This is a genomic window from Streptomyces parvus, from assembly GCF_032121415.1.
In the GTDB taxonomy this organism is placed as follows: Bacteria; Actinomycetota; Actinomycetes; order Streptomycetales; family Streptomycetaceae; genus Streptomyces; species Streptomyces globisporus_A.
In genome coordinates, this window is record NZ_CP135079.1 from 6,551,901 (window position 1) to 6,607,015 (window position 55,115).

General features: G+C 72.0%; 56 protein-coding genes (2 of these 56 cut by a window edge). 30 read left to right on the top strand and 26 right to left on the bottom strand.

The genetic code is table 11. The features are described 5' to 3' along the window. Positions 1-211: the 3' end of a PP2C family protein-serine/threonine phosphatase gene (locus RNL97_RS30355; RefSeq protein ID WP_030584638.1), read on the top strand. Its footprint begins 959 nt before the window's first position; the window shows 211 of its 1,170 coding nt (coding positions 960-1,170); the start codon falls outside the window, past its left edge; its stop codon occupies positions 209-211. Positions 212-264: 53 nt separating this feature from the next. Here RNL97_RS30355 and RNL97_RS30360 read toward each other — a convergent pair whose 3' ends face one another. After that, positions 265-648 (bottom strand): winged helix-turn-helix transcriptional regulator, encoded by a 384-nt coding sequence (locus RNL97_RS30360; protein ID WP_030584634.1) that lies wholly within the window; start codon positions 646-648, stop codon positions 265-267. Positions 649-794: 146 nt separating this feature from the next. Between RNL97_RS30360 and RNL97_RS30365 the strand changes: the two genes are divergently transcribed. Next, positions 795-1,205, top strand: a complete 411-nt coding sequence (locus tag RNL97_RS30365; RefSeq protein ID WP_030584632.1) for a RidA family protein — start codon at positions 795-797, stop codon at positions 1,203-1,205. Between the two features lie 18 nt (positions 1,206-1,223). Here the strand turns inward: RNL97_RS30365 and RNL97_RS30370 are convergent, their stop codons facing one another. The 5 genes from RNL97_RS30370 to RNL97_RS30390 form a co-directional block, all read right to left on the bottom strand. Continuing rightward, positions 1,224-1,697, bottom strand: coding sequence for an ATP-binding protein (locus tag RNL97_RS30370; RefSeq protein WP_030584629.1), 474 nt, complete (start codon positions 1,695-1,697; stop codon positions 1,224-1,226). Positions 1,698-1,793: 96 nt separating this feature from the next. Continuing rightward, positions 1,794-2,237 (bottom strand): response regulator, encoded by a 444-nt coding sequence (locus RNL97_RS30375; protein ID WP_030584626.1) that lies wholly within the window; start codon positions 2,235-2,237, stop codon positions 1,794-1,796. After that, a complete protein-coding gene (locus RNL97_RS30380; RefSeq protein ID WP_030584623.1) occupies positions 2,234-3,865 on the bottom strand; it encodes a sensor histidine kinase in 1,632 nt (543 codons plus the stop codon). The genes RNL97_RS30375 and RNL97_RS30380 overlap by 4 nt, the downstream gene beginning before the upstream one ends. Next, complete coding sequence (locus tag RNL97_RS30385; RefSeq protein ID WP_030584619.1) at positions 3,855-5,090, bottom strand: PP2C family protein-serine/threonine phosphatase; 1,236 nt, start codon at positions 5,088-5,090, stop codon at positions 3,855-3,857. The genes RNL97_RS30380 and RNL97_RS30385 overlap by 11 nt, the downstream gene beginning before the upstream one ends. Positions 5,091-5,298: 208 nt before the next feature. Then, positions 5,299-6,192, bottom strand: a complete 894-nt coding sequence (locus tag RNL97_RS30390; protein WP_030584617.1) for an RNA polymerase sigma factor SigF — start codon at positions 6,190-6,192, stop codon at positions 5,299-5,301. A 251-nt stretch (positions 6,193-6,443) separates the two neighbouring features. Here RNL97_RS30390 and RNL97_RS30395 point away from each other — a divergent pair, with 251 nt between their 5' ends. Further along, positions 6,444-7,928 (top strand): SDR family NAD(P)-dependent oxidoreductase, encoded by a 1,485-nt coding sequence (locus RNL97_RS30395; RefSeq protein WP_030584615.1) that lies wholly within the window; start codon positions 6,444-6,446, stop codon positions 7,926-7,928. Between the two features lie 357 nt (positions 7,929-8,285). Beyond that, positions 8,286-8,462, top strand: coding sequence for a hypothetical protein (locus tag RNL97_RS30400; protein ID WP_158709131.1), 177 nt, complete (start codon positions 8,286-8,288; stop codon positions 8,460-8,462). Positions 8,463-8,512: 50 nt separating this feature from the next. On the opposite strand, the gene RNL97_RS30405 is transcribed toward RNL97_RS30400, so the two are convergent. From RNL97_RS30405 to RNL97_RS30415, 3 genes are all read right to left on the bottom strand, one after another. Beyond that, complete coding sequence (locus RNL97_RS30405) at positions 8,513-9,967, bottom strand: lipase maturation factor family protein (protein ID WP_030584612.1); 1,455 nt, start codon at positions 9,965-9,967, stop codon at positions 8,513-8,515. Positions 9,968-10,056: 89 nt separating this feature from the next. Next, positions 10,057-10,569: a DUF1990 family protein gene (locus RNL97_RS30410; RefSeq protein WP_030584609.1), complete on the bottom strand. Its 513-nt coding sequence runs from the start codon at positions 10,567-10,569 to the stop codon at positions 10,057-10,059. Further along, complete coding sequence (locus RNL97_RS30415) at positions 10,566-11,426, bottom strand: YndJ family protein (RefSeq protein WP_030584606.1); 861 nt, start codon at positions 11,424-11,426, stop codon at positions 10,566-10,568. Before RNL97_RS30415 ends, RNL97_RS30410 begins: the two co-directional genes overlap by 4 nt. A gap of 169 nt (positions 11,427-11,595) precedes the next feature. Between RNL97_RS30415 and RNL97_RS30420 the strand changes: the two genes are divergently transcribed. From RNL97_RS30420 to RNL97_RS30435, 4 genes are all read left to right on the top strand, one after another. Further along, the gene (locus RNL97_RS30420) at positions 11,596-12,699 is read left to right on the top strand and encodes a DUF6777 domain-containing protein (protein ID WP_030584600.1); all 1,104 of its coding nucleotides are present in this window, start codon (positions 11,596-11,598) and stop codon (positions 12,697-12,699) included. Between the two features lie 65 nt (positions 12,700-12,764). Continuing rightward, entirely contained in the window at positions 12,765-14,828 is a 2,064-nt protein-coding gene (locus RNL97_RS30425; RefSeq protein ID WP_030584597.1) for a SpoIIE family protein phosphatase, read from the top strand. A 152-nt stretch (positions 14,829-14,980) separates the two neighbouring features. Further along, on the top strand, positions 14,981-16,348 hold the full coding sequence (locus RNL97_RS30430; RefSeq protein WP_243315968.1) for a wax ester/triacylglycerol synthase family O-acyltransferase: 1,368 nt from the start codon (positions 14,981-14,983) through the stop codon (positions 16,346-16,348). 36 nt (positions 16,349-16,384) lie between these two features. Continuing rightward, positions 16,385-17,245, top strand: coding sequence for an Fpg/Nei family DNA glycosylase (locus tag RNL97_RS30435; RefSeq protein WP_313751441.1), 861 nt, complete (start codon positions 16,385-16,387; stop codon positions 17,243-17,245). A 34-nt stretch (positions 17,246-17,279) separates the two neighbouring features. Here the strand turns inward: RNL97_RS30435 and RNL97_RS30440 are convergent, their stop codons facing one another. Next, positions 17,280-17,915 carry a zf-HC2 domain-containing protein gene (locus RNL97_RS30440; RefSeq protein WP_313751442.1) on the bottom strand — a complete coding sequence of 212 codons (636 nt, stop codon included), beginning with the start codon at positions 17,913-17,915 and terminating at the stop codon, positions 17,280-17,282. A gap of 71 nt (positions 17,916-17,986) precedes the next feature. Between RNL97_RS30440 and RNL97_RS30445 the strand changes: the two genes are divergently transcribed. From RNL97_RS30445 to RNL97_RS30460, 4 genes are all read left to right on the top strand, one after another. Beyond that, positions 17,987-18,739 carry a LytR/AlgR family response regulator transcription factor gene (locus RNL97_RS30445; protein WP_030584585.1) on the top strand — a complete coding sequence of 251 codons (753 nt, stop codon included), beginning with the start codon at positions 17,987-17,989 and terminating at the stop codon, positions 18,737-18,739. A 62-nt stretch (positions 18,740-18,801) separates the two neighbouring features. Continuing rightward, positions 18,802-19,164, top strand: coding sequence for a hypothetical protein (locus RNL97_RS30450; protein WP_030584582.1), 363 nt, complete (start codon positions 18,802-18,804; stop codon positions 19,162-19,164). Continuing rightward, entirely contained in the window at positions 19,161-20,666 is a 1,506-nt protein-coding gene (locus tag RNL97_RS30455) for a sodium/solute symporter (protein ID WP_030584579.1), read from the top strand. The genes RNL97_RS30450 and RNL97_RS30455 overlap by 4 nt, the downstream gene beginning before the upstream one ends. Further along, entirely contained in the window at positions 20,663-21,853 is a 1,191-nt protein-coding gene (locus RNL97_RS30460; protein ID WP_030584577.1) for a sensor histidine kinase, read from the top strand. Before RNL97_RS30455 ends, RNL97_RS30460 begins: the two co-directional genes overlap by 4 nt. Positions 21,854-21,870: 17 nt before the next feature. Here the strand turns inward: RNL97_RS30460 and RNL97_RS30465 are convergent, their stop codons facing one another. Continuing rightward, positions 21,871-22,389 (bottom strand): hypothetical protein, encoded by a 519-nt coding sequence (locus RNL97_RS30465; protein WP_313751444.1) that lies wholly within the window; start codon positions 22,387-22,389, stop codon positions 21,871-21,873. Positions 22,390-22,501: 112 nt separating this feature from the next. Here RNL97_RS30465 and RNL97_RS30470 point away from each other — a divergent pair, with 112 nt between their 5' ends. Then, entirely contained in the window at positions 22,502-22,699 is a 198-nt protein-coding gene (locus RNL97_RS30470; RefSeq protein ID WP_030584571.1) for a zf-HC2 domain-containing protein, read from the top strand. Here the strand turns inward: RNL97_RS30470 and RNL97_RS30475 are convergent. Next, positions 22,633-23,205: a sigma-70 family RNA polymerase sigma factor gene (locus RNL97_RS30475; RefSeq protein ID WP_030584568.1), complete on the bottom strand. Its 573-nt coding sequence runs from the start codon at positions 23,203-23,205 to the stop codon at positions 22,633-22,635. The two genes, RNL97_RS30470 and RNL97_RS30475, sit on opposite strands and share 67 nt — an antisense overlap. A gap of 267 nt (positions 23,206-23,472) precedes the next feature. On the opposite strand from RNL97_RS30475, the gene RNL97_RS30480 reads away from it, so the two are divergent. Beyond that, positions 23,473-24,669: a CapA family protein gene (locus tag RNL97_RS30480; protein ID WP_030584565.1), complete on the top strand. Its 1,197-nt coding sequence runs from the start codon at positions 23,473-23,475 to the stop codon at positions 24,667-24,669. A 16-nt stretch (positions 24,670-24,685) separates the two neighbouring features. Here the strand turns inward: RNL97_RS30480 and RNL97_RS30485 are convergent, their stop codons facing one another. Further along, positions 24,686-25,147 carry a universal stress protein gene (locus RNL97_RS30485; protein ID WP_030584562.1) on the bottom strand — a complete coding sequence of 154 codons (462 nt, stop codon included), beginning with the start codon at positions 25,145-25,147 and terminating at the stop codon, positions 24,686-24,688. 153 nt (positions 25,148-25,300) lie between these two features. Between RNL97_RS30485 and RNL97_RS30490 the strand changes: the two genes are divergently transcribed. Beyond that, on the top strand, positions 25,301-26,152 hold the full coding sequence (locus RNL97_RS30490) for a polysaccharide deacetylase family protein (RefSeq protein WP_030584560.1): 852 nt from the start codon (positions 25,301-25,303) through the stop codon (positions 26,150-26,152). 66 nt (positions 26,153-26,218) lie between these two features. Here the strand turns inward: RNL97_RS30490 and RNL97_RS30495 are convergent, their stop codons facing one another. Further along, on the bottom strand, positions 26,219-26,881 hold the full coding sequence (locus RNL97_RS30495; RefSeq protein WP_006129168.1) for a class F sortase: 663 nt from the start codon (positions 26,879-26,881) through the stop codon (positions 26,219-26,221). Between the two features lie 339 nt (positions 26,882-27,220). On the opposite strand from RNL97_RS30495, the gene RNL97_RS30500 reads away from it, so the two are divergent. Next, a complete protein-coding gene (locus RNL97_RS30500; RefSeq protein ID WP_030584558.1) occupies positions 27,221-27,703 on the top strand; it encodes a hypothetical protein in 483 nt (160 codons plus the stop codon). 92 nt (positions 27,704-27,795) lie between these two features. On the opposite strand, the gene RNL97_RS30505 is transcribed toward RNL97_RS30500, so the two are convergent. Further along, positions 27,796-28,365: a hypothetical protein gene (locus tag RNL97_RS30505; RefSeq protein WP_313751445.1), complete on the bottom strand. Its 570-nt coding sequence runs from the start codon at positions 28,363-28,365 to the stop codon at positions 27,796-27,798. A gap of 171 nt (positions 28,366-28,536) precedes the next feature. Continuing rightward, positions 28,537-29,301, bottom strand: coding sequence for a bestrophin-like domain (locus RNL97_RS30510; protein WP_030584554.1), 765 nt, complete (start codon positions 29,299-29,301; stop codon positions 28,537-28,539). 791 nt (positions 29,302-30,092) lie between these two features. Between RNL97_RS30510 and RNL97_RS30515 the strand changes: the two genes are divergently transcribed. The 3 genes from RNL97_RS30515 to RNL97_RS30525 all read left to right on the top strand — a co-directional run bounded on the left by RNL97_RS30515 (position 30,093) and on the right by RNL97_RS30525 (position 34,304). Further along, entirely contained in the window at positions 30,093-31,058 is a 966-nt protein-coding gene (locus RNL97_RS30515; RefSeq protein ID WP_030584552.1) for an SCO0930 family lipoprotein, read from the top strand. A 256-nt stretch (positions 31,059-31,314) separates the two neighbouring features. Further along, complete coding sequence (locus tag RNL97_RS30520; protein ID WP_313751446.1) at positions 31,315-32,133, top strand: SAM-dependent methyltransferase; 819 nt, start codon at positions 31,315-31,317, stop codon at positions 32,131-32,133. Further along, entirely contained in the window at positions 32,130-34,304 is a 2,175-nt protein-coding gene (locus RNL97_RS30525; protein WP_030584547.1) for a putative bifunctional diguanylate cyclase/phosphodiesterase, read from the top strand. The genes RNL97_RS30520 and RNL97_RS30525 overlap by 4 nt, the downstream gene beginning before the upstream one ends. 43 nt (positions 34,305-34,347) lie before the next feature. On the opposite strand, the gene RNL97_RS30530 is transcribed toward RNL97_RS30525, so the two are convergent. Continuing rightward, complete coding sequence (locus tag RNL97_RS30530) at positions 34,348-35,244, bottom strand: LysR family transcriptional regulator (RefSeq protein ID WP_030584544.1); 897 nt, start codon at positions 35,242-35,244, stop codon at positions 34,348-34,350. A gap of 132 nt (positions 35,245-35,376) precedes the next feature. Here RNL97_RS30530 and RNL97_RS30535 point away from each other — a divergent pair, with 132 nt between their 5' ends. Genes RNL97_RS30535 through RNL97_RS30545 form a run of 3 tightly spaced genes read left to right on the top strand, consistent with a single transcriptional unit; the run spans position 35,377 to position 38,739 of the window. Further along, positions 35,377-36,045: a succinate dehydrogenase gene (locus RNL97_RS30535; RefSeq protein WP_243316486.1), complete on the top strand. Its 669-nt coding sequence runs from the start codon at positions 35,377-35,379 to the stop codon at positions 36,043-36,045. Between the two features lies 1 nt (position 36,046). Further along, entirely contained in the window at positions 36,047-37,996 is a 1,950-nt protein-coding gene (locus RNL97_RS30540; RefSeq protein WP_030584532.1) for a fumarate reductase/succinate dehydrogenase flavoprotein subunit, read from the top strand. Beyond that, positions 37,993-38,739, top strand: a complete 747-nt coding sequence (locus RNL97_RS30545; RefSeq protein WP_030584530.1) for a succinate dehydrogenase/fumarate reductase iron-sulfur subunit — start codon at positions 37,993-37,995, stop codon at positions 38,737-38,739. The genes RNL97_RS30540 and RNL97_RS30545 overlap by 4 nt, the downstream gene beginning before the upstream one ends. A 69-nt stretch (positions 38,740-38,808) precedes the next feature. Here RNL97_RS30545 and uvrA read toward each other — a convergent pair whose 3' ends face one another. Both uvrA and RNL97_RS30555 read right to left on the bottom strand, forming a co-directional pair. Further along, positions 38,809-41,235 (bottom strand): excinuclease ABC subunit UvrA, encoded by a 2,427-nt coding sequence (gene uvrA, locus RNL97_RS30550; RefSeq protein ID WP_030584527.1) that lies wholly within the window; start codon positions 41,233-41,235, stop codon positions 38,809-38,811. Positions 41,236-41,314: 79 nt separating this feature from the next. Further along, positions 41,315-42,400 (bottom strand): MsnO8 family LLM class oxidoreductase, encoded by a 1,086-nt coding sequence (locus tag RNL97_RS30555; RefSeq protein ID WP_391737363.1) that lies wholly within the window; start codon positions 42,398-42,400, stop codon positions 41,315-41,317. Positions 42,401-42,458: 58 nt separating this feature from the next. On the opposite strand from RNL97_RS30555, the gene RNL97_RS30560 reads away from it, so the two are divergent. Beyond that, the gene (locus RNL97_RS30560) at positions 42,459-42,947 is read left to right on the top strand and encodes a phosphatase domain-containing protein (protein ID WP_313751447.1); all 489 of its coding nucleotides are present in this window, start codon (positions 42,459-42,461) and stop codon (positions 42,945-42,947) included. Here the strand turns inward: RNL97_RS30560 and RNL97_RS30565 are convergent, their stop codons facing one another. Then, positions 42,948-43,163 (bottom strand): dodecin, encoded by a 216-nt coding sequence (locus tag RNL97_RS30565; RefSeq protein ID WP_030584518.1) that lies wholly within the window; start codon positions 43,161-43,163, stop codon positions 42,948-42,950. It lies immediately after the preceding gene. 202 nt (positions 43,164-43,365) lie between these two features. On the opposite strand from RNL97_RS30565, the gene RNL97_RS30570 reads away from it, so the two are divergent. From RNL97_RS30570 to RNL97_RS30580, 3 genes are all read left to right on the top strand, one after another. Beyond that, positions 43,366-44,628 carry an extracellular solute-binding protein gene (locus tag RNL97_RS30570; RefSeq protein ID WP_243315991.1) on the top strand — a complete coding sequence of 421 codons (1,263 nt, stop codon included), beginning with the start codon at positions 43,366-43,368 and terminating at the stop codon, positions 44,626-44,628. 182 nt (positions 44,629-44,810) lie between these two features. After that, positions 44,811-45,617, top strand: coding sequence for a GNAT family N-acetyltransferase (locus RNL97_RS30575; protein WP_030584514.1), 807 nt, complete (start codon positions 44,811-44,813; stop codon positions 45,615-45,617). Then, positions 45,614-46,531: a lysophospholipid acyltransferase family protein gene (locus tag RNL97_RS30580; protein ID WP_030584512.1), complete on the top strand. Its 918-nt coding sequence runs from the start codon at positions 45,614-45,616 to the stop codon at positions 46,529-46,531. Before RNL97_RS30575 ends, RNL97_RS30580 begins: the two co-directional genes overlap by 4 nt. Here RNL97_RS30580 and egtD read toward each other — a convergent pair. Genes egtD through egtA form a run of 4 tightly spaced genes read right to left on the bottom strand, consistent with a single transcriptional unit; the run spans position 46,474 to position 50,934 of the window. Continuing rightward, entirely contained in the window at positions 46,474-47,436 is a 963-nt protein-coding gene (gene egtD / locus RNL97_RS30585) for an L-histidine N(alpha)-methyltransferase (protein WP_030584510.1), read from the bottom strand. The two genes, RNL97_RS30580 and egtD, sit on opposite strands and share 58 nt — an antisense overlap. After that, positions 47,433-48,188 (bottom strand): ergothioneine biosynthesis protein EgtC, encoded by a 756-nt coding sequence (gene egtC, locus RNL97_RS30590; RefSeq protein ID WP_030584508.1) that lies wholly within the window; start codon positions 48,186-48,188, stop codon positions 47,433-47,435. Before egtC ends, egtD begins: the two co-directional genes overlap by 4 nt. Then, on the bottom strand, positions 48,188-49,621 hold the full coding sequence (gene egtB / locus RNL97_RS30595) for an ergothioneine biosynthesis protein EgtB (protein ID WP_313751448.1): 1,434 nt from the start codon (positions 49,619-49,621) through the stop codon (positions 48,188-48,190). The genes egtC and egtB overlap by 1 nt, the downstream gene beginning before the upstream one ends. Further along, positions 49,618-50,934 (bottom strand): ergothioneine biosynthesis glutamate--cysteine ligase EgtA, encoded by a 1,317-nt coding sequence (gene egtA, locus RNL97_RS30600; protein WP_030584504.1) that lies wholly within the window; start codon positions 50,932-50,934, stop codon positions 49,618-49,620. Before egtA ends, egtB begins: the two co-directional genes overlap by 4 nt. A 146-nt stretch (positions 50,935-51,080) precedes the next feature. Here egtA and RNL97_RS30605 point away from each other — a divergent pair, with 146 nt between their 5' ends. Next, the gene (locus RNL97_RS30605; protein ID WP_030584501.1) at positions 51,081-51,902 is read left to right on the top strand and encodes a TIGR02452 family protein; all 822 of its coding nucleotides are present in this window, start codon (positions 51,081-51,083) and stop codon (positions 51,900-51,902) included. Between the two features lie 140 nt (positions 51,903-52,042). Here RNL97_RS30605 and RNL97_RS30610 read toward each other — a convergent pair whose 3' ends face one another. Further along, complete coding sequence (locus RNL97_RS30610; RefSeq protein WP_243315993.1) at positions 52,043-52,510, bottom strand: type II toxin-antitoxin system PemK/MazF family toxin; 468 nt, start codon at positions 52,508-52,510, stop codon at positions 52,043-52,045. A gap of 145 nt (positions 52,511-52,655) precedes the next feature. On the opposite strand from RNL97_RS30610, the gene RNL97_RS30615 reads away from it, so the two are divergent. After that, entirely contained in the window at positions 52,656-53,678 is a 1,023-nt protein-coding gene (locus RNL97_RS30615; protein WP_030584495.1) for a LacI family DNA-binding transcriptional regulator, read from the top strand. A gap of 54 nt (positions 53,679-53,732) precedes the next feature. Then, entirely contained in the window at positions 53,733-54,008 is a 276-nt protein-coding gene (locus RNL97_RS30620) for a hypothetical protein (protein ID WP_030584492.1), read from the top strand. A 26-nt stretch (positions 54,009-54,034) separates the two neighbouring features. Here the strand turns inward: RNL97_RS30620 and trxA are convergent, their stop codons facing one another. Then, complete coding sequence (gene trxA / locus RNL97_RS30625; RefSeq protein WP_030584490.1) at positions 54,035-54,433, bottom strand: thioredoxin; 399 nt, start codon at positions 54,431-54,433, stop codon at positions 54,035-54,037. Between the two features lie 126 nt (positions 54,434-54,559). On the opposite strand from trxA, the gene RNL97_RS30630 reads away from it, so the two are divergent. Next, positions 54,560-55,115, top strand: the start of a protein-coding gene (locus RNL97_RS30630; protein ID WP_030584488.1) for a dihydrolipoyl dehydrogenase family protein. It continues 890 nt past the right edge of the window; only the first 556 of its 1,446 coding nucleotides appear in the window; the start codon lies at positions 54,560-54,562; its stop codon lies beyond the right edge, outside the window.

Sequence of the window (55,115 nt, forward strand, 5' to 3'; positions counted from 1 at the left end):
GTTGAGCGACGGCGTGTACGACGCGGTGTCCCCGCTCGGCGAGGTGTACGGGGACCGCATGCTGGCCCGCGCCATCCAGTCGACCCGGCTCCTGCCCGCCGCCACCGTCCCGCGCGCGATCCTCGCCGAGCTCGCGGAGTACCGGGTCACGGAGGCGCTCGACGACGCGCTGGTCCTGTGCCTGGACTGGTTCGGCCGGCAGAAGGACTGACCGGATGGGCTGACGCACGGACCGGCGGGGGGCAGGGCTGACCGGCCGGAGGGTCAGGGCGCGTCGAAGGCGCGGCGCGAGGCCTCGATGTGGCCGATGTGTTCGTGGGTCCAGTCGCACATCACATGGACCGTCCGCCGCAGGCCCTGCCCCGGCTCGGTGAGCGTGTACTCGACCCGCGGGGGCACGGTGGGGTGTACGCACCGCTCCACGAGTCCGTAGCGCTCCAGCATCCGCAGGTTCTGGGTGAGCATCTTGTGGCTGATGCCCTCGACCTCGCCTCGCAGCTCGCTGAAGCGGAGCGTGCCCTCGCCCAGGGCCTCGATGATCAGGAGCGCCCACTTGTTGGCGACGTCGGAGAAGATCTCGCGCGCCAGCGAGTCCGCGCGCCGCAGATCCGCGTCCTCGGGCGAGCCGCTGAACTGCTTGGTCACCATCAGGTTCCCCTGTCACCGAAAAGTGCGTTCTTCCTTGTCGACGCAGACTCTCCTACGGTTCCTGAGTAACCACAAGTGACCGGCAACCGTCAGGTCCGGTGGAGAATCGGGGGCACGACGGCCCCCAGGACGAGGAGGCGAGAGGTATGGCCATCACCCTGGTGAACCCGAGCGGACTGCCGGAGATCGGGGCCTACCGGCAGGTGTCGGTCGCGACCGGATCGAAGCTGGTCTTCATCGCCGGGCAGGTCGCCTGGGACGCGGAGGGCGCCACCGTCGGTGCGGGCGATCTCGCCGCGCAGGTCGAGCAGTGCTACGTCAACGTCGGCACGGCCCTCACCGCGGTCGGCGGCACCTTCGAGGACGTGGCGAAGCTGACCGTGTACGTCGTGGACTGGACGCCCGAGAAGATGCCGCTGTTCCTGGAGGGTGTTGCCCGGGCCGCCGCGAGACTGGGGGCCACTCCCGTACCGCCCGGCACGCTGGTGGGCGTCGCGGCTCTGGACGTTCCCGACCACCTGGTCGAGGTCGAGGCCACCGCCGTGCTCGACTCCTGAGCGGGGAGCCGGCCGGCCTCAGATGCTGAGCTGGAACTCCGCGCGGATCCGCTTGCCCACCGGCACCCGCTCGGCGGTGAGCCGGTCGCAGAGCGCCACGACGATCTCCATGCCGTGGCCGCCGAGGCGGGAGGGGTCGGGGGCGTACAGCACGGGCATCGCGGTGCTGCTGTCGTACACCGTGACGCTGATGCGCTCCGCGTTGCCCTCCAGTTCCAGCATGTAGGGCCCGTGGCTGTAGCGGTCGGCGTTGGTCACGAGTTCGCTGACGGCCAGCATCAGATCGCTGCGTGTGTGTTCCCCGATCGGGGCGAGGCACTCCACCGCGAGCCTCGTCAGGAAGCGGTCGGCGAGCGCACGCGCCAGCGCGATGCAGCCAGGCTCGCCGTCGAAGACCTCGGCGCTGAGCAGTACCTCGGCGGAGGGCGGTACCTCGGCGGAAGCCGGCCCCTGACCCGGCTCTTCCGGTGGGGAGGTGACCTGTTCGTTCATGTGCTCCAGCCAGGGCGCCGCAGTGAGGTCGGAGACCTTTTCCGCCATTCGTCTACCCGTGGCGAACGATCCCACTCCAGGAGATCCGGAACGATCCTACGCACGTCCGGGCAGCCGCACCACGGTCACGAAGAACTCGTCGATCTGGCGGACCGCCGCGATGAACTGGTCGAGGTCCACCGGCTTCGTCACGTAGGCGTTGGCGTGCAGCTTGTAACTGCGCAGGATGTCCTCCTCGGCCGACGACGTGGTGAGCACGACCACGGGGATGAGGGAGAGCTCGGGGTCGCCCTTGATCTGTTCCAGCACCTGGCGGCCGTCGTACTTGGGCAGGTTCAGGTCCAGCAGCACCAGGTCGGGGCGGGGGGCGTCGGCGTACTCGCCACGCCGGTAGAGGAAGTCCAGCGCCTCCTGTCCGTCGCGCACGACGTGCAGGGTGTTGCGGATCTTGTTGTCCTCGAAGGCCTCACGGGTCATCAGCTCGTCGCCGGGGTCGTCCTCGACGAGCAGGACCTCGATGGGCTGCACAGGGGTGTTCACGAAGCGTCTCCCGACTGGCTGGTGAGCTGGGCGTGAGCGAGCAGCTCCGCCGTGGTGTGTGTGGGCGCCTCGGGCGCGAGGGGCAGGGTGAAGTGGATCCGGGTGCCTTCGCCCGGTTCGGGCTCCAGCCAGATCCGGCCACCGTGGAACTCGATGATCTTCCGGCAGAGTGCCAGACCGATGCCTGTGCCGTCGTACTCGTCGCGAGCGTGCAACCGCTGGAAGATGACGAACACCTTGTCCGCGAACTCGGGCGCGATCCCGATCCCGTTGTCGGACACGGTCAGGTGCCAGTTCTCGTCCTCGCGCACACAGTCGACGGTGATCCGGGGCGGGCGGCCGGGGTGGCGGAACTTCACCGCGTTGCCGACGAGGTTCTGCCAGACCATGGTGAGGGCGGTGGCGTCCCCCACGAGTGCGGGCAGCTCCTCCGGCCGCTCGACAACCGCCCCCGACTCCTCGACCGCCGCGGCCAGATTGACCAGGGCGCGGTCGAGCGACCGCCCCAGATCGACGGGCTTCCAGCCCTCGTGGACCCGGCCCACCCGCGAGAACGTCAGCAGGTCGTTGATGAGCACCTGCATGCGCTTGGCGCCGTCCACGGCGAACGCGATGTACTGCTTGCCCCGGTCGTCCAGCTCCGTCCCGTACCGCTTCTCCAGGAGCTGGCAGAAGGAAGCGACCTTGCGCAGCGGCTCCTGGAGGTCGTGGGAGGCGACGTAGGCGAACTGCTCCAGCTCCGAGTTGGAGCGCCGCAGTTCCTGCGTCTGGTCGGCGAGGAGTTCCTCGCGCTTCTGGGTTTCGGCCAGCTCGGCGGAGAGCCGTTGGCGCATGTTCTCCACGGCTCCGGCCACGGCCTGCACATCGGACGGGCCCTTGATCTCGATCCGTTGGTCGAAGGTTCCTGAGCGGACTGCTTCGGAGGCGGCGCGGAGCCGGTTCAGCGGCACGCCCACCATCCTTCGGAGCAGCACGCTCAGCGCCACGATGGTGAGGACGAGAACGCCGAGCAGGATACCCACCACCCAGTCGCGGGTGGTCTGTGCGGCGTTCAGGTCGGCCCTCGCCCGGTCGCGGGCCTCGGCCAGACGCCCCTGCTGGGCGGTGTACGCGCGCCGCAGGTTGTCGAACTCCGTCTTGCTGCTCTGGAGTTGCGCGGTGGTGCCCGAACGGCTGGGGCCGCCCTCCCGGACCGCTGCGATCAACGGCTCGGCCTTGTCCCGGCGCCAGCGGTCGGCCGCGGTCTTGACGGCGTCCAGATCCTTCGCGAGCCGCTCGTCGTCACCGACCAGGCTCCGCGCCATGGCCAGCCGCTCCCGCTCGGCGCTCTTGCCCGACTCGTACGGCTCCAGGAAGGAACGGTCACCGGTCAGGGCGAACCCCCTGACCCCTGTCTCCTGGTCGAGCAGGGCGTTCTGGAGCTGGAACGAGACCGATCGCGCCGGCTGGATACGGTCCACCAGCTCATCGGTGCGATCCGACATCCGGGACAGCACCAGACCGCCGATCACCAGGCAGCCGCAGACGACCACGACGAAACCACCGAGTATCAGATGGACCCAGGACTGCACCGACAGCCGGGAGGCGATGTCCTTCGCCGGTATGTCCTTCGCGCTGTCAGTGCTCATCGTCTTCCGTTCTCCAACCCAGGTGCAGTACGGCCACATCGTCCGCGAGCCCGCCGTACGGCGCGGCCCCCTCGGCGGCTCCCGCCACCAGGGCGTCGACGAACGCGGAGGCCGGCAGATGTCCGTTGGCCTCCGCCATCGCCAGCAGCCCTTCCTCGCCCAGTCTGCTGTCCGGTCCGTCGCGCCCTTCGAAGAGCCCGTCGGTGAAGAGCACCAGACCCGCGCCGGGTGACAGCGGGACGGCCACGGTCGGCCATCGTCCCATTCCCGGCAGCAGCCCGAGCGCCATACCGCCCTCGGGCTCCACCCACCTCACATCGGTGCCCTGGCGCAGCAGCAGACCGGGGTGACCGGCCCGCAGGATCTGGACGCTTCCCTGGTCGGGCGAGAAGACCAGGGACGTGACCGTGGCGAACACGTGCGTGTCCGAGCGCTCGGCGACCAGGATCTCCTCCAGCAGAGCCGTCTGCTCGACCTGGGAGGTGCCGCACAGCACGGCGGTACGCCAGGCCACCCGGAGGCACACGCCGAGCGCGGCCTCGGCCGCGCCGTGCCCGGAGACATCGCCGATCACCGCGTGCACCGTGCCGTCCGCGGTCTGCACGACATCGTAGAAGTCACCGCTCAGCAGGCCGTGGACCCGCCCCGGCTCGTAGCGGGCGCGGGCGCGGAACCGGTCGTCCCGCAGCAGGGGCACGGGCAGGAGTCCGCGCTCCAGGCGGGCGTTCTCCTGGGCCATCAGCTGGTTGGCGCGCAGAGCCGCGGCGGCCCGTTCCACTTCCTTGCGCTGCAGGGCGTAGCGGATCGCGCGCGAGAGGATTTCCGGGCCGAGGCGGCCCTTGACCAGGTAGTCCTGGGCGCCTCCGGCGACCGCGCGGAGTCCGGTGCCCGAATCCTCCAGACCGGTGAGGACGACGATCGCTGCCTCGCCGTCGGTGTCCAGAATCTGGCGTACGGCGTCCAGGCCGTGGACATCGGGGAGGTGCAGATCCAGGAGCACGCACACCGGTGCGGCGGATGCCCGCAGAAACGTACGGGCTTCGCCCAGCGTCTTGCACCACGTGAGGGCTGACTCCAGCTCGCTGTCGGCGAGCATCTCCTCGACGAGGAGCGCGTCGCCCGCGTCGTCCTCCACCAGGAGGATCGTCGCGTCGAGGTTCCACAGCGGCGACTCGGGGCGGTGCGGGATGCCGACTTGTTGCGTGGGAATGCCGGTGGTGCCCACAGGACTCGGCGACGTGCCCACGGGTGACTCGGTCAAGCCCTCACCCTCTCGTGCGACGGCACGGTTGGTCCGGCCTGGTCCTCGGAAAGCATATGCGAGCGATGAGGTCGGCTCGGAACGGGGTGGATGAGCGCACGGCACGAAGCCGCCCGCCCGGAGGGGCGGACGGCTTCGAGTTCGGGACGGGGCCCGAAGGGTTCGCGGGGTCTCACGCCTCGACGCTCATACCCTTGCGCAACTGCTGGACGATCCGGCTGAGCAGCCGCGACACATGCATCTGGGACACGCCCAGCTCCGCGCCGATCTGCGCCTGCGTCATCTCCGCCCCGAACCGCATCTGCACGATCCGGCGCTCCCGGTCGTCGAGCTGCTCCAGCAGCGGGGCCAGGGTGTGCAGGTTCTCGACGGTCTCCATACCCGGATCCGGCTCGCCGAGGACATCGGCGTACGCCCGCTGCTCCTGGCCCGAGTCGCTCTCCGCGGACGGGGTGTCGAGCGAACCGGCCGAGTAGCCGTTGGCGGCCACGAGCCCCTCGATGATCTCCTCCTCGGGGAGGTCGAGGTGGGCGGCCAGCTCCTTGACGGTGGGGTCGCGGTCGAGCCGGGCGGAGAGCTGCTCCTTCGCCTTGGCCAGGTCCACGCGCAGCTCCTGGAGACGCCGCGGCACATGCACCGACCAGGTGGTGTCGCGGAAGAACCGCTTGATCTCCCCGACGATGTAGGGAACGGCGAAGGTGGCGAACTCGACCTCGCGGGACAGGTCGAACCGGTCGATCGCCTTGATCAGGCCGATCGTGCCGACCTGGATGATGTCCTCGGTGTCGTCGCCGCCGCGGTTGCGGAACCGGGACGCGGCGAAGCGCACCAGCGAGAGGTTCATCTCGATGAGGGTGTTGCGCGCGTACTGGTGCTCGTGCGTGCCCTCCTCCAGGACCTGGAGCCGGTCGAAGAAGATCTTCGACAGGGCCCGTGCGTCCTGGGGGGCGATCTTTCCGGCGTCCTCGACCCAGGGCAGCTCGCCGGAGACGTCCGCCGTCCGCACGCCGGTGCGGTCGTCGCTCAGCGGCGTCGTCCCGGTCACTCGTGCTGACATCGCCGTCATGGTGTCACCCTCCCTGCTGCCCAATGTGTCGGACGGTCGTCTGCCCGGTCCCCGCGAAGTCATGCGTGTCATCTTCCGCTTTTCTTCGACTTTTCTCCGGTGACCTCTCCGGCCGCCCTCACCGGGGTCGTCCGCCGGGCCCTCGCACACCGCTCGAACGGAGCAGTGGCCCGCGCATGGCAAACTTGAGCGGGGTGTTTCGGCCTGCGGTGATCCACGACCCGCGGCGAGAAGATGACAGAGGAACGGCAATGACGGTGACAGAGGACAGCCCGGAGTTCGCTCCCGGAATCGAGGATTTCGGTCCCGGAATCGACCCGGAGCGGCTGGCCGTCTGCCTGAGCGTGCTCGACGAGCTCGACAGGATCGAGGTGGACCACCCGGACGCCATCCTCGTCCGCCGCGCCACCGCCGGGATCTACCGCACCGTGAAGCAGCGCCGCCGCCAGGAGCGCCGTGCCGCGAAGACCGCCCACGACCGGGCCGTCACCGAGGCCACGGCGACCGGCTCGGCCGAGCGCATCGACGACGAGACGCAGGGCGTGCTGCCCTCCTCCTCCGCCCAGGCCGAGATCGCGGGCATCCTCCAGCGGCCCAGGTCCTGCTACATCTGCAAGACGCGTTACGTCGAGGTCGACGCGTTCTACCACCAGCTCTGCCAGCCCTGCGCCAAGGAGAACCGCGCCCGCCGCGACGCCCGTACCGACCTGACCGGACGCCGGGCGCTGCTCACCGGCGGCCGGGCGAAGATCGGCATGTACATCGCGCTGCGGCTGCTGCGCGACGGAGCGCACACCACCATCACCACCCGCTTCCCCAACGACGCGATCCGCCGCTTCAAGGCGATGGAGGACAGCGACGAGTGGATCCACCGGCTGAAGATCGTCGGCATCGACCTCCGCGACCCCGCCCAGGTCGTCGCGCTGGCCGACTCCGTCGCCGCCGAGGGGCCGCTGGACATCCTGATCAACAACGCCGCCCAGACCGTGCGCCGCTCCCCGGGGGCCTACAGCGAACTGGTCGTCGCGGAGTCGGCGCCGCTGCCCGCGGGCGAGCTGCCCGCCGCCGAGGTCATCGGCACCTTCAACAGCGGTTCGGTCGACCGGGTCGCCGCCCTGCCCAGCGCCCGCAAGGAGGGACTGAGCGCCCAGGAGGTCACCGACCTCGCCCTGGTCACCGGCTCCGCATCGCCGGCCCGGATCGCCGCGGGCACCGCGATCGACGCGGGTGGCCTCGTCCCCGACCTGCACGACACCAACAGCTGGATCCAGACGGTCGACGAGGTCGAGCCGATCGAGCTCCTGGAAGTCCAGCTCTGCAACTCCACCGCGCCGTTCATCCTGATCAGCCGGTTGCGCCCGGCGATGGCGGCGACCTCCGCGAAGCACGCGTACGTCGTCAACGTCTCGGCGATGGAGGGCGTCTTCAGCCGTGGCTACAAGGGCGCGGGCCACCCGCACACCAACATGGCCAAGGCGGCGCTCAACATGCTGACGCGCACCAGCGCCCAGGAGATGTTCGAGAAGGACGGCATCCTGATGACGGCCGTGGACACCGGCTGGATCACCGACGAGCGCCCGCACCCGGACAAGATGCGCCTCGCCGAGGAGGGCTTCCACGCCCCCCTCGACCTGGTCGACGGGGCGGCCCGGGTCTACGACCCGATCGTGCGCGGTGAGGGCGGCGAGGCCCTCTACGGCTGCTTCCTCAAGGACTACGCCCCGGCGAACTGGTAATCCGAACAGCCCAACCGGCCCGACGGTCTCCGCGCGGCGGCCGCGCACCCGGCCCAGGATGATTCCTGGGCCGGGTTTTCGCTTATCCGGTGGCTGAAAGTGACCTACCGCACACGTTCTATCGAGCGCGCGGGCGCTCATTTGGTTACGCTGGTGCGAACGGACGCCATCGAGGGGCCCACGAAGGTTCCTCGACCGTCCTGGGACACGGTCGGAAACCCGGCCGCTGTCCCGCCCCGAACCGGCGCCACCGCGACCGAACAACACCATCCCTGCCCCGCTCGGGGCGGTCGTGCTCCGGCATCGGTGCCGGAGCGTCGGCGACGCCCTGGGTGACGCGACACAGAGGAGTGCGCGGTGACGACACCGGAACTGACCGAACGCGAAATGCGCCCCGCCGAACGGGCCCAGGGGCGGCCCGGCCGCCCCGAGAAGCTGCGGAACATCGAGGTCTGGGCCAGATCCGCCCCCATCCGGCTCGCCGGATACGAGGACGACCTCGCCGAGCCGCACATCCTGCCCGGCATCGACTGAGGAGCCGGGCGACGGTCGGCGGCGTCGACTCAGCCGCATCGGCCGTCTGATCAGCGCGTCCCGCGGCCTGTCTCCCCGCCCTTCCGCTCCGGCGGCAGCGGCCGGGAGACGGGCCGCAGGAATTCCCGGACGTAGGTGCGGTGCCACCAGCAGCCGGTGGCCCGCAGCTCCCGGAGCCCGGTGAAGCGGTAACGGAACACCCGGGCGCGCACCTGGCGGGGCGGCCCGTCGGGGAACGGATTGTGGCCGAGCAGCCGGAGTGTGTCCCGGTCGCCCTCCAGCAGCCGGTCGACGAAGGGCCCGAACCAGGAGCGGGCGTACGCGGGGGAGAGTGCCGCGAACCACATCATCCAGTCGAGCCGCAGGTGGTACGGGGCGAACAGGCGCGGCAGCCTGCGCGGATCTCCCGGCTTGCCGCGGAAGCCGTACTCCCGCCACTCGGCGCCCTCGTGCGCCACCGGATCGGCGCTGCCCTCCACCACGACCTCCAGCCGCACCCGGCTGATCGAACCGAACGCGCCATAGGTGTTGACCAGGTGCAAGGGATCGTAGGACCGGTTCATCGCCTGCCGTCGCGAGACCAGATTGCGCGCCGGGCGGTAGCTGAGCACCAGCACCAGGGCGGTCACGGCGATGACGACAACCTCGTACCACAGGGGCGGCGCGATCTGGTCCGGCGGCGGTCCGGCCACGGGGGTCCAGTCGATCACGGAGAGCGCCAGCGTGATCGTGAGCCAGTTCAGCCAGGCGAAGTTGCCCGACAGGACCAGCCAGAGCTGGGTGAGGACCATCAGCCCGGCCGCCGCGCCCGCCACCGGCTGAGGGGTGAACAGAAGGAAGGGCACCAGCAGCTGGGTGACATGGTTGGCAGCCGCCTCCACCCGGTGCACGGGCCGGGGCAGCCCGTGGAAGAACCAGCTCAGCGGCCCCGGCATCGGCTGGGTCTCGTGGTGGAAGTCCAGGCAGGTCAGCTCCCGCCAGCACGCGTCGCCCCGCATCTTGATCAGCCCCGCGCCGAACTCGACCCGGAACAGCAGCCACCGCAGCAGCCACAGCACCAGGACCGGCGCTGCGGTGTCCCCGGTGCCGAGGAAGACCGCCAGGAACCCCGTCTCCAGCAGCAGCGACTCCCAGCCGAACCCGTACCAGACCTGTCCCACCTGGACGATCGACAGGTACAGCACCCACGGCAGCGCCCAGAGCAGCATCCCGCCCCACAGGGGCAGCAGACCGTCGAGACCGGCGAGCAGCGCCACCGAGACGGCGCAGCCGCTCCAGGCGACGGCGGCGAAGAAGCGGTCCGAGTAGTGCAGCCGGAAGAGTCCCGGAGCCGCTCGCCACGGGGTGCGCCGCAGTAGTTCGGGGACGGGCAGCATGCCGCGCTCGCCGATCAGCGCCCGGAACTGGAGGGCGGCGGAGAGGAAGGCGGCCAGATAGACCACGGCCAGGGCCCGCTGGAAGACCAGCCGGCTCAGCCAGTAGCCGTCCGCGGTGAACCATTCCATCCCTGCCAGTATCGGCCGACCGGCGGCCCGGGGCTCCTCGCCGGTCGGAGCCGGCCCGTCCCGGGGTGCCCGCTCGCGGTCCGGGCCCCTCAGCCCGCGGCGACGATCCGGCGGAGCGTACGGCCGAGTCTGCGGGCGTACCAGCGCTGCACGACCGGCACCAGCGGCCCGGCGAGCCGGGCGTACCAGGAGGCGGGGCGCGAGAACGCCTGGACGGTGAACCACACCGTGCCGTCGTCCGCGAGGTCCACCACGAAGCACTCCTCGCCGCGCTCCGGATGCCCGGCCAGGGTGCCGTAACCGAAGCCGGTCCGGCCGTCCTCCCCGTACGCCGCCCAGATCACCTCGCACGGGGCGGTGAAGCGCAGCGGGCCCAGGCCCAGGGAGACCCGGACGCTTGTGCCGGGCTCCGCGCGCCGGGCCGAAGCCTCGACACGGGCGCCCGACGCGTGGTGCATCCGCCACTCGGTGATCGCCGCGCCGGCGGCCGCGAAGTCCGCCGCGCCCCGGCCGACCCGGCTGCGGTGGTGGAGGTGGTGGTAGCCCCGGGGGAGCGGGCCGAGCCGGGTCGCGCCGACCTCCGGGTAGGTGAGGGTGCTCATGCGGTCCTGCCTTCGGTGTGGGTGCGGACAGCGGTGCGGGAGGCGTCGTGGGTGCGGATGCGCCGCCAGGCCAGCAGCGAGCAGAGCGTGAAGCCCAGCGCGTTGCCGAGCCCATGGGTGGCGGCCATCCAGGTCAGGGTGGGGTGGGGGAGCCCGGTCGCCTCGCCGAGCGCCCAGCTCAGCGCGAGCAGCATCGTCGCCACCAGGAAGGCGGAGGAGGAGAACAGGAGGAGCCGCGTCGTCCGGTCCCGTCCCTCCCCGTGTCCCAGGCGCCAGGTCAGCAGGCCCACCGTCCACATCCCGGCCGTCAGGACGACGGCCCCGGCGAGTTCGGCCCGGTCGTCGAGGAAATACCCGACGAGGACGAGCAGGGTGCCCACCGGCACGCTCAGTGCGGCGAAGCGGCCCGCAGGACCGTCGGAGACCCGGCAGACGAGCCCGGCGATCAGGGCGGCGGCGAATCCGGCGAAGTGGAAGTGCGGCACGGTCAGCGCCAGGATGCCGAGATCGAACCCGAACAACTCGTGCCCCGAACGCTCGGCGACCAGGGCGGTCGCGGCGACGGCGGGGGCGGCCAGCGCGGTGAGCCGGGCGATCCCGACCGGGTCGGGGCTCCTGCCCCGGACCGTCCGGCGCGGGGCGTGCAGGGCGAGCAGGACGGTCCCCACGGCGTAGACGCAGGAGAGAGCCGTGGCCGTGGTGCCGCGCGGCAGCCAGAGGGCGAGCGCGCCCGGCGCGGCGAAAAGGGGCCAGAGCCGGCGGATCCGCTCCAGCTCCGGTTGTCCGGTCAGCCGCAGACCCGTCGGCACGACGACGAGCATGCCCAGCATGACGATCGCGTTGACCAGTGCGGACATGGCTTCCCTCATTGTTTGAACGTGTTCAACTCCCTGGTGTGAGCGTAGAGGATCGTTTGAACGCGTTCAAGCGGGGGTGGAGGCGGCCTGTCCGCTTGCGGGTCCGTGCCGCGTGCGGCACAGATGGTGACACCGATCCCCATCCCCCCGGGACAGGCAGGAGAGCTCCGTGCGCTCACAAGGACGTTTCCGGCGTACCGCGCTCGCCGCGCTGTCCGCCGGGGTGCTGCTCGCTGTCGCCGGCTGCGGCGAGGGCGGCGACCGTACGGCGAAGGGCACCACGGGCACCGCGGAGGCCAAGGACGTCCTCCTCCAGCCGCTGGCGTCCCCCGGCCCGGGACCGTTCACCGCGTCCACGGCGCGGGCGGCGGGCTCTCCGTCCCCCACCGGCACACCGGAGGACGAACCGGGCTCCGGCACCCGGACGGTCCATCCGGTCTCCGGCGCTGTCCCCGGGCTCTACGGCGGCACCCGATCGGTCGCCGCCTGCGATGTCGAGCAGCAGACCACCCTGCTGACCGACGACGAGGACAAGGCGAGCGCCTTCGCCGAGGCGGCCGGCATCGAGGCCGTACAGATCCCGGGCTATCTGAAGTCCCTCACCCCGGTCGTCCTGCGCGCCGACGCCCAGGTCACCAACCACGGCTACAGCGCCGGATCGGCCACCGCCTTCCAGGCCGTGCTCCAGGCGGGCACCGCCGTCATGGTCGACAGCCGCGGAATGCCCCGCGTCCGCTGCGCCTGCGGCAATCCGCTGGGCCCGCCCGTGGTCGCCGACGGGAAGGTCGCCCACCGGGGTGAGCGCTGGCCCGGCTACGACCCCGAGCGCATCGTGGCCGTCGAGCCCGGGGTCAAGCCGGCCACGAGTCTGATCATCGTGAACGCCGACGACAACACCTGGATCGAGCGGACGACGGGCGACAGCGGCGGCCGTGACCGGGTCCCGGACGACCCGCCGCCCTTCGAGCCGGACGCCGACCTGCTCTTCCCGTCCCCGGGCCGCCCCTCCGAGCCCCCGTCCCCGGACCCCACCCCGTCCGACCCGGCCCCCTCGGAGCCGGAAGCGCCGACGGACCCCGGCCCCGACGAGTCCTCCGACGACTTCGGCGACACGCCGCCCGAGGAGCCGTGGGAGTACGAGGGCGAGCCGGAGGTGGTGCCGGAGCCGACCCAGGTCTTCCCCGCCGAGCCGGAGGAACCGGACGGGCCGGACGCGCCCGCGGAGCCGGACGCCCCGATGGAAGCGGATCTCGGCGACGTGTTCGCCCGTTGACCGGTCGGCGTGCGAGCGGCGGAATCGGACAAGAGGAATAGGAAAAATGGTGGCAGAGTGGCCACATGGATGATCGGGTAGCGGGTGCCCTGTCACTCCCCGAAGACTGGCCCGCCCACCCGGACCTCAGCCTCGCCCTGAACCGTATGGGCAGCTTCGACTGGGATCTTGACACCGGCCTCATGCACATGGACCGGACCGCCCTGGACGTGTTCGACCTGACCCCGGACGAATACGACGACCGGCCGGCCTCGCTGTCGGCGCGCGTGCCGACGGATGAGGCCCAGCGCCTGGACGGGCTGGTCTCGCACGCCCTGAAGAGCGGGCGCACCAACTACGGCGCGTACTTCCGCATCCAGCGGCGCGACGGCACCCTGCGCTGGACCCACACCCAGGGCTTCGTCCGCCGGGACGGGACCGGACGCCCGCGCCGCATCATCGGGATCGTCCGCGACGCCACCCAGGAACTGGCCGACTCCACCGCGCGGCGCGAACTGGACGAGGAGCGCCGTCGGCGCACCAGCCTGGTCGAGGGCACCACCGCCGCCCTGGCCCACGCCCGCACGGTCAAGGACGTCATCGCCGTCCTCAAGAACTCCCAGGGCCTCGCCCACCTCGGAGCCACCAGCCTCGTCATGGGCCTGCTGGAGTCCGGCCGCATCCACCTGGTGGCCGACGGCCCCGAGGGCGCGTACGTCCCCGGAACCCGGTACACCCGGGTGGACGAGCAGTACCCGATGAGCGAAGTGGTCCGCACGCTGTCCCCGCGCTTCATCGAGTCCGCCGAGGACTTCGCCGCCTCCTTCCCGATCCTGTGGCCCAACATCAGCCACCTCGGGATCACCTCCGCGGCCTATATGCCGCTGATCGCCCAGGCCCGCCCGATCGGCGCACTCGGCCTGCTCTACCGCGACAAGGACGGCTTCACCGCCGACGAACGCAATCTGCTCATGGCGCTCGGCACCTCGATCGCACAGAGCCTCCAGCGCGCGATGCTCTACGAACAGGAGCACGACCTCGCCGAGGGCCTCCAGCAGGCCATGCTGCCGCGCCGGATCCCGTCCGTGCCCGGGGCGCAGGTCGCCGTCCGCTACCGCTCGGCCCGCCTCGGCCGGGACATCGGCGGCGACTGGTACGACCTGATCCCGCTCCCCGGCGGCCGGGTCGGCGCCGTCATCGGGGACGTCCAGGGGCACGACACCCACGCCGCCGCCGTCATGGGGCAGCTCAGGATCGTGCTGCGCGCGTACGCCGCAGAAGGGCACAGCCCCGCGACGGTCATGGCGCGCGCCTCCGTCTTCCTGCACGAGCTGGACACCGACCGCTTCGCCACCTGCACCTACGCCGAGGTCGACCTCACCACCGGGGTCGTGCAGGTGGTCCGCGCCGGGCACGTGGACCCGTTGGTGCGGGACGTGGACGGGAGCTGCCGCCGCGTGGTGTCCGAGGGCGGTCTCCCGCTCGGCCTCTCGGCGGAGTTCGGGCGGCTGGAGTATCCGGTCTCCACGGTCGAACTGGACCCCGGACAGACGATGATCCTGTTCACCGACGGTCTCGTCGAACTGCCGGGCTCCGACCTCGACGAAGGCATGCAGCGGCTCACCTCCCTCGTCGCCAACGGTCCCCAGGACCTGCAGAGACTGGCCGACCAGCTCTGCGACGCGGTCGACGGGCGCGGCGGCCAGGACGATGTCGCGGTCCTGCTGCTGCGCCGCCGGGCCGCGCACGCCCCGCAGCCGGGCGGCCGGCTCCAGCAGCACGTCGCCCAGAACGATCCCGAGGCGTTGACCTCGGCCCGGCACATGATCCGGGCCGCGGTCCGGGCGTGGGGCGCGAAGGACCGGGCCGACGAGATCGAGCTCGCGGCCGACGAGCTGATCACCAACGCGCTGATGCACACCGACGGCGGGGCCGTCGTGACGATCCGGGTGCTGGCCGGAACCGAGCGACGGCTGCGCGTCGACGTCGAGGACCGCTCCAGCGCCCTGCCCCGGCGCCGCGACGCGGGGGAGGACGGGGTGTCGGGGCGCGGCCTGATGCTGGTCGACCGGCTGGCCGACGTCTGGGGCGTGGAGTCGCGGGGCAGCGGCAAATGCGTGTGGTGCGAGTTCCTCGTCCCGAGCCGCTGAGGGCCGGTCCCGGGTATCCCGTACGCGCGTGACCGACGCGCCGATGTAACAGTACGTAATATGTCTGTGCTTGACCGTGACCGACCGCAAACGATTGACTGCGAGGGGCCTCCCCACCCCGGCCCCGCCGCTTCGATGACATGAGGCCCCCGTTGAGTACCGAGCTTCTCGCCCCGCTCGACCTTGCTTTCTGGCACCTCGAATCGGACGCCCATCCGATGCATCTGGGCGCGCTCGCCGTGTTCGCCCCGGCGCCCGGCGTCGGCCCGGAGCGGATCCTCGACCTGCTCGGGACCCGCGCCGCCGCGATTCCCCGGCTGCGCATGGGCGTACGGGACGTCCTGCTGCCGGTCGGTGGCAAGGCCTGGACGGTGGACAAGGACTTCGACGTGCACCGGCACGTCGAGCGGGTCGTCGTGGCCGACGGCGACTTCATGGCGGGTGCCACGCGGCTGGCCGGCGAACTGATGGAGCGGCCGCTCGGGCGCGGGCTGCCGCCCTGGCGGATGTACCTGCTCTGCGGCCCGGAGGCCGGGCCCTTCGCCGTCCTGGTCAAGCTGCACCACGCCCTGGCCGACGGGATGCGGGCGGTCGCGATCGGGGCCGGGATCTTCGACGAGATCGCCGCCGTCACCAGCGCCCGCACGACCGCCCGGGGCCGCCCCGCCGTTCCGCCCCGCTCCTGGCTGCCCGACCCCCGGGAGATGGCGGGCATGGCGCTCGGGCGGATCGGCGAGGTCGGCCGGGCACTCGGCGTGGGGGCCTCCGTCGTCCGCGCCGGCCGCCTCGACCTCTGGGGCCCCTCCGCCCTCACCGCACCCTCCAGCGGGACCCGGCGTCTGGCCACCGCCGACCTCGACGCCGGGGAACTCCAGCGGATCCGGCGCGCCGAAGGCGGCACGGCCAACGACATCCTCCTCGCCCTCGTCGCCGGGGCTCTGCGCCGCTGGATGGCCGAGCGGGGCGAGTCCCTGCCCGCCTCCGACCCGCGCGCCCTGGTGCCCGTCTCACGGCGCCGGCCCGGCGGGGCCGCCACCTCCGGCAACCGGCTCTCCGCCTATCTGCTGGGCTTGCCGGTCACCGCGGCCGATCCGCGGGAACGGCTCAGGGCCGTCCGGATCGCGATGGACCGCAACAAGGCGGCGGGCCCCCTGAAGGGCGCCGGGGCCGTCGCCGTACTCGCCGACCAACTGCCGCCGCTGGCCCACCGGTTCGGCGCGCCGCTGGCGGCCAACGCCGCCCGCATGCTCTTCGACGTGCTGGTCACCAGCGTGCCGCTGCCCCGCTCCGCGCTCTCGCTGGGCGGCTGCCCGCTGACCGCCCTCTACCCCATGGCGCCGCTGGCCCGGGGCCAGTCCCTGGCGGTCGCCCTCTCCACCTACGGGGGGCGGGTGCACGTGGGCCTGGTGGCCGACGGCAAGGCGCTGCCCGACCTGGACCGGCTCGCCGCGGCGGTGGAGGACGAGTTCACTGAGCTGTACGCCCTCGTCACCGGCACGGACCGCGCACCGGTGTCCTGACAGGCAGCGGCGTACCGGCTGCGGCAGGCTTGAGCCATGCCCGAACTGCCCGAAGTCGAAGCCCTGCGGGTCTTCCTCGACGACCACCTGGTCGGCAAGGAGATCGCCCGCGTGCTGCCCCTGGCGATCAGCGTCCTGAAGACGTACGACCCGCCACTGACCGCCCTGGAGGGCACGAGGGTCACCTCGGTCGCCCGGCACGGCAAGTTCCTCGACATCGAGGCGGGTGGACTCCACCTCTGCACCCACCTCGCCCGGGCGGGCTGGCTCCGCTGGAAGGACTCCTTCCACGCCGCCCCGCCCCGGCCCGGCAAGGGGCCGCTCGCCCTGCGGCTGGTGACCACGGACGGCGACGGCTTCGACCTGACCGAGATGGGCACCAAGAAGAGCCTCTCGGTCCACCTCGTCCACGACCCCATGGACGTCCCCGGCATCGCCCGTCTCGGCCCCGACCCGCTCGCCGACGCCTTCGACCGCGACGGGTTCGCGGCGCTGCTCACGGGGGAGCGCCGCCAGATCAAGGGCGCGCTGCGCGACCAGTCGCTGATCGCGGGCATCGGCAACGCCTACAGCGACGAGATCCTGCACGTGGCGAAGATGTCCCCCTTCAAGCGGACCGCCGACCTGACCGAGGACGACGTCACCCGGCTGTACACGGCGCTGCGCACCACCCTGCGGGACGCCGTGGAGCGCTCCAGCGGGGTGGAGGCGGGGAAACTGAAGGCGGAGAAGAAGACCGGGATGCGGGTCCACGGACGCACCGGCGAGGCATGCCCGGTCTGCGGGGACACCATCCTGGAGGTCTCCTTCAGCGACTCCTCGCTCCAGTACTGCCCCACCTGCCAGACGGGCGGGAAGCCGCTGGCCGACCGCAGGCTCTCCAAGTTCCTCAAGTAGCCGCGGACCCGCACTCCTGAAGGGATCCGCCCGCTCACCGAGTCACCGTCACCAGCCGCCGCCCGTCCGCCGTGCGCACCTCGAAGTGGTCGATGCCCTCCGGCCGCAGCGCCGCCCCGCCCGACACCTCCACCGGACCGTCCTCCGCGCCCCCGGCCGACCAGCTGCCCACCGTCTCCTCGCTGCCGTCCCGGCCCACCGCGACCAGAGCGCACGCCCCCACCACCGGAACCCGCGCCACCTCCAGCGCGACCGCCGTCCCCCACTCGCGCCCCGCGGCCGTCACCACCGCGGCCACCCCCGACGCCCCGTCCGTCCCGGACCACCGCTGCGTGCCCGCCCCCTCCGCCGGACCGCCCGACAGCCCGGTCACCGCCGCCGGGCCGCCCACCGCCAGCACCACCGAGGCCGCCACCAGGGCGAGCCGCCGCCGGCCCGCCCTGCGCCGCCCCGCCGCCACGGCGGCCGTCAGGCGCTCCGCGAGCCCCGGCCCCGGGGCCACCGGCGGCCCCACCACCGCCAGACCGTCCCGCACCCCGGCGAACTCGCCCGCCCGCATCCGGCACCCGGGGCACCGGGCCAGATGCTCCTCGAAGCGGAAGGCATCGGCGCTCCCGAGCACACCCAGCGCATAGGCCCCCACCCGGACGTGGGGTTCGGTCGTCTGCATGTACTGCGGTACGGGAACAGGCCACGCATCACTCAAGCCATCGGCCTTGATACGCCCTAAACTCCGGCCTCATGCTGCGCGTACTCGCCGTCGACGACGAACAACCCGCCCTGGAGGAACTCCTCTACCTCCTGCGCGCCGACCCCCGTGTCCGCAGCGCCGAGGGAGCCACCGGTGCGACCGAGGCACTGCGCCGCATCGGCAGCGCGGTGGACGCGGGCCCCGACGACCCGTCCGCGATCGACGTGGTCTTCCTCGACATCCACATGGCCGGTCTCACCGGGCTCGACGTCGCCCAGCTCCTCGCCGGATTCGCCGCGCCCCCGCTCATCGTCTTCGTCACCGCGCACGAGGGCTTCGCCGTCCACGCCTTCGACCTCAAGGCCGTCGACTACGTCCTCAAACCGGTCCGCCGTGAACGCCTGGCCGAAGCCGTCCGCCGGGTCGCCGAACAGGTGGGGGACCGGTCCGCACCCGTCCACGACAGCGCGGGCGACCAGATCCCGGTCGAGCTCGGCGGCGTCATCCGCTTCATCCCCATCGACGAGATCGCGTACGCCGAGGCGCAGGGCGACTACGCCCGCCTGCACACCGCCGGCGGCAGCCATCTCGTCCGCATCCCGCTCACCACCCTGGAGGAACGCTGGCGCTCCCGCGGCTTCGTCCGGATCCACCGCCGCCATCTCGTGGCGCTGGGCCGGATCGACGAACTGCGCCTGGACGCGGGCAGCATGAGCGTGCGCATCGGGGAGGCCGAGCTCGCCGTCAGCCGCCGCCACACCCGTGCCCTGCGCGACCTCCTGATGCGTCAGGGCGGCCGCTGACCTGGGGAGACCTTCCGAGGGCCCTTCCCAGCACCACCCGGCGACGCCTACACTCCGAGCCCATGTCCGCAGAGCCAGCCCCCCGGCGCGAAGTGGTCACGGGAGAGCCGCGGCGGGTGCGCCCGCTGCCCCGCTACCGCACCCAGTCGGAGATCGACGAGCAGACCGCCCTCGGCGGTGCCTATGTGCGCTCGCTGATGCGCGGCCAGCTGCGCGCCGGGCTCACCGTCTTCGGCGTCCTCGCCCTCGTCGCGGGCACCCTGCCCCTCCTGTTCGAGGCGCTGAACAGCTCCGCCCTGGTCTGGGCGGTCCTCGGCTTCGCCACCTACCCCCCGCTCGTCCTGGCCGCCTGGTGGTACGTCCGCAGGGCTGAACGCAACGAACGCGACTTCGCCCGGCTGGTGGAGGGGCGCCCCGCCCCGTGAGCCCCCCCGACCACATGGCGTCCTGGGTGGCGGTCGCCCTCGTCGTCCTCGCCACCGTCCTCGTCGGCGGCTTCGGCCTGCGCATCTCCCGTACGACCTCCGACTTCTACGTCGCCTCCCGAACCGTGCGGCCCCGTCTCAACGCCGCCGCGATCAGCGGCGAATACCTCTCGGCCGCCTCCTTCCTCGGCGTCGCCGGGCTCGTCCTCGTCCACGGCCCCGACATGCTCTGGTACCCGGTCGGCTACACCGCCGGATTCCTGGTGCTGCTGGTCTTCGTCGCCGCACCGCTGCGCCGTTCCGGGGCGTACACCCTGCCGGACTTCGCCGAGGGCCGACTCGAATCACGGCAGGTCCGCCGCCTCGTCAGCGCCCTGGTCGTCGGGGCGGGCTGGCTCTACCTCGTACCGCAGCTCCAGGGCGCGGGGCTGACGTTGAAGATCCTCACCGGCGCCCCCGGCTGGCTCGGCGACGTGCTCGTCGCCACGGTCGTCGCCGCCGCCGTCGCGGCCGGCGGCATGCGCTCCATCACCTTCGTCCAGGTCTTCCAGTACTGGCTCAAGCTCACCGCCCTCCTCGTCCCCGCCCTCTTCCTGGTCCTCGCCTGGCAGGGCGACGGCCGCCCCCGGGTCAGCCTCGACGACCAGCTCGCCGTCTTCCGCGCCGACCACCCGCTGTACGCGACGTACGGGCTGATCGTGGCGACCTTCCTCGGCACCATGGGCCTGCCGCATGTCGTCGTCCGCTTCTACACCAGCCCCAACGGCCGCGACGCCCGCCGCACCACCGTCGCCGTCCTCGCCCTGGTCGGCCTCTTCTACCTGCTGCCGCCGATCTACGGGGCGCTCGGCCGGCTCTACACCCCCGAACTGCGGTACGGGGGAGACGCGGACGCCGCCGTCCTGCTGCTGCCCGGCCGGGTCATCGGCGGACTCGGCGGGGACTTCCTCGGGGCGCTGATCGCCGGCGGAGCCTTCGCCGCGTTCCTGTCCACCGCCTCCGGGCTCACCATGGCCGTCGCCGGGGTCATCACCCAGGACGTCCTGCCCTCGCGCGGGGTACGCCACTTCCGGCTCGCCACCGTCCTCGCCATCGCCGTGCCGCTCGCCGGCTCCCTCCTGGTGAGCCGGGTGCCGGTGGCCGACGCGGTGGGCATGGCCTTCGCCGTCTCCGCCTCCTCCTTCTGCCCGCTGCTCGTCCTCGGCATCTGGTGGCGGCGCCTCACCCCGCCCGGAGCCGTCGCGGGACTCCTGCTCGGCGGCGGGTCCGCGCTCCTTGCCGTGGCCATCACCGTCAGCGGCGCCGTACGTCCACCGGGCTGGCCCCACGCCCTGCTCGCCTGGCCTGCCGTCTGGTCCGTCCCCGTGGGCTTCCTCGCGATGATCCTCGTCTCGCTCGCCACCCCGGGGCGCATCCCCACGGGCACCAATGCCGCGATGACCCGCTTCCACCTCCCCGAAGCCCTCTCCTCGGCGCGGGCCGCAGCGGGGAGAGAGCGATGACCGGGGCCGCGGTCGCGGTGGTCGTCGTCCTCGCCGCGCTGCTGCTCGGCGCAGGCTATCTGCTGGGCCGCCGCACCGCCCGTCCGGTGCGCCCCAGCGATGTCGGCACGCCCGTCGAGCACGCCACCTTCGAGACCCTGCACACCGCGTCGCTGGCCGCCCCGCCGCTGCGGTCCGGGCTCACCGAGGAGAGCGCCCGGCGGGCCGCCCGCAGGCTGCGCTCCCTCCTCGGCACCGACGCCCTCTGCCTCACCGACCGGGAGCGGGTGCTGGTCTGGGACGGTGCCGGGCACCACCACGGCAAGGAGGTGATGGAGCATCTGAAGGTGCTGCTCGACAACGGCCGCGACACCGCCTTCGACAGTGGCTGCGGTGACCTCGACTGCCCGCTGCGCTGGGCCGTCGCCGTCCCGCTCACCGTCGAGAACCGGGTCCTGGGCGCGCTCGTCGCCTACGCCCCGCGTGAGTCGGCGGTGCTGGCCCGGGCCGCGGGGGAGGTGGCGCGCTGGGTCTGCGTCCAGCTGGAACTGGCCGAGCTGGACCGCTCCCGTACGCAGCTGATCGAGGCCGAGATCAAGGCGCTACGGGCGCAGATCTCCCCGCACTTCATCTTCAACTCGCTTGCCGCCATCGCCTCGTTCGTCCGCACCGACCCCGAGCAAGCCCGTGAACTGCTCTTGGAATTCGCTGACTTCACCCGCTACTCGTTCCGCCGGCATGGGGAGTTCACCACCCTGGCGGACGAACTGCACTCCATCGACCAGTACTTGGCCCTCGTCCGCGCCCGCTTCGGTGAACGCCTCGCTGTGACCCTCCAGGTCGCCCCCGAGGTGCTGCCGGTCGCGCTGCCGTTCCTGTGTCTCCAGCCGCTGGTGGAGAACGCCGTCAAGCACGGCCTCGAAGGGGCGGTCACCCGCAGCCGGATCACCATCAGCGCCCTGGACGCCGGATCGGAGGCCGAGGTGGTCATCGAGGACGACGGGACGGGGATGGACCCCGAGCGGCTGCGGCAGATCCTGCGCGGCGAGGGCGACGCCTCCACCGGCATCGGCCTGCTCAACGTCGACGAGCGGCTGCGCCAGGTCTACGGGGACGACTACGGGCTCGTCATCGAGACCGGGCTCGGGGCGGGCATGAAGGTCACGCTGCGGCTGCCCAAGTACCGCGCCGGGGTGCACGGTTCCTGACCCCACCCGGCGCGGGCTCAGCACAGATGGACGGCCAGATGCCCCAGTGGCAGACCCAACTGCCAGGCGGGCGTCCAGATGCGGACCTCCTGGTCGCCGCCCGCCGCGCCGGCCGCGGCCTCCCAGGGGGCGGGGCCGATCGCGTCCAGGTCCGCCGCGAGCAGTTCGGTCTCCTCCAGCCAGCGCCAGGCCGCTCGGGCCAGCGCCAGATCGGGGTCGCCGGGGTCGGCGCACCGCTCCGCCTGCGCCAGCCGCTCGCATATCCAGCTGCGCCAGGTGCCCTCGTACGCCGTGAGCACGCGCAGTTCGTCGACCCGCGGCTCGGGCAGGGCCCGCAGGGCGGGCGCGTCCCGGGGAAACTCGCACAGGAACATCGTCAGAGCCAGGGCGTCCCGCCCCGCCCGGAACTCCAGCGTCGTCGGCTCCATCAGATCGCCGGTCCGCAGCAGCTCGTCGGCCAGACACTCGGTGGTCAGCCAGGTCATCGGCACCCGGAGCCCGTTCCCACCGGCCTCATCCGTATCCTCGGGACGCATCCCGTCTCGCCTCTTTCCTTGCTCGGTACCGGGCTTCACGCAGCATTGAACCGGGGGCGGACGCCCCGCGTGGGCAGAAGGGGAGGATCGCCCAGGAGATGCGAGGCTGCGAATGAGTGCCGACCCCGGCGACGACCCGCATGTGCGCCTGCTGCTGGGTGCGTACGTCCTGGACGCCCTGGACGCCGAGGAGACCTGCCGCGTCGCCCGTCACCTCCAGGTCTGCGACGGCTGCGCCCGGGTCTATGCGGAGGTGGCCGAGGCCGCCGGCCTGCTGGCGCTGCTCCGGGCGGAGGACCTGCGGGAGTAGCCGGGCAGTGTGCGCGCGAGGACCCGCAGAGCGTAGTACGAACGGGACTTGACGGTCCCCGCCGGGATCCCGAGCACCTCGGCGGTCTCACCGACGCTCAGCCCGCGGAAGTAGATCTGCACCAGCACCGCGCGGTGCTCGGGGCTCAGCGTGCGGACCGCCTCCCGGACGTCCAGGGTGCGCACGGCGCGGTCCGCGGTGTCCAGGGCGTCCGGGGTGCTCTCCAGCACCGTGTCGCTGACCTCGACGGGGCGGGCCTGGCGGGAGCGCCGCGCGTCGATGGCGAGGCGGCGGCCGACGGTGAACAGCCACGGCCGCATCGAGTCGTAGGGCGCGTCGAACGCCTCGGGGTGCTGCCAGGCACGGACGAGCGTCTCCTGCACCAGGTCCTCGGCCCGCTGTCGGTCCCCGAAGGTGAGACCGAGGAGGAAGTGGAACAGGGCGGGGCCGTGTTCCCGCTGCATCTCCGCCAGGGTCCGTTCGTCGGTCGTCGTGGTGGTCTTCATGAACGTCCTCTCCCGCCGAGGCCCCTGACGGCCGCGTTGCCGACTGGCGTATCCGAACGCATTCGGCGGCGTGGGAACAGGCGGTGCACCGAGGCGTGCGACGAGCGGTCGCTCAGTGCGGCGAATGGTGCGGTGAACGGTCGAGGGGCCGTCGGGGTCGGCCGGTACGACCAGTTCAGCTAGGTATGCGGCAATGCTCCTTGCTTATACGATATGAAAATCTGTGTAGTCGGATGGTCGTAATCATCCGAACATGGAGTCGAGCAGATGACGCAGCGCATCCGACCGGGCACCGTGGCCGCCATCGCCCTCCTGCTCGCCGCGGCCACCGGCTGCACCGGGCACCAGCCCCCGACCCCCGCGCCGAGCGGACCGCCCGCCGCCCGGGGCGCGGGCAGCCAGGGCGCCGACGGGCCCCGCCCGTTCACGCTCCTCGCCGCGGGCGACGTCCTGCCGCACTCCTCGGTCATCGAACAGGCCGCCGCCGACGCGGGCGGCGCCGGCTACGACTTCGCCCCGATGCTGGCCGGGGTCGCCCCGGTCGTCTCCGGCGCGGACCTGGCGTTCTGTCATATGGAGACCGTGTACGGGAAGGAGGGCGGACCCTACACCGGATACCCGAGCTTCAAGTCGCCCCCCGAGATCGCCACCGCCCTGCGCACCACCGGGTTCGACTCCTGTTCCACCGCCTCCAACCACACCCTCGACGACGGGGCCGAGGGGGTCCGGCGCACCCTCGACGCCCTGGACGAGGCGGGCATCCGGCACGCCGGTTCCGCCCGCACCGCCGCCGAGGCCGCCCGGCCCACCATCCTGCCCGCCGGACCGGGGAAGGGTGCGGCCAAGGTCGCCCACCTCGCGTACACCTACGGCACCAACGACATCCCGCTGCCCGCCGGCCGGCCCTGGACGGTCGACGTCACCGACGAGCGGAAGATCGTCGCGGAGGCCAGGGCGGCCCGCCGGGCCGGCGCCGACATCGTCGTCCTCTCCGCCCACTGGGGCACCGAATGGCAGGACGAGCCCGACGCGCAGCAACGGGAGCTCGCCGAACGGCTCACCGCCTCCACCGACGAGGGCCGCCCCGACATCGACCTCATCATCGGCACCCACGCCCATGTGCCCCAGGCGTACGAGAAGGTCAACGGCACCTGGGTGGTCTACGGCATGGGCGACCAGATCGCCGGAGCGATGATCAACTACGAGGGTGCCCAGGACCCGCGCGGCAACCAGAGCTCGATGGGCCGCTTCACCTTCGCACCGCCCGCCGAACCGGGTGAGCGCTGGAAGGTGAAGAAGGCGGAGTTCGTCCCGCAGTGGTACGACACCGTCACCGGCCGCGCCGTCAACCTCAACGCCTCCCTCGACGAAGGGGCCGAGCATCTGCGCGAGGTCCGCGACCGTATCCGTACCGTCGTCCTCGGCCGGGGAGCGGACGAGGACGGGCTCCTCATGGGCAAGTAGCGGTCGTGGGCGGGCCCTACGGCACCACGGTGACCGGCCAGCGCCCCGCCTTCACCAGGCGTACCGCCACCGAACCGATGAAGCGGTGCCCGGCCGACTCCGAGGCCCCGACCACCACCGCGTCCGCCTTCAGCTCGTCGGCCGCCGTCACCAGCCCGTTGTACGGGTCGCCCCGGAAGGTGTGGAACTCCCAGCGCACGTCCCACGCGTCCCTGAAGCGCTCCGTCGCCTCCCGGATCTCGGAGACCAGGGCGTCCGCGACCTCCCCCGTGGCATCGCCGACCGGTACGCCCAGGGCGGCGCCCGCCGTCATGACCGGCTGGACGTACACCAGGGCCAGCACGGCCTTCTGCCGACGGGCCAGACCGGCGGCGTAGGCCGCCGCGCGCATCGACGAATCGGAGCCGTCGAGCCCCGCGACGATCACCTTGGGGCCGTCCGTACCGCGTTCGAACTGATGAGGCTGCTGCTCTGTCACGGCTCCGAGGCTATCGGCTCGTCGGGAGAGGGAGCGGCCGGGCCGTCGGCCGACCTCCAGCGAATATGAACATACTGCGTCGATCGGGTGCAAAACGGTCGGCATGCGGTGTCGACGGCCGGGGCGGGCGTCCGGCCGTGCGAGCAGTTGGCCATGACACGTGATCACACCGGACCCGAGCGCCGCACCCTGCTGAGGATCGCCCTCGGCCTCGGAACCGCCGCCGCCGTGCACCTGGTCGTCGCCGATCCGGCGTCGACGCCCGGCCGCCCCGCCCGCACCGCGGGGACCCCGCCCGCCGCGGCCGCCGGGCCTCCGGCGAACGTGCGGGGCCGGCCCTCCCCGTACCGGCTCGACCCCATGACCGCGGGCACCCCGGCCCGGTTCCGGCCGGCCAGGCCGCCCGTACGCACCCGGCCCTTCGAGCGCCTTCCCGACCTCGGGCACTCGATGGTCCTCAGCTTCGACGACGGCCCCGACCCGCTGTACACCCCGGACATCCTGGCCACCCTGCGCGAACACGGGGTCCGCGCGATGTTCTTCGTCTGCGGCGAGATGGCCGTCGGCAACCCGGACCTGCTGCGCGAGATGGCCGACGACGGGCATGTGGTGGGCAACCACTCCTGGTCCCACCCGCTGATCCCGAAGCTCTCCCGCCCCGCGATCCGCGACGAGCTGGGGCGTACCAGCGACGTGGTGGAGCGGGTGCTCGGCGCCCCGCCGCTGTGGTACCGCGCCCCCTACGGCGCGTGGAACCGCAACTCCTTCGAGATCGGGGCCGAGTTGGGCATGGAGCCGATGGCCTGGACCGTGGACACTCTCGACTGGAAGGAGCCCGGAACCGGCACGATCGTCCGCCGGGTGCTGGACGGCGCGGCGCCCGGCGTCGTCGTCCTCTCGCACGACGCGGGCGGCGACCGCTCGCAGAGTGTCGCCGCCCTGCGCCGCTATCTCCCCCGGCTGCTGGCAGCGGGATACCGCATCACCGTGCCGCACCGCGTCTGAGCGGGCGCGCGGATGGTGGTGTCCCCGGCGGACCGCCGGGGACACCACCATGGGGGGCGCGTTCGGTCAGCGGGTGTCGACGAGCCGGGCGAAGACCACCACGTTGCCGTCGTAGCCGCCCGCCTTGGAGTAGCCCCCGCCGCAGGTGATCACGCGCAGCTCCGCATGGCCGGTGTCGCCGTAGACCCGGGGGCCGGGGAAGTCGTTCTTGGCGAAGACCTCCACCCCGTACACCTCGAAGATCCCGACCCGGCCGTCGTAGCGGGAGACCTCGACGCGGTGCCCCTTCTGGAGGGAGCCGAGGCCGTAGAAGACCGCGGGCCCGGACATGTTGTCGACATGGCCGACGACCACGGCGGTGCCCCGCTGGCCGGGGGCGATGCCGTTCTGGTACCAGCCGGCGAGGTTGGGGTCCTCGGCGGGCGGGGCGTCGATCCACCCGTTGGCGTCCAGGTTGACGTCGATGATCGGCGCGTCCACGTCGATGGAGCCGATCTTCACCCGGGAGGCGGGGGCGTACGGCAGCGGCTGCACCGGCTCGCCCTCCACCGGCGGGCCCGGGGCGTCCTTGCTCAGATCTAGCGAGGCGGCGGCCGCGGGCTGCGGCGGGCCGGCCTCCGAGAACTCCGTGCCGTTGCGCATGAGAGCGAGGCCGCTGAGCATCACCAGAGCGATCGCACCCCATGGCACCCGTCTGGTCCGCTCGCCCCCGGTGTAGTCCCGGCCCATGGTTCTCCCTTCGTCGCGACGCTGTGAACGTTAAGGGCGTCGCGCCGGGGCGGCGATCAGGGAGAGGCGAACGGGTGGCGGCGGGACCGGTCCCCGGTGGGTGCCCCTGATGGCTGACTGCCCATCGGAGTAATGAGCAGATAAAAGTTCTGACGGCCCGTGACCTGCGGCTCTGTCAGATCGCGAGCTGCTCGCACGGCGTGTCGCGTCATCAAGGTGGAGCAGTGCCGAAGTGCGAGGCACTCATCGGCTGGTGAGTGTTCGTCATGGGAGACGTTCTCGTCGATCCAGCTCCGGGGGAACAGCCCCCGGGGGCGTTTCCCGCTGGAGGTTCACACGATGCGTGCTTCACGCGCTCTCGCGGTCACCGCGACCGCCTTCGCGGCCGTCGGGCTCGCGGCCCCCATGGCCGCCGCCACCAACGGCCCGGTCAACGTCGCCGTCAACCCTCAGTCCGTCCACCAGGGTGGCACGGTGAAGATCACCGCGCAGGGCTGCGGCCACGGCGGCAAGGTCTGGTCGAACGCGTTCCCGACGACCACCCTCTCCGCGGGTGACGGCACCAACTACGCCCACGCCCGGGTCCGGGACAACACGACCCCGGGGCAGTACCACCTGTCCGTGAAGTGCAACGACAACAACCGGATCGCGACGCGCCAGTTCACCGTGCTCGCCGGCAACGGCGCGCAGGGCGGGCTCGGCGGCTCGATGGGCCCGAGCTCCGTCGAGATGCAGGTCGGCGGCGGTCTGGTGGCGGCTGCGGCCGTCGGTGGCGCGGTCTTCCTCGTCCGGCGCCGGCGGACGAGCCATGCGGCGTTCTAAGGCGTCGAACCTCCCGCCCGGCCCGATACGCCCGTCGCCCCGAGTCCTGGATCAGGACCCGGGGCGACTGCCGTGCGCCGCATGCTCGCGGGTCAATGGCGGCGGTCGGCGTTACGGCGACGCGCGAAGTAGAGGGCGCCCGAGGCCGCCGCGACCACCAGGGCCCCGCCGGCGGCGACCTCCACCGTGTCGGTGGTGCCGGAGCTGCCGCCGAGGCCGCCGCGCACCCCGCCCGGCACGAGCGCCGTCGAACTGGCGGTCGGGACCGTGGTGGGCGTCGGGGTCGGGGTGGGCGTGGGCCTGCTCGTCGCACCGCCGGTGATCGTCAGGTTGACGTTCCGGGAGGTGCCCGTGGAGCCGCACGTGAACGTCACCGCGTAGACGGCGCCCCGCCGCGCGTCGGAGTCGACGGTGGCGGTGGCCGACGTGGAGCCGCTGGGGATGGTGGCGGTGTCGAAGATGCCCGAGCTGACGGTCGTCTCGCCCGTGCAGCCACCGGAGCCGAGGGTGACCCGGCCGCCCGGTGCGATGACCGAGGGGGCGATCGTCGGATTGAACGTGCTGGAGGCCCCGTCCGGCGCGGCGAAGGCGGCGGACGGGGCGAGGAGCGTCAGGGCACCGGCGCCGAGCAGGGCGAGCGGTGCGACACGTATCGCGCGCATGGTGGATCCTCCGGGTTCCCCGAGGGGCAGCTGCGGAACCAATTTCCACATAGCAGGAAAAATGCACCTCGATGCCCGACACGCTAAGAGGGGTCCTCCCCACCCGCGATCGGGGTCCGGCGAATGGGTCACGCTCTCCCCCGACCGGCGCACCGGCCGGGGGAGCGGCGGTCACCCGGTGATGCCCGGGAACATGTCGATGAAGGGGTCGGCGGTGGCCGAGATGCCCCGGCCGAAGGGGGCGTCGAAGTCCCAGATCAGGAACAGAAGGAAGGCGATCAGCGCGCTGAACAGGCCCGCCAGGAGCAGTTCGCGGAACGTTCTGCGGATCTGTAGCGTGAAGATCAGCCCCACGGTCACCAGAGCCCCGATGATCAGCCCGAACCAGACCACCCCGGGCATCGTCGCCCCGGCGTTCTGCCCCCGTGAGCTGCGGGCGTCGTCCGCCGTCGCCACCTGGTCGACCAGCGGCTGGTACGCCTGCCCCTCGTGGTCGGTCTTCGGCTCGTAGTCGGTGACGTCCGCGCGCACCTTGTCCAGCAGTTCGGTGCCGCGCTCGGTGAGCGTGTTCCGCTCCGACATCACCTTCCACTCGTCGTTGACGACATGGCTGACATAGGCGTCGACGTCCGCCCGGATACGGTCGCGGACCTCCGCCGGGTAGACCGACGCCCGGGCCTGCACCTCGTGCAGCGCCTGCGCCTCGATGCGTACGGACTCCTGGGCGGCGCTGCGGCCTTCCCACACCCCGGCGATGGCGAGCCCCAGGACGATCGCGTAGACCACGCCGATCATCATCGTCATGTACTCGATGACGTCGGGGGTCTCGGAGGGATCGTCGTCCTCCCCCAGCCGCCGGTTGTTCAGGACGACGATGATGAGGACGACCGCGCAGGCGGACGCCATGGCAATGCTCAGTACGAGCCATTCGGACATGCATCTCTCCTGGTCAGCGGGATGACCGTGGCCGCAGGACGGCAACGGCGAACACCGCCGGGGCGGTGATGAGCAGCGTCAGCGACACCAGCGACGGACCGCTCCGCGGCTCTTTACGGGCCGGTTTGCGGTACGTCGGCAGTGCGACGGGCCGGGGTTCCGGCGGCTCGGTCCGCACCGGGGGCTCCGGCGGGGGCGAGGGCTTCGGGGGCGGTGCGGGTGCCGGAGGGGGCGGTGGCGCAGGCGGCGGGGGAGGAGGTGGAGGCGGTGGTTCCGCGACCACGGGTGGAGGCGGTTCCGCGACCACGGGCGGAGGTGGCGGTGGTGGTGGAGGAGGAGGTGGCGGTGGAGGGGCCGGTTTCGGCGGGGGCGGCGGTGGGGGCGGCTCCGGTTCGGAGACCGCGACGCAATCCCCGTCGCCCGCCACGGCCACCGAGGAACCGCTCCCGTCCTGCCCGATCGAGGCCACCGCGCAGGCGTCGGCGGTCGCGGGCGGCGGTACGGCCGTCAGCCAGAGAAGTGCGGCGGCCGCCGTGAGCCGCGCGATGCGTGATCCGTACACGAGGGGGAGCATGAACTACGCCCCCGGGCAACACGCGGTCGTCGCCGACGATTCGCCTGATCGTGCGGTTAATGGGCCATTCGTGTTTGCCCCGGTCGGCCCGACCCGCCGAATTCTCCTCGGACTTCCTTTGAACGCGACCCCGTCGGCGTCCCGTACCTAGGGCCACGAACGGCGCGGTCCCGCGCCGGGATCACCAGCGCTACGACGAAGCACCACGGGAGTCGACATGAACACCTGGCGCAACGCCTCGCTCGCGGTCACCGCGGCGGCTCTGTTGACGCTCACGACGGCGTGCGGTCAGGAACAGGGCGGCACGTCGCCGAACGGCCAGGCGGTGGGCAACGCCGCCCCGGCCCAGCAGCCCGCCGACAGCGGGTACGGGTCGGCCGGCGGGGGATACGGCTCCGGGGCCGACGCGGAGGCGGCGGAACCGAAGGAGGCCGGTCAACTCGCCGTCCAGGAGAGCAAGAAGCTCGGAAAGGTGCTGACCGACAGCGAGGGCTTCACGCTCTACCGCTTCGACAAGGACACCGCGAACCCGCCGAAGTCGACCTGCGAGGGCGACTGCGCCAAGGCCTGGCCGGTGGTGGCATCGGGCAACGCCGTCGCCGCGGCCGGCACCGACGACGAACTGCTCGGCGAGGTCACCCGCCCCGACGGCACCAGCCAACTTACCGTAGACGGCTGGCCGATGTACCGGTACGCCAAGGACACCGCCCCCGGCCAGGTCAACGGACAGGGAGTCGGCGGCACCTGGTTCGCCGCGGCCCCCGACGGGAAGAAGGCGGCGAAGAACGCCGACAGCGAGGGGGTCGCCGAACCGGCCGATCCCGCGGGACTTTCCGTCCGCAAGGACCCGGAACTCGGCGAGATCGTGGTGGACGGCCGGGGCATGACGGTTTACCGCTTCACCAAGGACTCCGCCTGGCCGATGAAGACGGCCTGCACCGGCGAGTGCCTCAAGAAGTGGCCGGTAGTCGCCCCCGTGGCCAAGAATGCGGTGGACGGTGTCACGACGAAGGGTTTCGTCACCTTCGACCGCCCCGACGGCATCAAGCAGCAGACCATCGACTGCTGGCCGATCTACACCTTCGCGGGCGACAAGAAGCCTGGAGACACCAACGGGCAGGGCGTCGGCGGAACCTGGTACGCCGTTTCCCCGGATTCCAAACTCGTCGGCGCCGCCAAGTAATCACGGACTCCGCAGAACAATCGCCCAGGAGCCCCAAGTGGCCCCGAACCGCCGGGAAACGGCGCCCGGAGTGCCGGTCCGTCGCTGCCCGTACACGCGCAGCGACGGACCGGCCGGGTATGGCACCTGAGTGTGACCAATAACGGATCGCTAATTTCCGTTTCCACTCGCTCTCTTGGCGGCCGATCAGTAGCCTCTGGTCAACACTGACCATGAACATGGCCGGATCGCCGTGGCGAACTTGTTGGAGACATCGATGGAGCGTCCCGCCTGGGCACCGCAGGGCATAGACATTTCGGTGCCGAGCGTGTCCCGCATGTACGACTTCTATCTGGGCGGATCGCACAATTTCGAGGTGGACCGGGAAGCCGCGCGCAAGGCCATGGAGTTCCTCCCGGGCCTTCCCAAGATCATGCAGGCCAATCGCGCCTTTATGCGCCGGGCGGTCCGCCACGCCGTCGACTCGGGCATCGACCAGTTCCTGGACATCGGCTCCGGCATCCCGACGTTCGGCAACGTCCACGAGGTCGCCCAGGCCGCCGATGCCGGCGCCAAGGTGGCCTACGTCGACCACGACCCGGTCGCCGTCGCCCACAGCCAGGCCGTGCTGGAGAGCAACGACCGTGCGGTCATCGCCGCCGCCGACCTGCGCCGCCCCAAGGAGATCCTGGCGAACCCGGAGATCACCGGACTGCTCGACCTGGACCGGCCGGTGGCCCTGCTGCTCGTCGCGGTGCTCCACTTCATCGAGGACGCCGACGACCCGCGCGGCGCGGTCGCCGAACTGCGCGACGCACTTGCCCCCGGCAGCCTGCTCATCCTGACCCACGCCTCGTACGAGGGCATCCCGCTGCCCAAGGAGGAGGCGGCCGGCACGGTCGGCGTCTACAAGAACATCCGCAACCCGCTGATCATGCGCTCGCGCGAGGAGATCGGCCAGTTCTTCGAGGGCTACGAGATGGTCGAACCGGGACTCGTGTCGATGCCCGAATGGCGGCCCGACACCCCGCAGTCGCCGGAGCAGGAAGACCCGTACGCCTTCTCGGGCTTCGGCGGGGTCGGGCGCAAGGCGTGAGCATTCCCGCCCAGGCGTCCGGAGAGCCGGACGCGGAACCCGACGGCCCCGAGGGGCGGCTCCGGAGATTCGCCAGAATCTGGAGCCGGGCCATCTTCCCCTTGACGGCCACCTCCCTGACCCGGCCGGAGTTCGAACAGCATCTGCTGCCCCTGGCACGCGAGCTGAACGGCATCCTGCACGCCCACCCCTTCGACGCCTCGCCCGCCCAGCGGATCGGCGCGGCCCTGATCGACGCCCACTGCACCGATCCGGACGCCCTCAGCTCCACGCTCGGTGTCGTCGACTCCTACCTCGTCCTCTACTGCGGCGGCAACGGACCCGGCCCGCTCTCCACCGAGGACGCCCGGGCCCGCTGCGCCCGGATCCAGCACACGCTGGCCGCCGGGTTCACCGGGGCCCTGCGCGAGCGCACGCTCGCCGAGCAGGAGGCCATCGCCCGCTCGGCGCTGACGGCCCGCTCGCACGCCGAAGAGGCCCTGCACGCCACCGAGGCCCGCTTCCGCGCGGTCTTCAAGGACGCCGCCATCGGCATCGGCATCGCGGACCTGGACGGCAACATCCTGGAGATCAACGACACGCTCACAAAAATGTTCGGCGGTCTCGAACACCACGTCCGCAGCCACAAGGTGAACGAGTGGGTCCACCCCGAGGACTCGCCCCAGGTGTGGAAGTACTACGGCGAGCTGGTACGCGGCGAACGCGAGCACTACCGGGTCGAGAAGGCGTACTACCGCAACGACGGCACGGTCCTGTGGACCAACCTCACCGTCTCCCTGCTGCGCGACTCCGAGGGCCGCCCCGAGTACCAGCTCGCGCTGATGGAGGACACCACCGAGCGCCGGCTGCTCAATCTCCGGCTGCGGTACGAGGCCACCCACGACGCGCTCACCGGCCTGCCCAACCGGACCCTGTTCTTCGAGCGCCTGGAGAAGGCCCTCACGGCCCAGGAGGGCGTCCGCTTCGGCCTCTGCTACCTGGACCTCGACGGCTTCAAGGCCATCAACGACAGCCTCGGCCACGCCGCCGGCGACCGCCTCCTGGTCGAGGTCGCCGACCGGCTCCAGAGCTGCGCCACCGCGCCCGGCGAGATGGTCGCCCGGCTCGGCGGGGACGAGTTCGTCGCCCTGACCACCGGACCGGACACGGCCGAGGAGGTGCACGAACTGGCCGGCCGCATCCTCAACGCGCTCGCCACCCCGATCCGCATCGACGGGCGCGAGCTCTCCGTGCGGGGTTCGATCGGCATCGTCGAGGGGCCGTCCGGGGAACGCAGCGCCGCCGAGGTGCTGCGCAGCGCCGACATCACGATGTACCGGGCCAAGGCGGCGGGCGGCAACCGCTTCCAGCTCGCCGACGCGGAGGCCGACGCGCGCGCCATCACCCGGCACGGGCTGACCACCGCGCTCCCGGCCGCCCTGGACCGGGGCGAGTTCTTCATCGAGTACCAGCCGCTCGTGCACCTGGGCGACGGCACGGTGCACGGCGCGGAGGCGCTCGTACGGTGGTGCCATCCGCAGCACGGGGTGCTCGGCCCCGACCGGTTCATCCCGCTCGCCGAGCACACCGGCCTCATCGTGCCGCTCGGCCGCTGGGTGCTGGAGGAGTCCGTGCGGCAGGCGAACTTCTGGCAGGAGCGGCACAGCGACGGCGGGCCGCTGCGGATCAACGTCAACCTCTCGCCGACCCAGCTGCACCACCCCCGGCTGGTCGCGGAGACGGTCGACGTGCTGGAACGTTCCGGTCTGGAGCCGGGAGCGCTCTGCCTGGAGGTGACCGAGTCCGCCCTGATCGGCGCCGACGACGATCTCCTCAAGCCGCTGCGGCAGCTCGCGGAGATGGGCGTCGACATCGCGCTCGACGATTTCGGCACGGGCTACTCGAACCTGGCGAACCTGCGCCGGCTGCCGGTGAGCGTGCTCAAGCTGGACCGTTCCTTCACCCGGGGCATGCAGCAGCATCCGGCGGACCCGGTCGATCTGAAGATCGTCGAGGGCATCGTGTCGCTGGCCCACAGCCTGGAGCTGGCCGTCACGGTGGAGGGCGTGGAGACGGGCGCGCAGGCCGAGCAGTTGCGCCGGATCGGCTGCGACACCGCCCAGGGCTGGTACTACGCCCGCCCCGGGGCCCCGGACCGCATCCACTCCCTGCTGCTGGCGGACGCGGTCTGATCCGGCGGCCGGGCGGGGGACCCCGCCCGGCCGCCGGCCCACGTCAGCCGGGTACCGGCCGGTGCTCCAGGAGCATCCGCTGGAGTTCGCGCGCGGCCCGCGGCGGGTCCACATCGCTGCGGTGCGCCAGTGCGATCGTGCGTCGCAGCCCGCCTCCGGCCAGCGCGGTCCTGCGCAGGTCGTGGCCCGCCCGGGCGGCGACCATGCTCGGCACCACGGCGATGCCGAGCCCCGCCCGTACGAAACCGAGCACCGCGTCCATCTCGCCGCCCTCGACGGTGAACGTCGGCTCGAAGCCCTCCGCGCGGCACGCTGCGAGCGTCAGCTCCCGCAGGTTGTACCCGTGCCGGAACATCACCAGCGGCGCCCCCTCCAGATCCGCGATCCGGATCGCACCGTCCCGACCCGGCGGAGGCTCCGTCGCCGCGGACACCACCACCAGGTCCTCCCGCAGCAGCTCCACCGTGGTCAGCGCGGGGGAGGCGGCCGGCAGCGGCAGCACCACCAGCGCCAGATCGAGCGCCCCGCGCGCCAGCTGACGTACGAGATCGTGCGAGCCGCCCTCCTCCAGCAGCAGCCGCACCCCCGGATGCCGGTCGTGGAAGGCACGCAGCAGGTCCGGCAGCAGCCCGGTGCACAGGCTGGGCGTCGCGCCCAGACGCACCCGGCCGCTGCGCAGCGAGACCAGTTCCTGGACCTCGTGGCGCGCGGTCTCCGCGTCGGCGAGGATCCGCCGGGCCAGCGGCAGCAGCGCCTCGCCCGCGTCGGTGAGCGTGATGTTGCCCCGGGCGCGGCTGAACAGGTCCGCGCCCAGCTCGGCCTCCAGCGCCCGGATCTGCTGGGAGAGCGAGGGCTGCGACACATGGACCGCCTCGGCGGCCCGGGTGAAGTGCCGGGCCTCGGCGACGGCCACGAAGTAGGTGAGCTGCTGGAAGTGCATACGCCGACGATAGACCTCACTGATAGGTACTGCCTATGGAGATCAGCCGGACCATGTCTTGGACTGATCAGGTCCCCCGCCCCTACCTTCGTGTCCATGGCATTGGCAACGCGGACGGACCGACGGCCGTCGATGACGCGTACGCTCTGGGACTCGACCGTCGGCAAGAAGACGATCATGGCCGTGACCGGTCTGGTCATGCTCGGATATCTCGTCGCCCACATGGTGGGCAACCTGAAGATCTTCTTCGGACCCGGTGAGTTCGACGGGTACGCCCACTGGCTGCGCACCATGGGCGAACCGGTCCTGCACCACGAGTGGGCGCTCTGGATCGTCCGCGTGGGGCTCGTCGCCGCCGTCGTGCTGCACGGCGTCTCGGCGTACCAGCTGAGCCGCCGCGACATCAAGGCGCGCCCCGCCAAGTACGTCCACAAGAGGCCCCGCGCGAGTTACGCCACCCGGACCATGCGCTGGGGCGGCATCATCCTCGCGCTCTTCATCGTCTGGCACATCCTCGACCTGACGACCGGCACCGTGCACACGAGCTTCGAGGCCGGGCACCCGTACCAGAACGTCATCGACACCTTCTCCACCTGGTACGGCAACGTCATCTACATCGTCGCGGTGCTCGCCATGGGCCTCCACGTCCAGCACGGATTCTGGAGCGCCGCGCAGACCCTCGGCGTCGGCAACGCGGCCCGCGACCGCATCCTGAAGACCCTCGCAAACGTCCTCGCGGCGGTGCTGACCCTGGGCTTCGTCTCCGTACCCGTCGCCGTCATGACCGGAGTGGTGAGCTGACATGCCCGACTACACGCAGTACCGCACGGGTGAGCCCGCCGTCGACACGAAGGCCCCCGAGGGCCCCGTCAACGAACGCTGGGACACCCGCCGCTTCCAGGCCAGACTCGTGAACCCCGCCAACCGGCGCAAACACACGGTCATCGTCGTCGGCACCGGCCTGGCCGGCGGCGCCGCCGGGGCAACGCTCGCCGAACAGGGCTACCACGTCGTCCAGTTCTGCTTCCAGGACTCGCCCCGGCGCGCCCACTCGGTTGCCGCCCAGGGCGGCATCAACGCCGCGAAGAACTACCGTAACGACGGCGACTCCATCCACCGGCTGTTCTACGACACCGTCAAGGGCGGCGACTTCCGCGCCCGGGAGTCCAACGTCCACCGCCTCGCCCAGATCTCCGTCGAGATCATCGACCAGTGCGTCGCCCAGGGCGTCCCCTTCGCCCGCGAGTACGGCGGCCTCCTCGACAACCGGTCCTTCGGAGGCGTCCAGGTCTCCCGTACGTTCTACGCGCGCGGCCAGACCGGACAGCAGCTCCTCCTCGGCGCCTACCAGGCGCTCTCCCGGCAGATCGCCACCGGCGGCGTCGAACTCCACGCCCGTACCGAGATGCTGGACCTGATCGTGGTCGACGGAAAGGCGCGCGGCATCGTCGCCCGCGACCTCGTCACCGGGAAGATCGACACCTACTTCGCCGACGCGGTCGTCCTGGCCACCGGCGGCTACGGCAACGTCTTCTACCTGTCGACCAACGCCATGAACTCCAACGCCACCGCGATCTGGCGCGCGCACCGGCGCGGAGCGTACTTCGCCAACCCCTGCTTCACCCAGATCCACCCCACCTGCATCCCGCGCACCGGCGACCACCAGTCCAAGCTGACGCTGATGAGCGAATCGCTGCGCAACGACGGCCGCATCTGGGTCCCCAAGGCCGAGGGGGACACCCGTCCGGCCAACCAGATCCCCGAGGACGAGCGCGACTACTACCTGGAGCGCATCTACCCCGCCTTCGGGAACCTGGTGCCCCGCGACATCGCCTCCCGCGCCGCCAAGAACGTCTGCGACGAAGGGCGCGGCGTCGGCCCCGGCGGGCAAGGGGTCTACCTGGACTTCGCCGAGGCCATCCAGCGCATGGGCCGCAAGGCCGTCGAGGCCAAGTACGGAAACCTCTTCGACATGTACCAGCGGATCACCGACGAGGACCCCTACACGGTCCCCATGCGGATCTACCCCGCCGTGCACTACACGATGGGCGGACTCTGGGTCGACTACGACCTCCAGACCACCATCCCCGGCCTTTTCGCCATCGGTGAGGCCAACTTCTCCGACCACGGGGCCAACCGGCTCGGCGCCTCCGCCCTGATGCAGGGCCTCGCCGACGGCTACTTCGTCCTGCCCTCCACCATCAACGACTACCTCGCCCGCAACCCGCACACCGAGAACGTCGACGCCGAACACCCCGCCGTCGCCGAGGCGGTGGCGGAGACCGAGGACCGTATCAACCTGCTGCTCTCCGTCGACGGCGACCGCACCCCCGACTCCTTCCACCGTGAGATCGGTGAACTCATGTGGGAGTACTGCGGGATGGCCCGCTCCGAGGACGGCCTGCGCAAGGCGCTCGCCAGGATCCCTCGGATCCGCGAGGAGTTCTGGCGGCGCATCAAGGTCCCCGGCACCGGCGAACAGTTCAACCAGTCGCTGGAGAAGGCGAATCGCATCGTCGACTACCTGGAGCTCGCCGAACTCATGTGCCTCGACGCCCTGCACCGCGCCGAGTCCTGCGGCGGCCACTTCCGCGAGGAGTCCCAGACCCCGGACGGCGAGGCCGAACGGCGCGACGAGGAGTTCTCCTATGCCGCCGCCTGGGAGTTCACCGTCACCGGCGGCGCCCCTGTCCTGCACAAGGAAGACCTCGTCTTCGAGTACGTCCACCCCACCCAGCGGAGCTACGCATGAAGCTCACCCTGCGCGTCTGGCGTCAGCGCAACGCCGAAGAGCCCGGCGCCATGGCCACCTACGAAGTCGACGACATCTCCGCGGACATGTCGTTCCTGGAGATGCTCGACACCCTCAACGAGGAACTCACCCTCGCCGGGGACGAGCCCGTCGCCTTCGACCACGACTGCCGCGAGGGCATCTGCGGCGCGTGCAGCCTCGTCATCAACGGCGACGCCCACGGCCCGGAGCGCACCACCACCTGCCAGCTCCACATGCGGTCCTTCGCCGACGGCGACACGATCGACATCGAGCCCTGGCGCGCCTCCGCCTTCCCGGTCATCAAGGATCTGGTCGTGGACCGCTCCTCGTTCGACCGGATCATCCAGTCCGGCGGCTACATCTCCGCCCCCACCGGCACCGCTCCGGACGCCCACGCCACCCCGGTGCCCAAGCCGGACGCCGACTTCGCCTTCGAGCACGCCGAGTGCATCGGTTGCGGGGCCTGCGTCGCCGCCTGCCCCAACGGCTCGGCGATGCTGTTCACCTCGGCGAAGGTCAACCACCTCAATGTCCTGCCGCAGGGCGCCCCCGAGCGTGAGACCCGCGTCCTGGACATGGTGGCCCAGATGGACGAGGAGGGCTTCGGCGGCTGCACCCTGACCGGCGAATGCGCCACGGCCTGCCCGAAGGGCATCCCGCTGCCCTCGATCGCCGCGATGAACAAGGAGTGGCTGCGGGCGACCCGCAAAGTCCGCCGCTGACGCGGGAGCCGATCCCGTATGGACTCGGGGCTCGCCCCCCCGGAGCCGTACGGGACCAGCGGCGCACGGTCAGCGCCGCAGCGCCTTCGCCAGATACGGGGCCGTACGGCTCCCGGCGGTACGCGCCACCTCGGCCGGGGTGCCGGCCGCGACGATCCGGCCGCCCCGGTCCCCGCCCTCCGGCCCCAGGTCGATGACATGGTCCGCGCCCGCCACCACGGCCATGTCGTGCTCCACGACCACCACCGTGCTCCCGCCGTCGACCAGCGCGTGCAACTGCCGCATCAGCACCTCCACATCGGCCGGATGCAGCCCCGTCGTCGGCTCGTCCAGCAGGTACAGCGTGTGCCCGCGCCGGGTGCGCTGGAGCTCCGCCGCCAGCTTGATGCGCTGCGCCTCGCCGCCGGACAGCTCGGTAGCGGGCTGCCCGAGCCGCAGATAACCGAGCCCCACGTCCAGCAGGGTCCTCAGCGCCCGCTCGGCGGCGGGCGTCCCGGCGAAGAACGACGCCGCCGACTCCACGGTCAGATCGAGGACCTGAGCGATCGTCAGGCCGTCCAGCGTGACGTCCAGCGTCTCCGGGTTGTAGCGCGCACCATGACAGTCCGGGCAGGGCGCGTACGTGCTGGGCAGGAACAGCAGCTCCACCGAGACGAAACCCTCGCCCTGGCAGGTCTCGCACCGCCCGCCGCTCACGTTGAACGAGAACCGCCCGGCCCCGTAGCCGCGCTCCCGGGCCGTCTCCGTCCGCGCGAACAGCTTCCGTACGGCGTCGAACAGACCGGTGTACGTCGCCAGATTGGACCGGGGCGTCCGCCCGATGGGCTTCTGGTCGACCTGGACGAGCCGGTCCACCGCCTCCAGCCCGGTGACGGAGGCGCAGAACCGCTCGCCCGCCCCGGTCGCCTCCTCGCCCGCCTGCCGGTCGGCCAGCACCCCGGCGAGGACCTGGCCGACCAGGGTCGACTTGCCCGAGCCGGACACCCCGGTCACCGCCGTGAACACCCCGAGCGGGAATTCCGCGTCGACGCCCCGCACATTGTGCCGCTCAACGCCGGTCAGCCGGATCCACCCGGACGGGGTGCGCGGCTCGCGTACCGGCGCGGGGCCCCGGCCGTCCTCGGGGAAAAGGAAGCGCCGCGTCGCAGACTCCGGGACCTGGGCGAGCCCCTCCGGCGGACCGCTGTGCAGCACCCGCCCGCCGTGCTCCCCGGCCAGCGGACCCACGTCCACCAGCCAGTCCGCCCGTCGCACCACGTCCATCTGGTGCTCCACCACGAAGACCGAGTTCCCGGCCTCCTTGAGCCGGCCCAGCACCCCGAGCAGTGCCTCGGTGTCCGCCGGATGCAGCCCGGCCGACGGTTCGTCCAGGACGTACACGACACCGAAGAGACCCGACCGCAACTGCGTTGCCAGCCGCAGCCGTTGCAGCTCGCCGGAGGAAAGCGTCGGGGCCGTGCGGTCCAGGCTCAGATAGCCCAGGCCCAGCTCCGTCACCGTCCCGATCCGCGCCAGCAGATCGGTCGTCAGCACCCGGGCCGTCTCCTCGCCGCCCGCGCCCGCCCCGGCCAGCACCTCCGCCAGCACGGACAGCGGCAGCCCGGCCAGCTCCGCGATGGTCCGCCCGGCGAAGGTCACCGCCATCGCCTCGGGCCGCAACCGGCTCCCGCCGCACACCGGGCACGGCGCACTGGTCAGAAAGCGCTCCGCCTTCGCCCGCAGCGACCGGCTCTTGGTGTCGGCGAAGGTGTGCAGCACATAGCGCCGCGCGCTCATGTACGTGCCCTGGTAGGGGCGTTGGATCCGGCCCGCGTCCCGCACCGGATGCACCGTCACCACCGGCTGCTCGTCGGTGAACAGGATCCACTCGCGGTCCTCCGGATCCAGCTCCCGCCAGGGCCGGTCGACGTCGTAGCCGAGGGCGTCCAGCACATCCCGCAGATTCTTCCCCTGCCACGCCCCCGGCCAGGCGGCGATCGCCCCCTCCCGGATCGACAGCGAGGGATCCGGGACGAGCAACTCCTCGTCCGTCCGGTGGATCCGCCCCAGCCCGTGGCACTCCGGGCACGCCCCGACGGCGGTGTTGGGGGAGAAGGAGTCGGAGTCCAGCCGGTCGGCCCCCGGTGGGTAGTCGCCCGCCCGGGAGAAGAGCATGCGCAGCGAGTTGGAGAGCGTCGTCACCGTCCCGACGGACGACCGGGCGCCCGGGGCGGAGCGCCGCTGCTCCAGCGAGACGGCGGGCGGCAGTCCGGTGATCTCCCCGACGGCCGGCGCGCCCACCTGGTGGATCAGCCGTCGGGCGTAGGGGGCCACGGACTCGAAGTAGCGGCGCTGGGCCTCCGCGTAGAGGGTCCCGAAGGCGAGGGAGGACTTCCCCGACCCCGACACGCCCGTGAATACGGTCAGGGTGTCGCGCGGGATGTCGACCCGCACGTCCTTGAGGTTGTGCTCGCGCGCGCCGCGCACCCGGACGTACGGATCGTGGGGGGAGTGCATGGGGCTCGGCTCCGTACGGGTGGGATGCTGACGCCTGGGGGCGCCCTGGAGAACAACGTGGGGGACAAACAGTCCGATTCTAGGCGTCGGCGCCGGTGGTGGGCCTGCCGGACCCCGCCGCGCGACCCACGGGGCTCGGGCTCCGTTCGGCTGCCCGGCCCGGCGGCCGGGCCAGCCGGGCGAGCCGCCGTAGCGAGTCCACCAGCGCCTCCCGGTCGTACGTGCTGGTCGTGACGAGCACCTCGTCCGCCCCGGTCTCCCCGACCGCGCGCTCCAACTGGGCCGCCACCTGGTCCTCGGTGCCGTGGACATGGCCTTCGAGCCCCTGCTCGTACAGCGACCGCTCCTTGGCCGTCATGGTCAGGGCCTCGATGCGCTCGGCCGGGGCCAGCGGAGGGAAGTCGCCGTGCGTACGGGAGTACGCCATGGCCCACGCCTCCGGTACGAGCAGCCGGCGGGCCGCCTCCTCGGTGCCGGCGACGGCCACCGTGCCCGCGACGATCACCTCGGGGTGCTCGGCGCGGGCCGACGGACGGAAGTCGCGGCGGTAGACCTCGATGGCGCGCAACACCTTGTCCCGGCCGCGCAGGTCGCCGATGACGAGGGGGAGCCCGGCGGCCGCGGCGACCGACGCGCCCTCGCCGATCGCGAGCACGTACGCGGGGATCCGCAGGCCCTCCGCCGGATGGGCGTGCACTCCGGGGTGGGCCTGCTGGGTGCCGTCGATCCAGCCGAGCAGTTCGGTCAGGCGCCCGGGGAAGTCGTCGGCGTCCTCCTTGCCGTGGCCGAGCGCCCGGCGTACCCCGTCGGTGAAGCCCACGGAGCGGCCGAGACCCATGTCGATCCGGCCGGGAAAGAGGGAGGCGAGCACCCCGAACTGCTCGGCGACGACCAGCGGCCGGTGGTTGGGCAGCATCACTCCGCCGGTGCCGACCCGGATGGTGGAGGTCGCCGCGGCGACGGCGGCGGCGAGCACGGTCGGCGCGGACCCCGCGACCCCCGGCACACCGTGGTGTTCGGAGACCCAGAAACGGTGGAAGCCGAGCGCTTCCGCCTCCCGGGCCAGATCCACGGTGTCGCGCAGCGCCCGGGGGCCGTCGTGCCCCTCGCGGGTGCGGGAACGGTCCAGGACGGAGAAGCGGGTCGACGCGATCACAGAGCTCACGCCCTGTTCAACGCGCTCGTTCCGCAGGGATTCCCGAGGTGCTTCCTAAGCTGGGGGAGTGGACAACGACGCACGGCCGCTGGCCGTATTCGACCTGGACGGCACGCTCGCGGACACCGCCCACCGGCAGCCCTTCCTGGAGGGCGCCAAGCGCGACTGGGCCGGCTTCTTCGCCGCGGCCGTGGACGACCCGCCGCTCCCGGAGGGCGTACGGCTGGTGCTCGCGAGCGCCGAGGAGTGCCGGATCGTCTATCTGACCGGACGCCCCGAGCGGTGCCGCCGCGACACCGTGCGCTGGCTGAGCCGCCAGGGGCTGCCCGAGGGCACGCTGTTCATGCGACGCGACGACGACCGGCGCCCCGCCCGCCGGACGAAGCTGGACATCCTCCGGCGGCTGGGGCGGACGGGGCGGGTGCACATGCTCGTGGACGACGACGAACTGGTCTGCGATGCGGCCGAGGTGGCCGGATTTACCGTGGTGCGGGCCCCTTGGGCCGATCCGTCGGATGCGCTGAAGGCTGCCCAGGAGCACGAGGGGCGTACCTGATCAGCTGTTTTCGTCGAGCCGAAAGCCCACTTTCAGGCCGACCTGATAGTGCGCGATTCGGCCGTCTTCGATATGGCCACGAACTTGATTAATCTCGAACCAATCGAGATTGTGCAACGTTTCCGCCGCTCTTGCGACGCCGTTCCGGATCGCCGCGTCGATGCCCTCGTCGGAGGTTCCTACGATCTCGGTGACCCGATAGGTGTGATTCGCCATTGTTTGTCTCCTCTCCTGTGACCACGGTGCCCCAATCCGGGGTGTCCCGCGAGGGGGGGAACGGGGCGAACCGGGACAGGCGTCCGCCTTGACCTACCCATTGGTCCATACCAAAATTCAGCCAACCGCCCGTGCGAGCGCCGCCCGCAATCCCCCCACACCGGGTCCGATTTCGTTGTGCCGTTTCGCAGAAGGTGACCACGTGAAGAACCGCATACTGGCTGGAGCCATCGCGCTTGTCTCGACCGTCGCACTCGGTGGATGCGGCTACATATCGGGCTCGGGCGGCGGTGACCGCACAGTGACGGTCTGGCTGATGAAGGACAGCGTCTCGCCCGGCTTCCTGGACAAGTTCACCCGGTCGTACGAGGAGGAGAACCCCTCGATCGAGCTGGACTTCCAGATCCAGGAGTGGAGCGGCATCGGCCCCAAGGTCGTCTCCGCGCTGGAGGGCGACGACGCCCCGGACGTGATCGAGGTCGGAAACACGCAGGTCGCGCAGTACGCGGAGAGCGGCGGCCTGCGGGATCTGACCCTCGAATCGATGCGCGACCTGGGCAGCGAGGACTGGCTGCCCGGCCTGGCCCAGCCCGGCAGCATCAACGGCGTGCAGTACGGCATCCCGTGGTACGCGGCCAACCGGGTGGTGATCTACAACAAGGACATCTTCCAGGAAGCGGGCATCGACGCCGTCCCGAAGACGCGCGCCGAGTGGATCGAGGCCACCGAGAAGCTCAACAACAGCGGAAACCAAGGCATTTACCTGGCCGGTCAGAACTGGTACGTGCTCGCCGGATTCATCTGGGACGAGGGCGGCGAGCTCGCCGACGAGAACGGCGGCGACTGGCAGGGCGCCCTGGACACCCCGGAGGCCCTGGCGGGCATGGAGTTCTACCAGAAACTCCAGGCGCTCGGCGACGGACCCAAGGACGCCGACGAGGAGAAGCCCCCGCAGACCGACGTATTCGCCAAGGGCGACGTCGCCCAGATCATCTCGGTGCCGGGCAGCGCCGCGCTCATCGAGCAGAAGAATCCCGAACTCAAGGGAAAGCTGGGCTACTTTCCCATTCCCGGCAAGACCGCGAAAGCGCCCGGTTCGGTGTTCACCGGCGGCTCCGACCTCATCGTCCCGAAGAACGCCGACGAGCGCAGCGCGGGCATCGCCGTCGTCAAGGCGCTGGCGAGCGAGAAGTGGCAGACGGAGCTGGCCCGGGGCATGAGTTACGTCCCGAACAAGCCGAGCCTCGCCCACGTCATCGAGGGTGACGAGGGGACGGCGGCCATGGCGGAAGGCGCCACCCGCGGCCGCGCCACCCCCAACTCGGCGCAGTGGGCCAGGGTCGAGGCGGAGAACCCGATCAAGCCCTACATGACGGCTGTGCTCCAGGGCGGAGACCCGGCCCGCGAGGCCAAGACCGCATCCGAGCGCATCACCGCCCTGCTCACCGGCACCGGCACCGGCTGATCCCGCCCCCGGGGTGGCGGGCGGCGCCCGGCGGACGCTCCGTCCCTGGGATTCAGCCGTCGCACATCCGCGCTCCCCACGGCGGTCACGTCGAATCCAGCCGGTGACGGAAGAAGTAAGGGGTCGGTGCGTCGCACCCGCGACGGCCCGGCCCCTGACCGCTCCCGTCCCCGGAGACCGCCATGACCGTGCTGCCCCTCGCCCCGCACCACGCCCCCGCTCCCGCCTCCGCCCCGACCCCCGCCACCGGCCCGGAACCGGCCTACCGGGTCTCCCTCGCCACCTGCCAGGAAGACGTACGCGCGGCACAGCGACTGCGCCACCTGGTGTTCGCCGGGGAGCTCGGAGCCCGGCTTGAAGGACCCGAACCCGGCCTGGACAGCGACGCCTTCGACACGTACTGCGACCACCTGCTGGTCCGGGAGACCGCCACCGGGGACGTCGTCGCCACCTACCGGCTCCTGCCGCCCGACCGTGCCCGGACAGCCGGACGCCTCTACGCGGAGAGCGAGTTCGACCTCAGCAGGCTCGCCCCGATCCGCGACGACCTCGTCGAGGTCGGCCGCTCCTGCGTCCACCCCGCCCACCGCGACGGCGCGGTCATCGCCCTCGTCTGGGCCGGACTCGCCCGCTACATGGAGCGGACCGGCCACACCTGGATCGCGGGCTGCTGCTCCCTCCCGCTGGCCGACGGCGGCGCGTCGGCCGCCCGCAGCTGGAACACCGTACGCGCGGGACACCTCGCGCCCCAGGAGTACTGGGTCACCCCGCACCGCCTCTGGGACTCCTCCGCGCACGGCCCGGAAGCCGGCTCCCGGGCGGACCTCCCGCCCCTGCTGCGCGGCTACCTCCGGCTCGGCGCCCAGGTCTGCGGAGCCCCGGCGTACGACCCCGACTTCAACGTCGCCGACCTGTACGTCCTGCTCTCGCTGCGCCGGACCGACCCGCGCTACCTGCGCCACTTCCTCTCGCTGGCCCCGCTGCGATGAGCGGCTGGCTGCCCGCCGCCCCGTGCATCCCGGACCGCTGCGCCCGGCACACCGGGGCCGTACGCGCTCCGCTGCCCGCCGCGCTCCTCCTGCTGTCCGGCTGCACCCTGGTCCTGCTGGGGGTGGTCTGCGTACCGCTGGTCCGGCTGCTCGGGGCCGGCCCGCGGCGCCGGCTGACCCGGCGCTGGGCGCGCGCCGTTCCACAGGCCTTCGGCGTACGCGTCATGGTCCGGCCGCACGAGCCGGACCGCGCCCCGGGCGAGGGCGAACTGGTCGTCGCCAACCACATCTCCTGGCTCGACATACCGCTGGTCGCGTCCGCACTGCCCGGACGGATGGTCGCCAAGCGCGAGATCCGCTACTGGCCGCTCCTGGGGCCCCTCGCCGCGCTCGGCGGCACCCTGTTCATCGACCGCGACCGGCTGCGCGCGCTGCCCGCCGCCGTACGGACCATCGCGACGGCCCTGCGCTCCGGCTCCCGGGTGGTGGTGTTCCCCGAGGGGAGCACATGGTGCGGACGGGGAGGCGGCGGCACGTTCCGGCCCGCCGCGTTCCAGGCGGCGATCGACGCCGGAGCGACGGTCCGGCCGGTCCGCATCGCCTACCGCACGGCGGCGCACCATTCCGCCGCGCACGACGGCGCGGGGCACTGCTCAGGTCCGGGCGCGGGCGCGGTCGCGTTCGTCGGTGCCGACCCGCTCGCCGCCTCTCTGTGGCGGGTCGTGCGGGCGGCCGGGCTCACCGCCCGCATCGACGTGCTCGCGCCGATTCCCGCGGACGGCGAGGACGGCCGCCGCGCCCTGGCGCGCAGGGCGCGAACGGCCGTCCTCGGCCCCGAAGAGCCCCGCCGGTCCGGTCAGACCGCCGTGGCCAGCGAGAGGGCGAACCGGCCCGCCGAGTCCGTCCACCACTGAGCCAGCCGCATACCGGCGGCGGCCAGCTCCTCGCGGACGTCCTCCTGCCGGAACTTCGCCGACACCTCCGTACGCAGCTCCTCACCGGCTTCGAACGGCACCACGAGGTCCAGCTCCGGGATCTTGACGCTCAGCGTCCGCCGGGCCCGCAGCCGCATCTCGATCCACCGTTGTTCCGGATTCCACACCGCGCGGTGATCGAAGCCGTCGAGCGGGAAATCGGCCCCCAACTCACGGTTGACGACGTTCAGGACGTTCTTGTTGAAGGCCGCCGTCACCCCCGCCGGGTCGTCGTAGGCGGCCACCAGTGTCTCCTCGTCCTTGACCAGGTCGGTGCCCAGCAGCAGCGCGTCTCCGGGGGAGAGCAGCGCGCGCACCGACCGCAGGAACGTGGCGCGCTCCACCGGCAGCAGATTGCCGATCGTGCCGCCCAGGAACACCACCAGCCGGGGGCCCGGCGTCCCCGGCAGGGTCAGGCCGGCGGTGAAGTCCGCGATCAGCGCGTGGACGGTCAGGCCCGGGTGCTCGGCGAGCAGCGATTCGGCCGCCCCCGTCAGCGCGCTCTCGCTGACGTCCACCGGGACGTAGGCGTCCAGGTCGGGGAGGACCTCCAGGAGATGGCGGGTCTTCTCGGACGACCCCGAGCCCAGCTCGATCACGGTCCTGGCCCCCGAAGCGGCGGCGATCTCCTCGGCCCGTGTCTGCAGGATCTCCCGCTCCGCGCGGGTCGGGTAGTACTCCGGCAGCCGCGTGATCTCCTCGAACAGCTCGCTGCCGCGGGCGTCGTAGAACCACTTCGGCGGCAGCGTCTTGGGGCGCCGGGTCAGGCCGCTGAGGACATCGGCGCGCAGCGCCGCGTCCGTCGCGTCCACCGGCAGGGTGCGGGTCAGCGAATAAGGACTCACGCGGGGGGCTCCTTGAGCGGGGTGAGCAGGACGTCCGAGGCGGTCGCGACCAGCAGCGTGCGGTCGGGGACCTCGCGCCAGAGCGGGTCGTCGTCGTACGGCTCCGAGGCGACCGCGGTGCGGCGGCCCGGCTCCGTGAGGTACCAGAGGGTGTCGCCCCAGGCGGTCGCCGTGATGGTGGCGCCGTCGGTGAGCAGCAGGTTCAGCCGGGAGCCGGGCGCGGCGGCCGCGACCTCGCGCACGGTCTCCGCGACGGCACGCGGCACATCGTCCCCGGCGTCGATACGGTGCCGGATCAGCGCCCAGACCAGTGCCGAGTCGTTCCGGGCGGCCAGCGACAGGAGCTTCTCCGCGGGCAGGACGGCCGCCGCGCCGGCGAGTGATGCGGGCCAGCCCTTCACCGCCCCGTTGTGGCTGAAGAGCAGCCGCCCGGCAGCGTACGGCGCGGCTGCGGCCTCCCCGTCCGCACCCGCTTCGGTGGCATCCCGTACGGCGGCGAGCAGCGCGGTGCTGCGGACCACCCGGGCCAGATCGGCGAAGGTCTCGTCGCCCCATATGGGGCCCTGGCGGCGGTAGCGTCCGGGTACCGGGTCCCCCTCGGCGTACCAGCCGACGCCGAAACCGTCCGCGTTCACCGTGCCGTAGCGCTGGCGGCGCGGCTCCCAGGACTGCCGCACCAAGGAGTGCAAAGGCCGCGCGAGCACCTCTCCCAGCGCCACCGGTTCGCCCAAATAAGCGATATGACGGCACATCAGGCATCCCTCGCCGTGCGGAAACCGGCGAAGATCTGCCGCCGCACCGGGAGGTCCCAGTTGCGGAAGGTGCCCCGGCAGGCGACCTGGTCCACAGCGAACGACCCGCCGCGCAGCACCTTGTGCCCCGGACCGAAGAACACTTCCGAGTACTCGCGGTAGGGAAACGCCACGAACCCCGGATAGGGCAGGAAGTCGCTGGCGGTCCACTCCCACACATCGCCGATCAGCTGCCCCGCCCCGAAGGGCGACCGGCCCAGCGGATACGCTCCGGACCGCGCCGGACGCAGGTGGCGCTGCCCCAGATTTGCCCGCTCCGGTGTCGGATCCTCGTCGCCCCACGGATAGCGCCGCGAACGGCCGGTCACCGGGTCGTGCCGGGCGGCCTTCTCCCACTCGGCTTCCGTGGGAAGCCGCCGCCCCGCCCAGCGGGCGTACGCGTCCGCCTCGTACCAGCTGACGTGCAGCACCGGTTCGTCGTACGGCACCGGCTCGGTCACCCCGAACCGGCGGCGCAGCCACTGCCCCGCCTCCCGCCGCCAGAACAGCGGTGCGGACAAGCCGTGTTCACGGACCATGGCCCAGCCGTCGGGGGCCCACCAGCGCTCGTCCCCGTACCCGTCGTCCTCGATGAAGCGGAGGTACGCGCCGCAGGTGACCGGCGAGGAGTCCAGGTGGAACGCCGCCACATCGCGCCGGTGCGCGGGGCGTTCGTTGTCCAGGGCCCACGGTTCGACGGAGGTGCCCATTGTGAACGGGCCCGCGGGTACGAGGACTTCGCTGGGAACGACCTCGGTACCGACGGACTCGGGAGGGGCAGGAGGGGCGGACGCGGTGAGCGCAGCCGGCCCCGCACGAAGCTGATGCGTGATCAACATGGTCTCGTCGTGCTGCTGTTCGTGCTGGGCGATCATCCCGAAGGCGAATCCGGCCCGTTCCAACGGCCCCCCGCCCGCGTGCAGAGGTGCGCCTTCCAGGAGCTCCAGCGCTCGCCCCCGCACGTCGGAGGCGTACGTCCGGGCCTCGGCGGGGGCCAGCAGCGGCAGCGAGGGGCGCGAGGCGCGTGAGTGCTCGAAGGCGTTGTACAGCCCGTCGATCTCCGGGCGCAGCGCCTCCCGGCCGCCGACGGCGCGCAGCAGCCACTGCTCCTCCTGGTTGCCGATGTGCGCCAGGTCCCAGACCAGCGGTGACATCAACGGGGAGTGCTGGGCGGTAAGTTCGCCGTCGTCCACACTGTCGGTGAGCAGCGTGGTGCGCTCGCGCGCGGCCAGCAGCGCATCCAGGGCGCGCTGTCGCAGGACCTCCGGATCGGCGCCGGAGGCGAAGGGGAAGCCGGCGGCGGGGCCGGAGAAGTGGGTGGGATCGAAAGCGTCGGACAGCTCACGTGGCTCGGAGCCTTCGCGGTGCTCTTCGTGTCCACGGTGCCCAGTCATGCGGAGGCCGCCTTCCGGTCGGTCAGCAGGCTCAGATCGGTGAGGACGTCCGGCTCCGGCAAATCGTCGGCCGGACATCGGCCCCGGGCGACATAGCGGTCGGTGAAGGCGGCCACCGTGTCGCGCACGGTGTCGCTCGCGCCCATCCGCTCCAGCGCCGGGAGCGCCGCCCCGAAGCAGGTGACGGCCGCGGCCCGCAGTTCCGGATCGGCGAGACCCTCGCGGGCGGCGGCCGTCCAGAGCGGATTGCGCGGGGCGGGCGACGCGCCCGCCGTCTCGGCCAGCGGTTTCACGGCCCGGTACACGGTCTCGGCGGCCTCCGGGTCGTCGAACAGGGCCGTGGCGACGGCGAGCGGCACCAGCCACCCGTCGGGCCCGCTCTGCGCGTCGATCATGCGCAGTTCGAGATGGCCGCGCGGCCGGATCGGCGGGAACAGCGTGGTGAGGTGGTAGTCGAGATCGGCCCGCACCGGAGGGCGGGGCGAGCCGGTGCGGATCCACTGGCGGAAGGTGAGCCCCTCGGGGACGTCCCACGGGCCGCTCTCGCACCGGATGCACAGCACGGTCGTGTCCAGGACATGGGCGGCCCAGGCCTCGCGAGGCGCGTGCCCGGTGCCGGGTGCGAGCGTCCGGCCCGGATCGAGGTCGGCCCACAGCGCCTGCCGGGTGGAGGACCAGCCCGTCCGGCGGCCCTGCTGGAACGGCGAATTCGCGAACGCCGCCACCAGCACCGCGCCCAGCAGGTGCGCGAGCTGCCAGCGCCGCCCGTAACCGCGCGGCCCCGGCTCCTCCTCGCCGGCGTCCAGACAGACCTGGACCGACGCGGAGGTGCACATCATCGCCCGCCCGGCCGGACCCGACCGGTCCAGCGCGGCCTCCATCGCCTCGTAGCGCGGCTCCCGCAGTCTGCGGTGCGCGGTCTGCCACGGGTCCACGCCGAGCCCCACCGGCGCGAGCCCCGCCGCGCCGAGCGAGGCACGGACCGCCGCCAGATCGGCCGCGGTCCTCGCGACGCACTCCATCAACGAGCCGGCCGGCTGCGAACTGAGCTCCAGCTGCCCGCCGGGCTCGAACGTCAGCGCGGCGCTCAGGGGCAGCGCACGCACCGCCTCGACGGCGCTGTCCAGCCGCTCCTGGCCGACCGGGACGTCCGGACGCTCCCGGTCATGGATGAGCCATTCGAGTTCCACGCCCACGGTTCGGGGCGGACCCGTCTTGAAACATATGCCGCGCAGCAAATCCTCGGCCCCGCTCTCGTCGAGCGGGGTGGCGTCCGGGCGCGAGCCGGTTACGCGGGGAATGTCCAAGGCCATGAGGGCCTCCTTCTCAGCTGCCTGCCTACCAGCCAAACCCGTACCCGGAGATCGCACAAGGGTGCCCTCAGGCCAGGAAAATCCGATTGCGCCCAGGCCGGGTTCCCCGTCAGCATGCCCCGTATGCACCACACGGGGGAGCGCCGGTGAGCGCGCGGCTGCGCGGCATCGCGCGCGAGACAGAAGCGGTCGTCGAGGCCGGGCGATACCGCAACGCAGCAGGTCAGGACGTGTCCATCGAACGAGCGGTGGCCGCCGCACGCTCCGGCACCAGGCTCTACGGCCCCGATCCGGTACCCGTCGCCGCCCTGGACACCGACCGCACGCCGCACATCGAGGTCACCGCCGAGAGCAGCCTCGCCGCGGCCCGCAGGATGACCGGCGCGGCCCCCGGCCGGGTCGCCGTCCTGAACTACGCCTCGGCCCGCAACCCCGGCGGCGGCTATCTGAACGGCGCGCAGGCCCAGGAGGAGGCCCTGTGCCGGGGATCGGCCCTCCACACGACCCTCCTGCGCGCCCCCGAGTACTACGCGCACCACCGCACGGAACGGGGTGCCTTCTACACCGACCGGGTGATCCACTCGCCCGCCGTGCCGGTCTTCCGCGATGACCGGGGCCACTTCCTGGACGCCCCGTACACGGCGGGATTCCTCACCTCGCCCGCGCCGAACGCCGGAGTGATCCGACGGCAGACCCCCGAGGACGCCCACCGCGTCCCGGCCGCCCTGGCTTCCCGCGCCGAACGGGTGCTGGAGGTCGCGGCCGTACGGGGCTACCGCAGGCTCGTCCTGGGCGCCTGGGGCTGCGGAGTCTTCCAGAACGACCCCGGGCAGGTGGCGGAGGCGTTCCGGGCGCTGATCGGCGAGGGCGGCCGGTTCGGCGGCCACTTCGAGGAGATCGTCTTCGGGATCCTGGACCGGAGCCCCGGCTCCGCCGTCCGGGCCGCCTTCACCCGTACCTTCGCCTGACCCGGAGCCCCACCGCCGCCCGTCCCGGGCCTTCGCCCGCCGCGGAGCCGTCCGGGCCCGCACTCCAGGTGGTGTGCAGAGGCCCTGATCGGCCGGACACGCCGCGGGGCGCTCGGCCCCTCCCGGGCCCGCCCGGGCGGTCAGCTCCAGCCGTACCGCTCGCGCAGCCGCCCGACGACCCGGTCGAAACGCTCCCGGTCCAGCTCGCACGCCTCCCGGCGCATCCCGTCCTCGTGGACCCGCAGCACCCGGTCCAGATCGGCCCAGGACGGCCGCCCCGAGCTGTCCCACGGGCCCGCGCCCAGCGCCACCCACTCGTGGTCCCGCTCGTGCTGCTTGCTGGAGAGCTGGACGGCGAGCAGCGTGCCCGCCTCCTCGCGGGCCACGACGAGCACCGGCCGGTCCTTCCCGCGCCCGTCGTTCTCCTCGAAGGGCACCCAGGTCCAGACGATCTCGCCGGGATCTGGATCGCCGTCGCGATCGGGGGCGTAGGAGGTGCGCACGGAACCCACCTCGGCGGGATCGGCCTGCACCGTGGCGGTCGGTCCGCTGCTGCCGGGCACGTCAAAGGGGTTGTCGGAACGGTAGGCACTGTCATGGAACGTCATCACCACACCGTAGAACCTCTGGCCCCGGATCCCGGGAGGGGGGCGGCGGACCGGAACGGCGGGGCGGTGTTCCGGCCACCGTGACCGGACCTGCGGGCCCCGGGCCGAAACCCGCTCCCCCGGGTCTGGAAGACTGCCCGACGCCATGAGCCAGTTACCCAAGCAGCCCGCCGAAGTCTCCGTCCCGACCAGCGCCGATGTGGCCCGCCTCGCCGGAGTGTCCCGGGCCACCGTCTCGTACGTGCTGAACAACAACGCCACCGTCCGGATCAGCGATCCCACCCGACGCCGGGTCAGGGAGGCCGCTCTCCAACTCGGTTACGTGCCGCACGCGGCCGCCCGCAGTCTGCGCGCCGGACACAGCCGTATGGTCCTGCTGCCCTCCGGCCACCTACCCGGGGGACCGCTGCACCAGTATTTCTTCGAAGAGCTCCAGTCCGGGTTGCGCCGACTGGACTACACCGTCGTCCAGTACGGCAGCGTCGGCCTCACCGCCGACGAGGCGGCCACGGCCTGGGCCGAACTACGGCCCGTCGCCGTCGTCGTACCGCCGGGCATCGCCCTCACCCCGCACGGCACGGGCATCCTGACGCGCTCCGGCGCCAAGGCGGTGATCACGCTGGGGCCCGACCCGGTGCCGGGGGCGCACGGACTGGTCATGGACCAACGCCGGGTCGGGGAAAGCGCCGTGGAACACCTGCTGGCCCGCGGCCGCCGCCACATCGGGGTGGTCATGCCCCAGGAACCGAGCCGGGAGTCCTTCTCCGAAACCCGCCTCGCCGGCGCCCGGCGCGCCGCCGAAGCCGCCGAGGCCCGCGTCTGCCCGCTGCCGCTGCGGTACGAGGAGGAGTCAGCGCAGCAGCTCGCCGCCCGCTGGCCGGAACTGGGACTGGACGCCGTGTTCGCGTACAACGACGAGTACGCCATGCTGATCATGCGGGCCCTCCAGGACGCCGGGGTGGCCGTGCCCGCCGACACGGCGGTGATCGGCGCGGACGACTCCCTCATCGGCAAACTGCTGCGCCCCCGGCTGAGCACCGTCCGGATGGAGCTGGCCATGCCGCAGCCGCTGGCCGAGACGATCGACCGCATGGTCCAGCACCCGGGCGGACCACCGGTCCACCACGACCTGCTCCGCACCAGCGCCGTCCACCGGGAATCCAGCTGACCGCCTCCTGCGCCAGACATGCGCCGTGCACCGCGCATGTCTAGCGTCGGGGCTATGAGCCACCCCCAGAGTTACGAGCTGCTCCTGATCCCCGACCACAGCAGGACGCGGTCCGGAGCCCCCGGTCGGCCGATCCGGTCCGCGACCGTCGCCGCCACCGGCGAGACGGGGGCCTCCGGGTACCCCCGGTACGCCGGTGAGGGCATGGAGGCCGACGTCGATCCGGAGACCCGGACGGTGGAGGCCGTGCTCATCGACGGCGAGGAACTCGACTACGGGATGTCGGTCCGCGTCGCGGGAGCCGAGGGCGAGCGCCGGCCGGGCGCCTAGGGGGTGTCCGCCCGGCCGCTGTGCGGCTACTGGGCCTCAGACTGCCCCTGCCCCGCCTCGGCCGCCCGCTTCTGCTCCTCGACCGACTTGCGGACCTCGTCCATGTCCAGGTTCCGGGCCTGTCCGATGACGTCCTCCAGAGCCGCCTCGGGCAGCGCGCCGGGCTGGGCGAAGACCGCGACGTTGTCCCGGACGATCATCAGCGTCGGGATGGAGCGGATCTCGAAGGCCGCCGCGAGCTCCTGCTGCGCTTCGGTGTCGACCTTGGCGAAGACCAGGTCCGGGTGGCGCTCGGAGGCCGAGTCGTAGACCGGCGCGAACTGTCGGCAAGGGCCACACCAGGAAGCCCAGAAGTCGATCAGGACGAAATCGTTGTCGCTGACGACCTGATCGAAGTTTTCCTTGGTGAGCTCGACGGTGCTCATGCTGGGGTTACCTCTTCCTGTGCCCGTGGGGTCGTGTCGGGTCCTGTCGGGCACAACGGTGACTGCACTTGCGCTATTCCGCCTGCCCGTGTGGCCGGTGCGCACACCCACGTGGAGACTGTTTCCATGACTGACGCAGGCAAGATCTCCGAAGGCTCGCAGTACGACGTAGTGGTCATCGGCGCGGGGCCCGTGGGCGAGAACGTGGCGGACCGGGCCCGCGCCGCCGGGCTCACCACGGCGGTGGTGGAATCCGAACTGGTCGGCGGCGAATGCTCCTACTGGGCCTGCATGCCGAGCAAGGCGCTGCTGCGCCCCGTCGTCGCCCGTGCCGACGCCCGCCGGGTGCCGGGACTGAGCGCCGCCGTGCAGGGCCCCCTGGACGTCGGGGCCGTCCTCGCCCACCGCGACGAGGAGACGAGCCACTGGAAGGACGACGGCCAGGTCGCCTGGCTGGAGAGCGTCGGAGCGGACGTGTACCGCGGTACGGGCCGGCTCACCGGCCCCCGGGAGGTCACCGTCGCCGCCCCCGACGGCACGGAGCAGCGGCTCACCGCCCGGCACGCCGTCGCCGTCTGCACCGGCAGCCGGGCTGTCGTCCCCGCCCTCCCCGGCATCGAGGAGGCCCGCCCCTGGACCAGCCGCGAGGCCACCAGCGCCAAGGAGGCTCCCGCCCGGCTCG

Excerpts from the sequence above, each read along its gene's own strand:
- RNL97_RS30425 (WP_030584597.1), top strand. The coding sequence starts at position 12,765 with ATGGATGATCGGGTAGCGGGTGCCCTGTCACTCCCCGAAGACTGGCCC.
- RNL97_RS30370 (WP_030584629.1), bottom strand. The coding sequence starts at position 1,697 with ATGAACGAACAGGTCACCTCCCCACCGGAAGAGCCGGGTCAGGGGCCG.
- RNL97_RS30610 (WP_243315993.1), bottom strand. The coding sequence starts at position 52,510 with ATGACGTTCCATGACAGTGCCTACCGTTCCGACAACCCCTTTGACGTG.
- RNL97_RS30365 (WP_030584632.1), top strand. The coding sequence starts at position 795 with ATGGCCATCACCCTGGTGAACCCGAGCGGACTGCCGGAGATCGGGGCC.
- RNL97_RS30450 (WP_030584582.1), top strand. The coding sequence starts at position 18,802 with ATGTCCGCAGAGCCAGCCCCCCGGCGCGAAGTGGTCACGGGAGAGCCG.
- RNL97_RS30515 (WP_030584552.1), top strand. The coding sequence starts at position 30,093 with ATGAACACCTGGCGCAACGCCTCGCTCGCGGTCACCGCGGCGGCTCTG.
- egtB (WP_313751448.1), bottom strand. The coding sequence starts at position 49,621 with ATGACTGGGCACCGTGGACACGAAGAGCACCGCGAAGGCTCCGAGCCA.
- RNL97_RS30540 (WP_030584532.1), top strand. The coding sequence starts at position 36,047 with ATGCCCGACTACACGCAGTACCGCACGGGTGAGCCCGCCGTCGACACG.
- RNL97_RS30575 (WP_030584514.1), top strand. The coding sequence starts at position 44,811 with ATGACCGTGCTGCCCCTCGCCCCGCACCACGCCCCCGCTCCCGCCTCC.
- egtC (WP_030584508.1), bottom strand. The coding sequence starts at position 48,188 with ATGTGCCGTCATATCGCTTATTTGGGCGAACCGGTGGCGCTGGGAGAG.
- RNL97_RS30500 (WP_030584558.1), top strand. The coding sequence starts at position 27,221 with ATGCGTGCTTCACGCGCTCTCGCGGTCACCGCGACCGCCTTCGCGGCC.
- RNL97_RS30405 (WP_030584612.1), bottom strand. The coding sequence starts at position 9,967 with ATGGAATGGTTCACCGCGGACGGCTACTGGCTGAGCCGGCTGGTCTTC.
- trxA (WP_030584490.1), bottom strand. The coding sequence starts at position 54,433 with ATGAGCACCGTCGAGCTCACCAAGGAAAACTTCGATCAGGTCGTCAGC.
- RNL97_RS30505 (WP_313751445.1), bottom strand. The coding sequence starts at position 28,365 with ATGCGCGCGATACGTGTCGCACCGCTCGCCCTGCTCGGCGCCGGTGCC.
- RNL97_RS30445 (WP_030584585.1), top strand. The coding sequence starts at position 17,987 with ATGCTGCGCGTACTCGCCGTCGACGACGAACAACCCGCCCTGGAGGAA.
- uvrA (WP_030584527.1), bottom strand. The coding sequence starts at position 41,235 with ATGCACTCCCCCCACGATCCGTACGTCCGGGTGCGCGGCGCGCGCGAG.
- RNL97_RS30415 (WP_030584606.1), bottom strand. The coding sequence starts at position 11,426 with ATGTCCGCACTGGTCAACGCGATCGTCATGCTGGGCATGCTCGTCGTC.
- RNL97_RS30475 (WP_030584568.1), bottom strand. The coding sequence starts at position 23,205 with ATGAAGACCACCACGACGACCGACGAACGGACCCTGGCGGAGATGCAG.
- egtA (WP_030584504.1), bottom strand. The coding sequence starts at position 50,934 with ATGGCCTTGGACATTCCCCGCGTAACCGGCTCGCGCCCGGACGCCACC.
- RNL97_RS30530 (WP_030584544.1), bottom strand. The coding sequence starts at position 35,244 with ATGCACTTCCAGCAGCTCACCTACTTCGTGGCCGTCGCCGAGGCCCGG.
- RNL97_RS30360 (WP_030584634.1), bottom strand. The coding sequence starts at position 648 with ATGGTGACCAAGCAGTTCAGCGGCTCGCCCGAGGACGCGGATCTGCGG.
- RNL97_RS30565 (WP_030584518.1), bottom strand. The coding sequence starts at position 43,163 with ATGGCGAATCACACCTATCGGGTCACCGAGATCGTAGGAACCTCCGAC.
- RNL97_RS30380 (WP_030584623.1), bottom strand. The coding sequence starts at position 3,865 with ATGAGCACTGACAGCGCGAAGGACATACCGGCGAAGGACATCGCCTCC.
- RNL97_RS30410 (WP_030584609.1), bottom strand. The coding sequence starts at position 10,569 with ATGAGCACCCTCACCTACCCGGAGGTCGGCGCGACCCGGCTCGGCCCG.
- RNL97_RS30535 (WP_243316486.1), top strand. The coding sequence starts at position 35,377 with ATGACGCGTACGCTCTGGGACTCGACCGTCGGCAAGAAGACGATCATG.
- RNL97_RS30395 (WP_030584615.1), top strand. The coding sequence starts at position 6,444 with ATGACGGTGACAGAGGACAGCCCGGAGTTCGCTCCCGGAATCGAGGAT.
- RNL97_RS30520 (WP_313751446.1), top strand. The coding sequence starts at position 31,315 with ATGGAGCGTCCCGCCTGGGCACCGCAGGGCATAGACATTTCGGTGCCG.
- RNL97_RS30615 (WP_030584495.1), top strand. The coding sequence starts at position 52,656 with ATGAGCCAGTTACCCAAGCAGCCCGCCGAAGTCTCCGTCCCGACCAGC.
- RNL97_RS30440 (WP_313751442.1), bottom strand. The coding sequence starts at position 17,915 with ATGCAGACGACCGAACCCCACGTCCGGGTGGGGGCCTATGCGCTGGGT.
- RNL97_RS30545 (WP_030584530.1), top strand. The coding sequence starts at position 37,993 with ATGAAGCTCACCCTGCGCGTCTGGCGTCAGCGCAACGCCGAAGAGCCC.
- RNL97_RS30490 (WP_030584560.1), top strand. The coding sequence starts at position 25,301 with ATGACACGTGATCACACCGGACCCGAGCGCCGCACCCTGCTGAGGATC.
- RNL97_RS30480 (WP_030584565.1), top strand. The coding sequence starts at position 23,473 with ATGACGCAGCGCATCCGACCGGGCACCGTGGCCGCCATCGCCCTCCTG.
- RNL97_RS30390 (WP_030584617.1), bottom strand. The coding sequence starts at position 6,192 with ATGACGGCGATGTCAGCACGAGTGACCGGGACGACGCCGCTGAGCGAC.
- RNL97_RS30435 (WP_313751441.1), top strand. The coding sequence starts at position 16,385 with ATGCCCGAACTGCCCGAAGTCGAAGCCCTGCGGGTCTTCCTCGACGAC.
- RNL97_RS30620 (WP_030584492.1), top strand. The coding sequence starts at position 53,733 with ATGAGCCACCCCCAGAGTTACGAGCTGCTCCTGATCCCCGACCACAGC.
- RNL97_RS30495 (WP_006129168.1), bottom strand. The coding sequence starts at position 26,881 with ATGGGCCGGGACTACACCGGGGGCGAGCGGACCAGACGGGTGCCATGG.
- RNL97_RS30465 (WP_313751444.1), bottom strand. The coding sequence starts at position 22,389 with ATGCGTCCCGAGGATACGGATGAGGCCGGTGGGAACGGGCTCCGGGTG.
- RNL97_RS30460 (WP_030584577.1), top strand. The coding sequence starts at position 20,663 with ATGACCGGGGCCGCGGTCGCGGTGGTCGTCGTCCTCGCCGCGCTGCTG.
- RNL97_RS30580 (WP_030584512.1), top strand. The coding sequence starts at position 45,614 with ATGAGCGGCTGGCTGCCCGCCGCCCCGTGCATCCCGGACCGCTGCGCC.
- RNL97_RS30470 (WP_030584571.1), top strand. The coding sequence starts at position 22,502 with ATGAGTGCCGACCCCGGCGACGACCCGCATGTGCGCCTGCTGCTGGGT.
- RNL97_RS30510 (WP_030584554.1), bottom strand. The coding sequence starts at position 29,301 with ATGTCCGAATGGCTCGTACTGAGCATTGCCATGGCGTCCGCCTGCGCG.